The sequence below is a fragment of the Prosthecobacter fluviatilis genome (assembly GCF_055388355.1).
In genome coordinates this window covers 3,792,917-3,850,587 of record NZ_AP043782.1, presented here as the reverse complement: position 1 = coordinate 3,850,587, position 57,671 = coordinate 3,792,917, and the positions used below count along the sequence as shown (strand labels likewise).

At 62.7% G+C, this 57,671-nt stretch carries 49 protein-coding genes (2 of these 49 running past the window's edge); 41 read left to right on the top strand and 8 right to left on the bottom strand.

Annotated features, from left to right (window positions below):
* The 3 genes from ACZ5WW_RS14945 to ACZ5WW_RS14935 all read left to right on the top strand — a co-directional run.
* A protein-coding gene (locus ACZ5WW_RS14945; RefSeq protein WP_377171593.1) for a sialate O-acetylesterase crosses the window boundary here: on the top strand, positions 1-1,171 show its 3' portion. The gene continues 503 nt to the left of window position 1, outside the view; only the last 1,171 of its 1,674 coding nucleotides appear in the window; its start codon lies beyond the left edge, outside the window; it ends in the stop codon at positions 1,169-1,171.
* 85 nt (positions 1,172-1,256) lie between these two features.
* The gene (locus tag ACZ5WW_RS14940) at positions 1,257-2,762 is read left to right on the top strand and encodes a S1C family serine protease (protein ID WP_377171591.1); all 1,506 of its coding nucleotides are present in this window, start codon (positions 1,257-1,259) and stop codon (positions 2,760-2,762) included.
* Between the two features lie 41 nt (positions 2,763-2,803).
* Positions 2,804-4,351 (top strand): S1C family serine protease, encoded by a 1,548-nt coding sequence (locus ACZ5WW_RS14935; protein ID WP_377171589.1) that lies wholly within the window; start codon positions 2,804-2,806, stop codon positions 4,349-4,351.
* A 3-nt stretch (positions 4,352-4,354) separates the two neighbouring features.
* Here the strand turns inward: ACZ5WW_RS14935 and ACZ5WW_RS14930 are convergent, their stop codons facing one another.
* Positions 4,355-5,044 carry a YceH family protein gene (locus tag ACZ5WW_RS14930; protein WP_377171587.1) on the bottom strand — a complete coding sequence of 230 codons (690 nt, stop codon included), beginning with the start codon at positions 5,042-5,044 and terminating at the stop codon, positions 4,355-4,357.
* 134 nt (positions 5,045-5,178) lie between these two features.
* Here ACZ5WW_RS14930 and ACZ5WW_RS14925 point away from each other — a divergent pair, with 134 nt between their 5' ends.
* A complete protein-coding gene (locus tag ACZ5WW_RS14925) occupies positions 5,179-5,730 on the top strand; it encodes a hypothetical protein (protein ID WP_377171585.1) in 552 nt (183 codons plus the stop codon).
* Between the two features lie 99 nt (positions 5,731-5,829).
* On the opposite strand, the gene ACZ5WW_RS14920 is transcribed toward ACZ5WW_RS14925, so the two are convergent.
* Positions 5,830-6,513 (bottom strand): pseudouridine synthase, encoded by a 684-nt coding sequence (locus ACZ5WW_RS14920; RefSeq protein WP_377171583.1) that lies wholly within the window; start codon positions 6,511-6,513, stop codon positions 5,830-5,832.
* A gap of 137 nt (positions 6,514-6,650) precedes the next feature.
* On the opposite strand from ACZ5WW_RS14920, the gene ACZ5WW_RS14915 reads away from it, so the two are divergent.
* Together ACZ5WW_RS14915 and zigA are read left to right on the top strand one after the other, a co-directional pair.
* Positions 6,651-8,069 carry a DUF1501 domain-containing protein gene (locus tag ACZ5WW_RS14915; protein WP_377171581.1) on the top strand — a complete coding sequence of 473 codons (1,419 nt, stop codon included), beginning with the start codon at positions 6,651-6,653 and terminating at the stop codon, positions 8,067-8,069.
* A gap of 129 nt (positions 8,070-8,198) precedes the next feature.
* Positions 8,199-9,422, top strand: a complete 1,224-nt coding sequence (zigA, locus tag ACZ5WW_RS14910; RefSeq protein ID WP_377171579.1) for a zinc metallochaperone GTPase ZigA — start codon at positions 8,199-8,201, stop codon at positions 9,420-9,422.
* A gap of 3 nt (positions 9,423-9,425) precedes the next feature.
* Here zigA and ACZ5WW_RS14905 read toward each other — a convergent pair whose 3' ends face one another.
* Both ACZ5WW_RS14905 and metE read right to left on the bottom strand, forming a co-directional pair.
* Entirely contained in the window at positions 9,426-10,316 is an 891-nt protein-coding gene (locus ACZ5WW_RS14905; protein ID WP_377171577.1) for a methylenetetrahydrofolate reductase, read from the bottom strand.
* A gap of 5 nt (positions 10,317-10,321) precedes the next feature.
* The gene (gene metE, locus ACZ5WW_RS14900; RefSeq protein ID WP_377171575.1) at positions 10,322-12,676 is read right to left on the bottom strand and encodes a 5-methyltetrahydropteroyltriglutamate--homocysteine S-methyltransferase; all 2,355 of its coding nucleotides are present in this window, start codon (positions 12,674-12,676) and stop codon (positions 10,322-10,324) included.
* An 85-nt stretch (positions 12,677-12,761) separates the two neighbouring features.
* Here metE and ACZ5WW_RS14895 point away from each other — a divergent pair, with 85 nt between their 5' ends.
* From ACZ5WW_RS14895 to ACZ5WW_RS14870, 6 genes are all read left to right on the top strand, one after another.
* The gene (locus ACZ5WW_RS14895) at positions 12,762-13,688 is read left to right on the top strand and encodes a LysR family transcriptional regulator (protein ID WP_377171573.1); all 927 of its coding nucleotides are present in this window, start codon (positions 12,762-12,764) and stop codon (positions 13,686-13,688) included.
* A gap of 142 nt (positions 13,689-13,830) precedes the next feature.
* Positions 13,831-15,117: a tetratricopeptide repeat protein gene (locus ACZ5WW_RS14890; RefSeq protein ID WP_464694155.1), complete on the top strand. Its 1,287-nt coding sequence runs from the start codon at positions 13,831-13,833 to the stop codon at positions 15,115-15,117.
* Positions 15,118-15,235: 118 nt separating this feature from the next.
* Positions 15,236-15,520, top strand: a complete 285-nt coding sequence (locus ACZ5WW_RS14885; RefSeq protein ID WP_377171569.1) for a hypothetical protein — start codon at positions 15,236-15,238, stop codon at positions 15,518-15,520.
* A 57-nt stretch (positions 15,521-15,577) separates the two neighbouring features.
* The gene (locus ACZ5WW_RS14880; RefSeq protein ID WP_377171567.1) at positions 15,578-16,468 is read left to right on the top strand and encodes a hypothetical protein; all 891 of its coding nucleotides are present in this window, start codon (positions 15,578-15,580) and stop codon (positions 16,466-16,468) included.
* 44 nt (positions 16,469-16,512) lie between these two features.
* Positions 16,513-17,640, top strand: a complete 1,128-nt coding sequence (locus ACZ5WW_RS14875; protein WP_377171565.1) for a sialidase family protein — start codon at positions 16,513-16,515, stop codon at positions 17,638-17,640.
* Positions 17,637-20,783 (top strand): DUF4838 domain-containing protein, encoded by a 3,147-nt coding sequence (locus ACZ5WW_RS14870; protein ID WP_377171563.1) that lies wholly within the window; start codon positions 17,637-17,639, stop codon positions 20,781-20,783. Before ACZ5WW_RS14875 ends, ACZ5WW_RS14870 begins: the two co-directional genes overlap by 4 nt.
* Positions 20,784-20,891: 108 nt before the next feature.
* On the opposite strand, the gene ACZ5WW_RS14865 is transcribed toward ACZ5WW_RS14870, so the two are convergent.
* Entirely contained in the window at positions 20,892-21,671 is a 780-nt protein-coding gene (locus ACZ5WW_RS14865; RefSeq protein ID WP_377171561.1) for a 3-keto-disaccharide hydrolase, read from the bottom strand.
* 126 nt (positions 21,672-21,797) lie between these two features.
* Between ACZ5WW_RS14865 and ACZ5WW_RS14860 the strand changes: the two genes are divergently transcribed.
* From ACZ5WW_RS14860 to ACZ5WW_RS14845, 4 genes are all read left to right on the top strand, one after another.
* On the top strand, positions 21,798-22,592 hold the full coding sequence (locus tag ACZ5WW_RS14860; protein WP_377171559.1) for an SDR family oxidoreductase: 795 nt from the start codon (positions 21,798-21,800) through the stop codon (positions 22,590-22,592).
* A gap of 128 nt (positions 22,593-22,720) precedes the next feature.
* The gene (locus ACZ5WW_RS14855) at positions 22,721-24,544 is read left to right on the top strand and encodes a sulfatase family protein (protein ID WP_377171557.1); all 1,824 of its coding nucleotides are present in this window, start codon (positions 22,721-22,723) and stop codon (positions 24,542-24,544) included.
* Positions 24,544-25,098, top strand: a complete 555-nt coding sequence (locus tag ACZ5WW_RS14850; protein ID WP_377171555.1) for a metallophosphoesterase family protein — start codon at positions 24,544-24,546, stop codon at positions 25,096-25,098. Before ACZ5WW_RS14855 ends, ACZ5WW_RS14850 begins: the two co-directional genes overlap by 1 nt.
* Before the next feature lie 35 nt (positions 25,099-25,133).
* Entirely contained in the window at positions 25,134-26,426 is a 1,293-nt protein-coding gene (locus ACZ5WW_RS14845) for a right-handed parallel beta-helix repeat-containing protein (RefSeq protein ID WP_377171553.1), read from the top strand.
* A 1-nt stretch (position 26,427) separates the two neighbouring features.
* Here ACZ5WW_RS14845 and ACZ5WW_RS14840 read toward each other — a convergent pair whose 3' ends face one another.
* Positions 26,428-27,558: a DEAD/DEAH box helicase gene (locus ACZ5WW_RS14840; RefSeq protein WP_377171551.1), complete on the bottom strand. Its 1,131-nt coding sequence runs from the start codon at positions 27,556-27,558 to the stop codon at positions 26,428-26,430.
* 95 nt (positions 27,559-27,653) lie between these two features.
* On the opposite strand from ACZ5WW_RS14840, the gene ACZ5WW_RS14835 reads away from it, so the two are divergent.
* Genes ACZ5WW_RS14835 through ACZ5WW_RS14815 form a run of 5 tightly spaced genes read left to right on the top strand, consistent with a single transcriptional unit; the run spans position 27,654 to position 34,422 of the window.
* A complete protein-coding gene (locus ACZ5WW_RS14835; protein WP_377171549.1) occupies positions 27,654-28,508 on the top strand; it encodes an alpha/beta hydrolase in 855 nt (284 codons plus the stop codon).
* Positions 28,509-28,556: 48 nt separating this feature from the next.
* Positions 28,557-30,032, top strand: a complete 1,476-nt coding sequence (locus tag ACZ5WW_RS14830) for a sulfatase family protein (RefSeq protein ID WP_377171547.1) — start codon at positions 28,557-28,559, stop codon at positions 30,030-30,032.
* A gap of 45 nt (positions 30,033-30,077) precedes the next feature.
* Positions 30,078-31,541, top strand: coding sequence for a sulfatase family protein (locus ACZ5WW_RS14825; protein WP_377171545.1), 1,464 nt, complete (start codon positions 30,078-30,080; stop codon positions 31,539-31,541).
* Between the two features lie 11 nt (positions 31,542-31,552).
* Positions 31,553-33,058: a sulfatase-like hydrolase/transferase gene (locus ACZ5WW_RS14820; protein ID WP_377171543.1), complete on the top strand. Its 1,506-nt coding sequence runs from the start codon at positions 31,553-31,555 to the stop codon at positions 33,056-33,058.
* Positions 33,059-33,075: 17 nt separating this feature from the next.
* Positions 33,076-34,422, top strand: coding sequence for a sulfatase family protein (locus tag ACZ5WW_RS14815; RefSeq protein WP_377171541.1), 1,347 nt, complete (start codon positions 33,076-33,078; stop codon positions 34,420-34,422).
* Positions 34,423-34,528: 106 nt separating this feature from the next.
* Here the strand turns inward: ACZ5WW_RS14815 and ACZ5WW_RS14810 are convergent, their stop codons facing one another.
* On the bottom strand, positions 34,529-36,055 hold the full coding sequence (locus ACZ5WW_RS14810; protein ID WP_377171539.1) for a sulfatase family protein: 1,527 nt from the start codon (positions 36,053-36,055) through the stop codon (positions 34,529-34,531).
* Positions 36,056-36,110: 55 nt separating this feature from the next.
* On the opposite strand from ACZ5WW_RS14810, the gene ACZ5WW_RS14805 reads away from it, so the two are divergent.
* The 20 genes from ACZ5WW_RS14805 (at position 36,111) to ACZ5WW_RS14710 (ending at position 57,267) form a co-directional block, all read left to right on the top strand.
* Positions 36,111-37,472: a sulfatase-like hydrolase/transferase gene (locus tag ACZ5WW_RS14805; RefSeq protein ID WP_377171537.1), complete on the top strand. Its 1,362-nt coding sequence runs from the start codon at positions 36,111-36,113 to the stop codon at positions 37,470-37,472.
* Between the two features lie 15 nt (positions 37,473-37,487).
* Positions 37,488-38,963, top strand: a complete 1,476-nt coding sequence (locus ACZ5WW_RS14800; RefSeq protein ID WP_377171535.1) for a sulfatase family protein — start codon at positions 37,488-37,490, stop codon at positions 38,961-38,963.
* Positions 38,964-39,050: 87 nt separating this feature from the next.
* A complete protein-coding gene (locus tag ACZ5WW_RS14795; protein WP_377171533.1) occupies positions 39,051-40,466 on the top strand; it encodes a sulfatase-like hydrolase/transferase in 1,416 nt (471 codons plus the stop codon).
* A gap of 101 nt (positions 40,467-40,567) precedes the next feature.
* Positions 40,568-40,906, top strand: coding sequence for a hypothetical protein (locus tag ACZ5WW_RS14790; RefSeq protein WP_377171531.1), 339 nt, complete (start codon positions 40,568-40,570; stop codon positions 40,904-40,906).
* Between the two features lie 73 nt (positions 40,907-40,979).
* Positions 40,980-42,548, top strand: coding sequence for a WD40 repeat domain-containing protein (locus ACZ5WW_RS14785; protein ID WP_377171529.1), 1,569 nt, complete (start codon positions 40,980-40,982; stop codon positions 42,546-42,548).
* A gap of 298 nt (positions 42,549-42,846) precedes the next feature.
* Positions 42,847-43,005 carry a hypothetical protein gene (locus ACZ5WW_RS14780; protein WP_377171527.1) on the top strand — a complete coding sequence of 53 codons (159 nt, stop codon included), beginning with the start codon at positions 42,847-42,849 and terminating at the stop codon, positions 43,003-43,005.
* A 39-nt stretch (positions 43,006-43,044) separates the two neighbouring features.
* The gene (locus tag ACZ5WW_RS14775) at positions 43,045-43,341 is read left to right on the top strand and encodes a hypothetical protein (protein ID WP_377171525.1); all 297 of its coding nucleotides are present in this window, start codon (positions 43,045-43,047) and stop codon (positions 43,339-43,341) included.
* Between the two features lie 233 nt (positions 43,342-43,574).
* On the top strand, positions 43,575-44,438 hold the full coding sequence (locus ACZ5WW_RS14770; protein ID WP_377171523.1) for a CFI-box-CTERM domain-containing protein: 864 nt from the start codon (positions 43,575-43,577) through the stop codon (positions 44,436-44,438).
* A gap of 325 nt (positions 44,439-44,763) precedes the next feature.
* Complete coding sequence (locus tag ACZ5WW_RS14765) at positions 44,764-44,922, top strand: hypothetical protein (protein ID WP_377171521.1); 159 nt, start codon at positions 44,764-44,766, stop codon at positions 44,920-44,922.
* Positions 44,923-44,958: 36 nt separating this feature from the next.
* On the top strand, positions 44,959-45,288 hold the full coding sequence (locus tag ACZ5WW_RS14760; protein ID WP_377171519.1) for a hypothetical protein: 330 nt from the start codon (positions 44,959-44,961) through the stop codon (positions 45,286-45,288).
* Between the two features lie 42 nt (positions 45,289-45,330).
* Entirely contained in the window at positions 45,331-45,576 is a 246-nt protein-coding gene (locus ACZ5WW_RS14755) for a hypothetical protein (RefSeq protein WP_377171517.1), read from the top strand.
* A gap of 82 nt (positions 45,577-45,658) precedes the next feature.
* On the top strand, positions 45,659-46,402 hold the full coding sequence (locus ACZ5WW_RS14750; protein WP_377171515.1) for an RNA polymerase sigma factor: 744 nt from the start codon (positions 45,659-45,661) through the stop codon (positions 46,400-46,402).
* 9 nt (positions 46,403-46,411) lie between these two features.
* Positions 46,412-48,241, top strand: coding sequence for a serine/threonine protein kinase (locus ACZ5WW_RS14745; protein WP_377171513.1), 1,830 nt, complete (start codon positions 46,412-46,414; stop codon positions 48,239-48,241).
* 81 nt (positions 48,242-48,322) lie between these two features.
* Complete coding sequence (locus tag ACZ5WW_RS14740; protein ID WP_377171511.1) at positions 48,323-49,876, top strand: sulfatase family protein; 1,554 nt, start codon at positions 48,323-48,325, stop codon at positions 49,874-49,876.
* Positions 49,873-50,931: a metallophosphoesterase gene (locus ACZ5WW_RS14735; RefSeq protein ID WP_377171509.1), complete on the top strand. Its 1,059-nt coding sequence runs from the start codon at positions 49,873-49,875 to the stop codon at positions 50,929-50,931. The genes ACZ5WW_RS14740 and ACZ5WW_RS14735 overlap by 4 nt, the downstream gene beginning before the upstream one ends.
* 12 nt (positions 50,932-50,943) lie before the next feature.
* Positions 50,944-52,659 (top strand): sulfatase-like hydrolase/transferase, encoded by a 1,716-nt coding sequence (locus ACZ5WW_RS14730; RefSeq protein WP_377171507.1) that lies wholly within the window; start codon positions 50,944-50,946, stop codon positions 52,657-52,659.
* Positions 52,660-52,663: 4 nt separating this feature from the next.
* Entirely contained in the window at positions 52,664-53,359 is a 696-nt protein-coding gene (locus ACZ5WW_RS14725; protein WP_377171505.1) for a 3-keto-alpha-glucoside-1,2-lyase-like domain-containing protein, read from the top strand.
* A 16-nt stretch (positions 53,360-53,375) separates the two neighbouring features.
* Positions 53,376-54,341: a peptidyl-alpha-hydroxyglycine alpha-amidating lyase family protein gene (locus ACZ5WW_RS14720; RefSeq protein ID WP_377171503.1), complete on the top strand. Its 966-nt coding sequence runs from the start codon at positions 53,376-53,378 to the stop codon at positions 54,339-54,341.
* Between the two features lie 104 nt (positions 54,342-54,445).
* Complete coding sequence (locus ACZ5WW_RS14715) at positions 54,446-55,618, top strand: sialidase family protein (RefSeq protein ID WP_377171501.1); 1,173 nt, start codon at positions 54,446-54,448, stop codon at positions 55,616-55,618.
* A 239-nt stretch (positions 55,619-55,857) separates the two neighbouring features.
* The gene (locus tag ACZ5WW_RS14710) at positions 55,858-57,267 is read left to right on the top strand and encodes an outer membrane protein assembly factor BamB family protein (RefSeq protein WP_377171499.1); all 1,410 of its coding nucleotides are present in this window, start codon (positions 55,858-55,860) and stop codon (positions 57,265-57,267) included.
* On the opposite strand, the gene ACZ5WW_RS14705 is transcribed toward ACZ5WW_RS14710, so the two are convergent.
* Positions 57,261-57,671, bottom strand: partial view of an MFS transporter gene (locus tag ACZ5WW_RS14705; RefSeq protein WP_377171497.1) — the final stretch only. Its footprint extends 840 nt past the window's final position; 411 of the gene's 1,251 nt are visible here — the last part of the coding sequence; its start codon lies beyond the right edge, outside the window; the stop codon is at positions 57,261-57,263. The genes ACZ5WW_RS14710 and ACZ5WW_RS14705 overlap by 7 nt on opposite strands.

Sequence of the window (57,671 nt, the reverse complement as noted above, 5' to 3'; positions counted from 1 at the left end):
CTACCACTTTGGCCGCGTGCTGCGCGAGATGCTCGGCGTTCCTGTGGGCCTCATCGACAACGCCTGGGGTGGCAGCGCCTGCGAGGCCTGGGTGAAGCGAGATGTGCTGGAGAAAGACCCGCGCTTTGCCTCCATCATCGCACGTTGGAAGCAGACGGAGTCGACTTTTACGCAGGCGGCTTTCGACAAGCAGGTCGCTGATCATAAGACGAAGGTGGCCGAATGGGCCAAAGCCCGCGCGGAAGCCCTCAAGGCAGGCAAGATGTTCACGGCCCAGGCGCCACGTGCACCGCAGAACCCCCTCACCGGCCAGCACCGCCCCGGCAACCTGTATGCCGGTGTGCTGCATCCCACCATCGGCTACGGCATCAAGGGTGTGATCTGGTATCAGGGCGAGTCCAATGCCAGCCGCGCCAAGGAATACCGCGACCTCTTCCCCTTCATGATCGAGCATTGGCGCAAGGAGTGGAACCAGGGAGACTTCCCCTTCTACTGGGTGCAGCTGGCCGACTTCAAGCCCTACCAGACTGAGCCAGGAGACAGCGACTGGGCCGAGCTGCGCGAAGCCCAGACCCTGACGATGAGCAAGCTGCCGCACACCGGCCAGTGCGTCATCACCGACCTCGGCGAAGCCAACGACATCCACCCCAAAAACAAGCGCGACGTGGCCGAGCGCCTCGCCCGCTGGGCTCTGGTGAAGGACTACGGCCAGCAGCTCGTCTATCGCAGCCCCGAGCTGAAGGGCGCGAATTTTGAAGGCGGCAAAGCCCTTCTCACCTTCGATTTTGCACCGCAGGGCCTGCGCACGGTGGACACGGACGAAGTCAAAGGCTTCGCCGTCTGCGGCGAGGACAAGAAATGGGTGTGGGCCAAGGCCAGCATCATCGGCGGCTCAAAGAAAGGCACCAACCAGATCGAAGTCAGCGCCGAAGGCGTGGCCAGGCCCGTGGCCGTGCGCTATGCCTGGGCGGACAATCCGGTATGCAATGTCTATTCCGCCGAAGGCCTGCCCGTCACCCCCTTCCGCACCGATGACTTTCAGATGATCACCGACCCAGCCAATCCGAACAGCGCCGAAGCGCAGAACGCCAGGCGTGCCGAAGAGCTCAAGAAGCTGATGGAGGCGAGAAAAGCCAACGAGGCCAGGAAGAAGGCGCCGGCCGGGAAGTAGGGGCAGTGCCGATGGCGATTATTTCTTTAGCAAACTTGTGTTAGAGGCGGCGGGCTGCGTATGTTTGTGACTTCACGTCACCCGCATGAACACCCGACCGCTTCTGCCTCTTCTCGCCCTGGTTCTGCTACCGTCCGCCCTCTGCGCGCAGCCAGCGGCGGCACCGCCACCGGCAGCGGCCCAGGCCATCGATGTGGCCTCAGGCGCCTGGGAGGGCATCGTGAACATCGATGTCTCGGTGCTGGTGCCCGACTATCGTGAGCCCTGGAATGCCGGCCAGCCCAGCGGCGGCAGCGGCACCGGCTTCCTCATCGGCAAAAACCGCTTCCTGACCAACGCCCACGTCGTCAGCAATGCCACGCGCATCCTCATCCGCACCACGAACGACCCCGAGCCGCATGCGGCCAAGATCGTCCACATCGCGCATGACTGCGACCTCGCGCTGATCGAGGCTGAGGACGGCAAGCATTTTGAAAAACTCAAGCCGCTCGACTTCGGCGGCATCCCGCAGCTCAATACCGAAGTCATCGCCATCGGCTATCCCATCGGCGGTGATCGCATCTCCGTCACCCGCGGCGTCGTCTCCCGCATCGACTTCCGCCCCTACAGCCACACCAGCGTGGACTCCCATCTCGCCATTCAGGTGGATGCCGCGATCAATCCCGGCAACTCCGGCGGCCCTGTAATGCAGGCGGGCAAGGTCGTCGGCGTGGCCTTCCAGGGTTTCAGCGGCCGCGTGGCGCAAAACGTCGGCTACATGATTCCGGTGCCTGTGATCAAACGCTTCCTCAAGGATATTGAAGACGGCCGCTACGACCACTATGTGGATCTCGCCGCGAGCGACTTCCCCATCGAAAATCCGGCACAGGCCAAGGCGCTGGGCACCAACGGAGACGGAGTGGGCGTGATGGTCGGAGATGTGGAGCCCCAGGGCAGCGTGGCAGACATCCTGAAAATCGGAGACGTCATCCTCAGCATCGATGACAACCCGGTGATGAACAACGGCCTTGTACGCTTTGAGGGGGAGCTGATGGACATGAATGAAATCGTCGAGCGCAAGTTCGCCGGAGACACCATCAAGCTGAAGTACCTCCGCGGCGGCAAAAAGCTGGAGGCCACCGTCACGCTGAAGCGCTTCGACCCCTATGTGCGTCTTGGTGCGCAGTACAACCAGCGCCCCCGCTACATCGTCAATGCCGGCCTCGTGTTTCAGCCGCTGGACCGCAACCTGATGGACGCCCATCAGATGCGCGACGACACGGTGAACTACATCTTTGACAACTTCCTCACTGACAAGCTCTACGTGGAGCGGCCCGAGCCCGTCGTGCTCACCAATGTGCTGCCGGATGAGGTGAACACCTGGATCACCCCTTACGCGCACAGCGTCGTGGATGAGATCAACGGCGTGAAGATCAAAACGCTCAAGGATGTGCAGACCGCGCTTGCGAAAAAGGACAAGCCCTTCATCGAGATCGTGCTGCTGGAAAAAAACCGTCCCCTGGTGCTCAAGCGTGAACTCGCCGAGGCCGCGCACAAACGCATCATGGAGACCTACAACATCCTGGAAGACGCCTATCTGGGCGATGAATAACCGCGAGATCCGAACTTGAACCTTTCATCCTCGAAGCAGCCATGAAGCTCTCCCAGATTTTTCTCCTCTCCCTCGCAGTCGGTGCCGTCTCTGCGCGCGCGCAAGCCCCCGCGCCTGAAGAAGCCCCCAGAAAGAAACGCGCCCCCGTGGTCGCCGACGCGCCGCACCAGGTGGTGCAGAGCAACTCCCTGGTGCGCGTGAACGCCACCTCCCAGTCCTTCAGTCTGCACCTGCCGTGGCAGAAGGAGTCGCCTTCGGGCCGCCGCGGCCTTGGCGTCGTGCTTGCCGGAAACCGTGTGCTCGTCACCGGGCAGATGGTCGCAGACGCCACCTACATCGAGCTGGAGCTTCCGGACAAAGGCCAGAAGATTCCTGCCAAGGTCGTTGCGGTGGACTATGAGGCCAATCTGGCGCTGCTGGAGTCTGCCCCGTCTGAAAAGCAGAAGGCCTTCTTTGCCGGGCTCAAGCCCATGGCGGTGGACACCAGCACCCACATCGATGACAAGGTGGACATCCTGCAGACAGGCCGTGTGGGCGAGCTCATCAAAAGCGAGCTCAAAATCGGCAAGGTGCTCACCCGCCAGTACAACGTCGAAGGCTCGGGCTTTCTGGTCTATGAAGCCAACAACATCGTGCGCAGCGAGGCCAACAGCTTCACCCTCCCGGTGGTCAAAGGAGGCAAGCTCGTCGGCCTGCTCCTCAGCTACGACTCCAAAAACCAGGTCACCACCATCCTGCCTGCGCCCATCATTGAGCACTTTCTCAAGGACTTCGCAGACGGCAGCTACGAGGGCTTTCCCAGCCTCGGCATGGAGCTGCAGTCCACGCTGGACGAGCAGTTCCGCGAATTCCTCGGCCTCAAGCCCGATGCCCCCGGCGTGCTCATCAGCATGGTCATGAAGGGCGGCTCCGCAGAAAAAGCCGGCATGAAAAAGGGGGACATCCTCGTGGCCATCAACGGCTTCGCCATCGACTCACGCGGTGACTACAAGGACCCGCAGTTCGGCCCCCTCAGCTCCAGCCACCTCGTGCGCGGGCGTGCCTACGTGGGGGACAAGGTGGAGATCAAAGTGATTCGTGAAGGCAAGGAAGTCACGCTGAACGGGCAGCTCACTCGCCGCAAGCCGGATGACTACCTCGTGCTGCCATACCTCTTCGACAAAGGCCCGCGCTACGTGCTCATGGGCGGGCTGCTGTTTCAGGAGCTCTCACGGCCGTATCTCGACGCCTTCGGCGAGGAGCGTCGTGGCGGCGCCATCCTGCGCCTCGCGCACATCGCCTCCCACCCGGACCAGTTTGAGGAGGAAGGTCGCAAAAAGCTCGTCTTCCTCAGCCTCGTCCTGCCCACCCCCAGTGCCCAGGGTTACGACAAGCTCGGCGGGCAGGTGGTCAACAAGGTCAACGGCATGGCCATCAAGGATCTCAATGATCTCGCGGAGGCCTTCAAGAACGCGAAGGACAACATGCACGTCATCGAGCTGAATGAATTTCCTCACATCCTCTACCTCGACACCTTCAGCGCTGAGCGCGACAACATGCGCCTGCTCGGCGGCGCGTACCGCATCGGCAGCCTGAAGCGTCTGGAGTAGCGGTTACTTCACCGCGCCGATCAGCGTCTGCAGCCGCGACACCTGCGCCTTCAGCAGCGTGATCTCCGCCTCCATCTTCGTGCGCCAGTCCGCATCGGACGAGTCTTCCGGTGCGGGAATGGCCGGCGCATGGGCGGAGAGCGTGGCAGCATCTGCACCTGCCACCTCGCCGCAGAGCAGGTGCATGAACTGCGCCACGCGCTGCCCCGGCCCTGCGGGGATGCACTGCACCAGCGGCCCTTCGTTGTAGCCGATCAGCTCCGCCAGCGCGTTCTCCACGCTCTGCATGTCGGGAAACTCAAACAGGCGCTCCGTTCTCTGTCGCAGCTCGCCTGCGGTTTGCGAGCCGCGCAGCAGCAGCATGCACAGCAGCGCCATGTGGGGGCGCTCCAGACCGGGCAGCTTGCCTTTCAGGTTGTGCCGGTACTTCAGCGTGCGGCCGCCCACGATGTTCACTTCAAAGACGTAGCCGTGGGACTTCATCGACTCCAACGCCCGCAGCACGGTGCGTTCATCATAGCGCACGATGGGGTCACGATTGGTCGTCTGATTGCATGCCGTCACCAGCGCGTTCAGCGTCATCGGGTAATAGTCTGGCAGAGTGATCTCCTTTTCGAGCAGGCAGCCCATGACGCGGGCTGCCTCGGGCGTGAGGGTGAACAGAATGGCGGAGGTGACGGATTCAGCGGACATGGAGGATGGCTTGGGAAAAAGCCGCCCATCATCCACGGCTCCACGCCGCGTTCAAGATCCGGTCATGGTTGGTTTTAAAGGAATGTGAAATTAATTCTGAATACTTACTGGGGGGCGGCGTCGAATGTTCTGTTATGAAAACGAAACTTCTCCTCATCTGCGGCGCACTCATGGCCGCGATCTCGCTCTCCTCCTGCGATATCTACGGGTATCCAGCCTACGGTTACGGGTACGGTGGCTACGGACGCAGCTACTATAACAACAACTACTATTCCAGCCCGTTGCTGGGCATGGGGCTGCTGGGTGGGTACTATGGCGGTTACTCCAGGCCCTACGTTTACAATAACTACTACAGCCGGGGCTATTACCCCAGCAGCTACCGCTCATACGGCAGCTTTGGCAATTTCGGCAACGTCGGTTACAACCGGGGACACTACGGCTCTCCGTTCGTAGGCCGTCCCAGCCTGCCCTCGTTTAACAACAGCTTCCGCGGCCCCTCTCTAGGCAGCCACAGCTTTGCCAGCCACAATCTCGGCGGCTCGCCATTCAGCGGGCACTCCACGCACGGCGGATCTTTTGGCGGCTTTAGTGGCGGTGGTCACAGCTTTGGCGGTGGCGGTCATAGCTTCGGCGGCGGTGGCCACAGCTTTGGTGGCGGCGGCCACATGGGTGGTCATCATCACTGATCTCGCGCCCGGCAGCACAGCCGTATTTTACCCACAGCGCTCAGGGTTTCCTGGGCGCTGTTTTTTTTGGCTGCGGCTGGCAGGCAAAGCCATTGCCTTTCACGGTGGCACGAGCATCTGCCACTCCCCCTCTGCCAGATCTCCCAGCTCATAGGGGCCGAAGCGCTCGCGGTGCAGCTTTTCCACCTGCCAGCCCTGGCTGGCAAACATGCGCCGCACCTGATGGTAGCGGCCTTCGGTGAGCGTGAGGCGCGCGGTCTGGGTCGAGACAATCTCCAGCTTCGCGGGCAGGCAGGGTTTGTCCTCGCTGCGCAGCATGAGGTCGCCTTTGGTAAAGATGCCGATGAGCGCGGGATCGAGTTCCCGATCAACTTCGACGAGGTAGGTCTTTTCGATGTCGGATTTGGGCGAGGTGTAGCGATGCACGAGGCTGCCGATGTCCGTCACCAGCAGCAGTCCGCTGGTGTCCTTGTCCAGACGGCCCACGCTCGTCACCGCCGGATTGCGGTCGGGCCAGTGGGAGGGCAGCAGCTCGTAGATGGTGGGCCCTTCGTCCGCGCTGTGTGTGCAGGCATAGCCGACCGGTTTGTGAAACATCGCCAGCAGCCCGTCCGGCGCCTCCAGCGGTTGGTCATCCACGGTGATCAGAGCGGCGTCCACACGCTGGTCGGAGCGCTTCACCACCACACCGCCCAGCTTGACGCGGCCCTCCTTCACAAACGCAATCGCCTCCCTGCGTGAGCAGTAACCGAGGGCGGAGAGCAGTTGATCAAGGCGGCGCATGCGGAAGCCCGTACTCCATCTCTCAGGTGCCGTCATGCCATTTCGCAGCCTCCCTCCCCCACCAGGCATGTTCCTGCTGGGGAATAGGGGGTTACTTCGCGCAATCTCGGCCTGCCACCGCACGTTTCATCCCTGCCATGACGCCCCCTGCTTTTCTCGATGTCTCCCGCCGCCAGTTCTTCCGGCAGTCCGGCCTGGGGCTGGGTGGCGTGGCACTGGGCTCGCTGCTGGCGCAGGATCTGCCCGCGGCGGCTGCGCCGCTGGTGCCGCGACCGCACTTTGCGCCGAAGGCCAAGCACATCATCTACCTGCACATGATCGGCGCGCCCTCGCAGCTGGATCTGTATGACTACAAGCCGCTGCTGCAGAAAATGGACGGCCAGAACTGCCCGGAGGAACTCACCAAGGGCAAGCGCTTTGCCTTCATCGGCGGGGAGATGAAACTGGCGGGCACCGAGTTCAAATTTCAGCGCCACGGCCAGAGCGGCCTGGAGCTCAGCGAGCTGCTCCCGCATCTTGGCACCGTGGCGGACGACATCTGCGTGGTGAAGTCCCTCCACACGAATGAGATCAATCACGCGCCGGCTCAGATGTTTCTGCACACCGGCTTTGGCCAGGGCGGGCGGCCCAGCTTGGGCGCGTGGGTCACCTACGGCCTCGGCACGGAGAATCGCGACCTGCCTGCGTACGTGGTGCTGCTCTCCGGCCCGGCGGGCGGCGCGGGCTCCACGCTCTGGAGCACCGGCTTTCTGCCCAGCGTGTACCAGGGCATCCAGTTTCGTGGCAGCGGCGAGCCCGTGCTCTTTCTCGGCAATCCGCCCGGCCACAGTGCCAAAGACCGCCGCCATGTGCTGGATGCGGTGAAGGCGCTCAACGAGCAGCAGCTCGGCATCGTGGGAGATCCGGAGATCGCCACCCGCATCAGCCAGTACGAGATGGCCTACCGCATGCAGACCAGCGTGCCGGAGCTCATGGACATCACGCATGAAAACAAGGCGACGCTGGAGATGTATGGCGCTCAACCGGGCAAAGCCTCCTTTGCCAACAACTGCCTGCTGGCGCGCCGGCTGATCGAGCGCGGCGTACGCATGGTGCAGCTCTTTGATTCCGACTGGGACCACCACGGCGGCCTCAAGCAACGTCTCGCCGCCAAGGCCAAGGACGTGGACCAGCCCATGGCCGCCCTCGTGCGCGATCTCAAGCAGCGCGGCCTGCTGGACGAGACGCTCGTGATCTGGGGCGGTGAATTTGGCCGCACCCCGCTGCGCCAGGGCAGCAATGGTGATGGCGTGAAAACCTCTCCCGGCCGCGACCACCACAAGGACGCCTACACGATGTGGATGGCCGGTGGCGGCACCAAACCGGGCACCGTGTATGGCAAGACCGACGACTTCGGCTTCAACATCGCCGAAAACCCCGTCCACACCCACGACCTCAACGCCACCGTGCTCAGCCTGCTGGGCCTCGACCACGAGCGCCTCACCTTCCGCTACCAGGGCCGCGACTTCCGCCTCACGGACGTGCATGGCGAGCTGGTGCCGGGGATTTTGGGGTGAGTGGGTTGGGGAGTGTCGTGCGAGGAGATTCAGCGAGGCATCATGTGCTTGCGTATTTATAATGCAATAAAGTTGCATTATAACGATGTATATTGCAAATTTGTTGCGTTTAACAAACGGCCATTCTGCATGACTACCCTCGCTTCCAAACTCCCTGTCACGGTTCTCTCCGGCTTTCTTGGCGCGGGGAAAACCACGCTGCTCAACCATATCTTGCGCAACCGGGAGGGGCGGAAGGTGGCGGTCATTGTGAATGACATGAGCGAGGTGAATGTGGACGCGCAGCTGGTGAAGACGGGGGATGCACGGCTCTCGCGGACGGAGGAAAAAATGGTGGAGATGAGCAATGGCTGCATCTGCTGCACGCTGCGGGAGGACCTGATGCTGGAGGTGACCCGGCTGGCGCAGGAGGGGAGGTTTGATGCGCTGCTGATCGAGTCCACCGGAGTGTCTGAGCCGATGCCGGTGGCGGAGACTTTCACCTTCAAGGATGAGCAGGGGCGCAGTCTGAATGATCTGGCGCAGCTCGACACGCTGGTGACCGTGGTGGATGCGCGGAATTTTCTGAACGACTACTACAGCACGGATGACCTGCAGCAGCGCGGGCAGGCGGTGTCTGAGGAAGATGGGCGCACGATCGTGCATCTGCTGACAGACCAGATCGAGTTTGCGAACGTCATCTTGATCAACAAGATCGATGAAGTCAGCGCACAAGAGCTGGAGGACATTCGCGGTGTAGTCCGTGCGCTGAATCCGGAGGCCAGGGTGCATGAAACACGGTGGTCGGAGGTGCCGCTGGAGGCAGTGCTGGGCACTGGACTGTATGAGCTGGCCAAGGCTGAGCAGGCGGAGGGCTGGCTGGACTCCCTGAACGGGCACACGCCCGAGACCGAAGAGTATGGCATCAGCAGCTTCATCTACCGGGCACGGCGGCCGCTGCACCCGCAGCGGTTTGACGCCTTCATGCGCGCCGCGTGGGAGGGGGTGATCCGCGCCAAGGGCATGTTCTGGCTGGCCACGCGCATGGAGCTGGCGGGCTATCTCTCCCAGGCGGGGGTGCTGCGCGAAACACGCGCGATGGGCCTGTTCTGGTCCGCCGTGAGCCGCGATGAGTGGCCGATGGATGCTGACGCGCTGGCGGAGATCGAAGCGAATTTGCAGGAACCCTACGGCGACCGCCGCAGCGAAATCGTGTTCATCGGGCGGAGGATGGACCGCGCCGCACTCACGGCGCGGCTGGATGCCTGCCTGCTGAATGACGATGAGATGAAAGCCGGGCCCCATGAATGGCAGGCGCTGCCAGATCCCTTCCCTGCGTGGGTGCCGACGAATGAAGCGGAGGAAAGTGTATGAGGCTCAGCGAAGGCCCAAGCGTGCATGGATTTCCAGCACGGGCTGGGCCTGATTGAGGGTGTAGAGGTGGACGCCGTCGGCCTGGTGATCGAGAAGGTCGGTGCATTGCTCGGCGGCGTGGTGGAGGGCGATGCGGCGGAAGGCATCGGGGTCATCACCTGCGCGATTGAGGGCGCGGAGGAGGCGGGCGGGGTAGCGCATGCCGCCTGCGAGTGCGGCCATGCGCTGCATGCCGCTGGCGGAGGTGAGCGGGAGAATGCCAGCGAGGATAGGCGCGTGGATGCCCGCCAGTGCGCAGCGGGCGCGGAAGTCGTGGAAGGAGTGGTTGTCAAAGAAGGCCTGGGTGCAGAGCCAGTCGGCACCGGCGTCCACCTTGGCCTTGAGGTGGTCCATTTCCGTCATGCGGTTGGGCGTGGCGGGATGGCCTTCGGGGAAACAGGCGACGCCGATGCCGAAACCGCGTGGGTCGGGGTGCAGGCCGCGTTCATTGAACTGGCGGATAAAGCGCACAAGCTCGGCAGCCTGCGCAAAGGCACCCGTGCCTGCGCCGCCCACCGGCGGATCGCCGCGCAGAGCCAGGATATTGCAGACTCCGGCGGCGGCGTAGCGGGTGAGCAGGGCCATGATGTCTGACTCGCTGTGGCCGACGCAGGTGAGGTGCGGGATGGGATCAAAGACATCGCTCTGCCGCAGCTCGGTGACGAGGCTCTGCGTGAGCTCACGCGTGCTGCCACCCGCGCCGTAGGTCACGCTGGCAAAAGCGGGACGCAGCGGCGCGAGCTGGTCGAGCGTGGTCTGCAAGGTCTTCACCGCCGCAGAGGTGCGCGGCGGGAAGAACTCGAAGGAGAACGTGGTGGTGCCACGTGCGGCGGAGAGTATGTCCTGGATGTGCATGGCCCTTACGCGGTGGGTTGCAGTTTGGCTGCGCGTAGATTTTTCGCGGTCTGCACCATGTGGATGAGAGAGATCTTCACTTCGGGCCAGCCGCGTGTTTTGAGGCCGCAGTCAGGGTTCACCCAGAGATTGCGGCGGGGGATGACGGCCTCGGCTTTGCGCATGAGGTTTTCCATTTCAGCCACGGAAGGCACGCGCGGCGAGTGGATGTCGTAAACGCCAGGCCCGATCTCATTGGGATAGTGGAAATCCACGAAGGCGCCGAGCAGCTCCATGTTGGATCGTGAGGTCTCGATGGTGATGACATCGGCGTCCATGTCTGCGATGGCGGCGATGATGTCATTGAACTCGGAGTAGCACATGTGCGTGTGGATCTGGGTGTCGTCCCGCACGCCGCTGGCGCTGAGGCGGAAGGCGGTGACGGCCCAGTCGAGGTAGTGCGCCCACTCGGCACGGCGCAGCGGCAGCCCTTCACGGATGGCGGGCTCGTCGATCTGAATGGCGGCGATGCCTGCGGCCTCGAGGTCCACGACCTCATCGCGGATGGCCAGGGCGATCTGGCGCGTGGTCTCGGAGCGCGGCTGGTCATCGCGCACAAAGCTCCACTGCAAAATGGTGACGGGGCCGGTGAGCATGCCCTTCATGGGGCGTGGGGTGAGGGACTGCGCGAACTGCGCCCAGCGCACCGTCATCGGCACGGGGCGGCTGACGTCTCCGTAAATGACGGGCGGCTTCACACAGCGGGTGCCGTAGCTCTGCACCCAGCCATTGGCGGTGAAGAGGAAGCCATCGAGCTGCTCGCCGAAGTACTCCACCATGTCATTGCGCTCGAACTCGCCGTGCACCGGCATGTCGAGGCCGATCTCGTCCTGAAAGGCGACGCAGGCGCGTGTTTCGTTTTCCAGATACACCTCATACTCGGCGGTGGTGAGCTCGCCTTTTTTCCACCGGGCGCGCATGGAGCGCACCTCGGCCGTCTGCGGAAAGGAGCCGATGGTGGTGGTGGGAAACTCCGGCAGGCCGAGCCGTGACTGCTGCAAAAGCTGGCGCTGCGGGAAGGGCGAGCGGCGGCGCGCATCTTCATCCGTCACCTGTGCGAGCCGCGCCCGCACCTCCGGATTGTGCGTTCTGCGGCTGGTGGCGCGGCTGTGGATGGCGTCCTGATTTTCCTCCAAGACACCACTGCGTGCGGTGCCGCGCAGCAGCGCGCTGAGGGTGACGACCTCGTTGATTTTTTCGTCCGCGAAGGCCAGCCAGTTTTCGATCTGTGCATCCAGTGCGGGCTCGGAGGCGAGGGTGACGGGCACGTGCAGCAGAGAACATGAGGGAGCTACCCAGAGGCGGCGTGCGCCCAGCTTTGCCCGGGCTGCGGTGAGCAGCTTGAGGGAATGGGCGAAGTCGTTTTTCCAGATGTTGCGTCCATCCACCACACCGAGGGAGAGGATCTTGTCCGGTGGCAGATGATCGAGCACTGCGTCCAGCTCCTCTGGTGCGCGCACAAAGTCGCAGTGGAAGGCGTGTGCAGGCAGCGAGAGGAAGAGCGGCAGATTTTCCTGCAGCGCGCCGAAGTAGCTGGCCACGATGATTTTTAAACCGGGCGCGGCTGCCGCGAGCCTGCGCCAGGCATCCACCACGGCATCGCGCTGCTGTGGGGAGAGATCGAGTGCGAAGACGGGCTCGTCGATCTGCACCCATTCCGCACCCTGTGCGGCGAGACGGCGCAGGATCTGCTCATACACGGACACCAGCCCGTCCAGCAGAGACCAGCGGTCAAAGTCCGGATGATGCGAGTCCTGCACCTTGCCGAGCGAGAGATAGGTCGCCGGGCCGGGCAGCACGGGCTTGGCACGCAGGCCCAGCGATTGAGCCTCGTCCAGTTCGCGAAACACCTTGTCTCCCACTAGGCGGAACTGTGTGTCTGCGCGGAACTCGGGGACGATGTAGTGGTAATTGGTGTCGAACCACTTGGTCATCTCGCAGGCAAAGGCCGCCTCATGCCCGCTGCTGCAACCGTGGGCGCAGCTTTCATGGCCTTCGCCGCGCGATCCACGCGCCATGAGAAAGAGGGTGTCCAGGCCGATGCTGTCCCCGGACCAGCCAAAGCGTGGAGGCACGTTGCCAATGAGGCAGGAGAAGTCGAGCATCTGGTCGTAGAAGGAGAAGTCATTGCATGGGATGAGGTCGATGCCTGCCGCGCACTGTTTGGACCAGTGGTTCCGGCGCAGCCTGCGGCCGACTGCTTCCAGCTCCTCCTGGGAGATTTTGCCATGCCAGAAGGCTTCCGTGGCTTTCTTGAGTTCGCGCTGCTCGCCGATGCGGGGGTAGCCCAGATTGTGTGTGTGGATGATGTTGTCGCTCATAGCGACGGGATAACTATCGCCGGATTCAGCATTCACAATCCAGAGAGTTTTGTGGATCATCATCAAAATGGCTTATGATGGCGGCATGATCGAAATCCGCCATCTGCACGCCCTCATCGCCCTGGCCGAGACGGGGAATCTCTCCAAGGCCGGCCGCCGCCTGCACCTTTCCCAGCCTGCGCTTTCACATCAGGTGAAGAGCATCGAGACGCATCTCGGGGTGCCGTTGTTTGAGCGCAAGAGCAGCCCGCTGCGGCTGAGCCCCGCCGGAGAGCGTCTGCTGGGTGCGGCGCATGAGATCGTGAAGCAGATGCGGCAGTGCGAGCGCGATGTGGCGCGCATCGCGGAGGGGAAGGCCGGGCAGCTCCGCATCGCGGTGGAGTGCCACTCGTGCTTTGACTGGCTGATGCCCGCGATGGATGAATTTCGCATCGCGTGGCCGGAGGTGGAGATGGATCTGGTCTCCGGCTTCCAGCCCGACCCCACCGGGCTGCTGATCGAGAATCAGGCCGATCTCGTCATTGTCTCCAAAGCGCCGCCACGCGAGGACGTCGTTTATCATCCGCTCTTCCGCTACGAGGTGCTGGCGCTGCTGGCGCACCAGCACCCGCTGACGCGCAAGAGCCACCTGACCGCGCAGGATTTTGCCAAGGAGACGCTCATCACCTACCCCATCCCGGATGACCGCATTGACCTGGTGAGGGAGGTCCTGGCCCCGCTGGGAGTGAACCCCGTGCGGCGCACCGCCATGCTGACGGTGGCGATCTTGCAGCTCGTGGCCAGCCAGCGCGGGGTGGCCGCCATGCCCGGCTGGGCCGTGCAGCCCTATCTGGAGCGCAACTACGTGGCCCACCGCCCGGTGAGAAAGAGCGGCCTCTTTTCCCAGCTGAATGCCGCCACCACTCGCACCCTGGCGGGCACGGCGTACATGCGTGAATTCATCGCCACGATGAAGAAGGTGAGTTTTGACAGCCTGAAGGACATCACGGCTGTGTCGGCGGATGGGAGGTGATGGGCGGGGCATGAGCCATCACCGCCGTGTGTTGGCGGGCAGGACACGCAGCCACGCAAAAAGAGGATGACTATTAGCCGTGAATCATCTAAAAAGTCACCTTATTATTCCGTCCTCAGCTGTGTCCCAGTTTCTCCGGCTTGTGAAAATACCCTTGATCGTGCTGCTTGCAGGCTTCTCCGGCCTGGCTGCACCGCTCCAGGCCAAAAGCCTGAAGGAGACGCGCACGGCGGCGGAGCAGGGAGATCCGGAGGCGCAGTGCGCCATGGGGCTGCGCTGCGCGAAAGGGAACGGCGTCCGCCAGGACGAGGCGGAGGCGGTGGAGTGGTTTCGCAAGGCGATCACCAAAGGCCATGTGGAGGCGCAGAGGCAGCTCGGCATGTGCTACCTGCTGGGCAAGGGGGTGCCGCAGGATGCCGCAGAGGCCGTGAAGTGGCTGCGGCTGGCGGCGGCGCAGGACCATGTGGCGGCCATGAAGCAGCTGGGTGTCTGCTACACCCTGGGCTCCGGCGTGACGAAGGACCTAGCCGAAGGCGTGAAGTGGCTGCGCCAGGCGGCGGAGCATGGCGATGCAGATGCGCAGATGGAGCTGGGGCTGGCTTATTTTGACGGCGAGGGGGTGGCGCAGGATGCCGCTGAGGCGGTGAAGTGGTTTCGTAAAGCTGCCGAGCAGGGAGATCTCAATGCACAGAAGCTCCTCGGCACCACCCTGCTCCAGGGCCTGCGTGTGCCGCAGGACTTGCGCGAGGCGGTGAAGTGGTTCCGCAAAGCGGCGGAAAAAGGCGACCCCGAAGGCCAGATGATGCTGGGCCTGGCCCACACTGCGGGCACGGGCGTGCCGCTGGACCTGAAAATGGCGGCCGCTCTGCTGAGAAAGGCGGCGGACCAGGGCTACGCCCCGGCACAGCTCGAGCTGGGCATGAGCTACATGATCGGCTCCGGTGTGCCACAGGACGCGGCCCAGGCCCTGAGCTGGTTTCACAAGGCGGCGGAGCAGGGAAACCCCCAGGCGCAGACGAAGCTGGCGGCTGCCTACTTTGAAGGCACCGGCGTGGAGCGCAACACCGCCGAGGCCGCCGCCTGGTTCCGCAAGGCGGCGGACCAGAACTACCCCCTCGCCCAGTTTGGGCTGGGCGGCTGCTATTTGCGCGGAGAGGGCGTGACCCAGAATGTGGCCGAGGCTGTGAGGCTTTTCCGCGCTGCTGCAGACCAGGGCAATTCCGACGGACAGTTTGCCCTGAGCATGATGTATGAGAAGGGTGAGGGCGTGGACAAACAGCTCGTGCAGGCCCTGAAGTGGTGCCGCCTTGCTTCGAGGCAGGGGCATGAGATCGCCTTCCTCCACCAGGCCACGCTGGAGGCCTCCATGACGCGGGAGCAGGTCATCGAAGCTGTGCGTCTGGAGCACGAGTGGAGGCCGTCAAAGTAGGCTGCCGCCGCGCCCCGGCCGATCTTCCGCTGTGGCGGAAGTTTTGTGCACAGGTGACGTTTACAGGCAGAGTTCATAGACAGCTCAGGGTGCGGCACCACGCCCACCCCGCTGCCCCATGAGCCCGCGACCACACGCCACCACCACTGCCATGAGCGATGACTCCGAAGATCCCAGCAAGGACGCGGCACACACGCCTCAGCCCATGCCGGAGCAGGATTCTGGCAGCAGCTCCACCCTCGGCGCGGTGCTCTCCTTTGCCTGCCTCATCCTGCTGGCCTTCATCCTGCGCTTGGCCGTACCCAACGAGGACAATGCCATCGAGCTTGGCGTCCTGCTCATCGCCGTGGGCTTTGCGCAGATCTGGCTGATCTTCAATTTCCTGAAGTCGTTCCGGAAATGACCGCGTGGTGCTGCTTTGCCATGAAAGGGCGTGGCTTTGCGCCGTAGTGTCTGGCGCATGTTTTCCACTTCACGCATTCTCTCGCTGGCTCTGGCCCTCGCGCTCACGGCTTCTGCCTCCGCCAAGGAACCCTTCAAGCCCAATCTCGGCCCGGAGCTCCCGCGCATCACCGTCACCTGCGGCGATGTGACGCTGCTGCTGCGCCAGGCCTCGCAGTGGACGCCCGGGCGCATCGACTTTCGCGGCAGCGCCATGACGACGGAGAGCAGCGCCTACGGCACCGTGTTCTCCTTTCCGGACGTCGGCTTCATCGGCACCGCACATCTGGAAAACGAGCCCGAAAAACTGCAGTCGCTCGCCTTCTGCCTCGATGACAAACGCGTGGAGGCACCCACGGCGGAGCTGAAGGGCGGCGCCTTCCGGCTGGAGCGCACATCGCGCATCCGCGCCTTTGACCTCACCAACGTCACCGAGATCAAGGACCACCGCCTGTATGAAACCACCACCGTGCATACGGACGAGGCCGTGCCGCTGAAGCTGGTGTACCACTTCATGCACGCCTGGCGGCCCACGGTCAGCGCCTTCCTCGCAGGCAGCGACGCCATGCCAGAAACTGCCATCTCCGGCCCGCTGCGCGACGACGCCGAGGTGGCGCGAAAATTCTACATCAACCAGCGCGTGGACTGGATGGCCGTGTACGAGCCGCAGAGCGGGCAGTACGCCGTGTGCCGCCTGCTGCAGGCCCCGGAGCAGGGCGGCCACATCTCCACCATCTGGAATGTGCCGCCCACCTACCGGAAATATTACCTCAAGTGCTTTGAGGGCAAGACCGTGCCTGCCGGATTCACCGGCACCTGGCGCATGGTTACCGCCTTTGGCAGCAGCCCGCCGGAGCAGTGGGAGGCCGGCGCACGCGCGCTGGCGGCGGAGCTGAAAAACGGGAAGTAAATCCTTCGCGAGTTTGCGGGCGCGGAGAACGTTGAGAATGCTTCATGCGTACTCTCACCGCCGCACTGCTTTTTGCCCTTGCCTTGAACTCTGCCGCCGAGGAGCGGCCTGATCTGCCTCTCGCGGACATTTCAGGAGACAAGGACCGCCAGACCATCATCGCCCAGGGGACGGAGGACGTCTATCAGGGGCACCCGACGACCACGCTGATGCCGGATGGCAAAACGATCCTCTGCGTATGGTGCATCAACCACGGCGGTGCCGCAGGCCCCATGGCGCGCAGTGCTGACGGCGGCGTGACGTGGACGCGGATCGACGAACTCCTGCCACCCGGTTACAAGACCCATCTGAACTGCCCCAGCATCTACCGCATGACGGATCCGGTCGGCAAGGAGCGCACGTGGGTGTTTTCCGCCGCGAAGGGCACGCGCAAAGGCCCCGGCATGCCCAGTATCATGAGCGAGGATGGCGGTGCCACTTGGAAGGAGATGCCGCCGCTCGGCTTTCCCTGCGTGATGACTTTCAGCAGCATCGTGCGGCTCAAGGATGGCGCTTACCTCGGCCTCTACCACCGGGGCCCCGGTGGTGCAGACAAGCCCCCGCTGGAAGTGCTGCAAACGATCACCGCAGACGGTGGTTTCACCTGGAGCGAGCCGCAGGTCGTCGCGGCGGTGCAGGGAAAGAACCCCTGTGAACCTTTTGTCTTTCGCTCTCCCGACGGTGCCGAACTCTGCTGCCTGATGCGCGAAAACACGCACAAGGAGCGCAGCCTCATGATGTTCAGCCACGATGAGGGCAAGACATGGTCCGCGCCGGTGAACACGCCCTGGGGTCTCACCGGAGACCGCCATGCTGGCGTCTTCACGAAAGACGGCCGCATGGTGGTGGCCTTCCGTGATCAGGCGCTCAACAGCCCGACCAAAGGCCACTTCGTCGCGTGGGTGGGAACTTATGATGACATCAAGAATCACAAGCCCGGCCAGTACCGCATCAAGCTGCTTCACAGCTACGCCGAACGTGTCGGCGACTGCGGCTATCCCGGCATGGAGCTGCTGCCAGACGGCACCATCGTCGCCACCACCTACATCAAGATCGCGCCGGGCAAGGAGAAGAACTCCGTCGTGAGCGTGCGCTTCAATCTGAAAACCACCGACGCCCTCGTGATGCCATGAAAGCCATTGCCGCTGCGTTTCTCACACTCTCGTCACTGCATGCAGCGGATGCCGTTCTCGTGGAAGACGGCCAGCCGCGTGCGGAGATCATCATCGCGGAAAACCCCACGCGCATGCAGCGGGTCGCAGCGCAGGAGTTTCGCACGAACGTGGAGAAGATCAGCGGCGCGCGCCTGCCCATCCTCACGCAGCCGAGCGGGAAGGCGGTGAAGGTTTTTATTGGAGAGAGCCCATTGAATCCCGCAAAGGCGGAGGGCTTGAAGGATGGCGCGTATCGCATGCAGTCAGGTGCTGACTGGCTGGCGCTGGTGGGGGATGACAGCGACTTCGTGCCCACGGAGCCCTGGGCGAAGAGCAACAGCGACATCCCACGTGCGCAGGCGGAGTTTCAGAAGATCGTCGGCGCGCCGTATGGCATGCCCAATCCCGGGTTGTACAAAAACCGCCTGCGCCTGCCCGGAGACACCGGCAAGCCCGACGGAGCCACCACCGCCAAGAACGAGACGCTGGACATCTGGGGGCTGGACGAGCGTGGCAGCTTCAATGCGGTGACGGCGTTCTTCTACAAGCTGGGCGCACGCTGGTACCTGCCGGGAGAACTTGGCGAGGTGATGCCAGCGATGAAGACCCTCGCCCTGCCAAAGCTCGATGAGACCGTGCAGCCGGACTTTCCGCTGCGGCAGTTCAACTTTCGCTTTTCCACGGCGGGCTATGACACGGCGATGTGGATGATGCACCTCGGCACGCGCAACGACGACCGCTGGCTCATCGCCCACGGCATGGATGGCATGACGGGGAATGACGCCACCTTTGCCGCGCACCCGGAGTGGTTTGCCCTCTACGGCGGCAAGCGTGACTACCGGTCTGGAGACAGCAAGAACCAGCTCTGCTACTCGAATGACGAGCTCTTCCGCGAGACGGTGCGCTACGCCCGTACCCTGCTGGACACCTACCCGGTCCATTCCGTCTCCATCATGCCGCCGGACGGCTACACCGCCATCTGCCAGTGCGAGAAGTGCAAAGGCAAGGACTCGCCCGAGCGCAACGAGCGCGGCCTGCTGAGCGACTACGTGTGGGATTTCGTGAACCGCGCGGCGAAGGAGATCGCGAAAACGCACCCCAAAGCCAAGGTGCTGAACTGCGCCTACGGCGTGTACACGCTGCCGCCGCTGAAGATCGACAAGCTGGAGCCCAACGTGGTCGTCTGCATCGTGGGCGGTCGCCGCCCGCTGAACAAGGCCGCCCGCAAGAGTGATGCAGATTCGGCTCCGGAGACCCTGCGCGCGGCCTGGGCGGAGAAGACGGACAATCCGCTTCTGATCTTTGAAAACTACCCCTTCACCGACCGCGGCTGGTACCTGCCATTCTATGCGCCGCATGTGCTGGGAGATTCGGTGAACGCGACCAAGGGCATCTCGCAGGGGGAGGACATCTGGCTCTCCGCGCGGCAGGATTTCAAGGAGGTGGGCATCGGCTTCAATCACTTCATGGTCTACTTCACCGCACGCATGTACTGGGGCGGCAGGAATGCGGATGCAGATGCGATGTTTCGCGAGTACTGCCGGCTGTTCTACGGCCCCGCCGCGCAGGAGATGCAGGACTTCTTCATCTTCTGCGAGGCGCACTGGAGCGCCATGGAGGACGACAAGGCGCAGGCGGATGCCGCGCTGGCGCTCTTTGCCAAAGCGCAGGCCAAGGCCGATGCCGCCAGCGTGCATGGAAAACGCATCGCCCTAGTCGATGACTTCCTCAAGGGCCTGCGCATGAAGTCCCAGCAGCTCGGCCAGCAGCGCGGACCGGTGCCCATCGTGCGGCTCGTGGGAGACGCGAAGGACATCGTGATCGACGGCAAACTCGACGACGCCTACTGGCAGAACTGCCCTGCCGCAGCCACCGGCAAACTGCGCGAGCTGCAGACGGGTCGCGTGCCCGCCTTTGGCACCACGTACAAAACGGGCTGGCAGGGGAACAATCTCTACTTTGCCATCCGCTGCGACGAGCACCCCGGCGACAAGCCGAACAACACCGCCACGCGGGACGATGACCAGGCGCTCTGGCATGGCGATGCCGTGGAGATCGAGCTCGCCACCGAAACGCACTCGTACTACCAGATCGCCATCAGCCCGGCGGGGCACATCGTGGACCTGGACCGTGGCGCAGCCCGCGACCGCTGGTTTGAGTGGGATGCCAAGGCGGAGGTGGCCACGCACATCGCGGAGGATCACTGGACCGTGGAAATCCGCATCCCCGTGACGCAGGATGAAAACGATCCGCTGCATCAGGTCATCGGCCGTGAGCCCACGCCGAGCCTGCCGTGGCACATCAATGTGTGCCGTCAGCGCATTCGTGAAGACGGCCAGGAGCTCAGCGCACTCTCGCCCACCGGCACGGAGGGCTTTCATGAGCCGATGAAGTTTGCGCATTTCTACCATGGCAACTCGCGCGCGTTTCCAGAAGACCCCACGGTCACAGACTTCGCTCTCGGCTTCCGTGATGCCACGCAAAAGCGCAAGGCGGACGCCTTCCTCGCGCTGGCGGAAGGAAAGATCACCGATTTCCAAAAAGCCGCCGCGCTGGAGCAGGCGGCACTCTACAGCCGTGCCGAGGCCGCGCCGACCATCGAGCGCATTCCCGTGGAGGCGGTGAAGAAAGCCGCGCAGATGCAGTACCTGCTCACGGTCGGCAAAGCGCCGGAAGTCATCGCACAGTTTGAGAGCGAGGATTTTGACAAGTGGCCCTTCTGGAAGCGCGGCGCGGGCTATCACGCACGCGGGTACGCCTATTCCATCGTCAAGCAGGGAGACAAGGCCGAGGCGGACCTCAGCGCCGCGCTGCCCTGGACCAGCGAGCCGCGCACGCGCGATGCCGTCCTGCTGGCTCTCGGCCAAAACCGTGAACGCAACCTGCACGACGACGCGCAGGCCCTCGCCGCGTATCAGGCCATCGTGGCGGATCGTGCACACATCGGCGGTGCGGATGAGTACGGTGCGCTGCAGGGCATCGCCCGCATCCTGACCCACCAAGGCAGATATGACGATGCCATGGCGGCCCTGAATCGAGCAGAGCCGGAGAAACTCAAAGGCGTGTGGCGGGACAACATCCAGAGATCCATCGACGAAGTGCAGAAGGCGCGCGGTCGTTGATGGCACCGGCCGCATTGAAGCAGCCTAGTTCCTGCGGAACTGGTAAAGCTCCGCAGCAGCCAGCGGTATGGACGCCGCGTAGCGGGTCCTTGTTCCGCAGGAACAAGGTTACTTCTTTTCCAGCGGCATCAGCTCGATCTTGCGAAACCACACGGGCTGGCCCTCCGCCTGCAGCGCGATGTGCCCGTAGCCCAGCATCACATCGCCACCTGCTTCGACGATGTCGCTCGCAGGCGCGATCTTGCAGGCGGCATCGAGTTGCGGGCGCTGGTAGCGCAGGACCTCCACGCCGTTGATGCGGTGGATGATTTCGTCATTGCCGCGCACCTCGACCTCCGCGCGCACCCACTCCTTAGCAGGAAACGTCGGCGCACTGGATTTGACGATGTGCTTGGTGATCAGCTCCCCGCCCATCTCCACGTGCGTGCCGGGTGTGCAGAGGTTGCCGGTGGAGCGCGGGCCTTTGCCTTCATCGGCCAGGAACTGCATTTCCAGGCTGGAGGGAAAGCCCTGGTCAAAGCGCATGCTCTGCGGCGGCTGGGCGTGGAGCATGACGCCGCTGTTGAGGTTCACATACTTCGGCGCGTCCGCCATCATCGCGCCGGTGAAGCGGTACTCCAGACGCAGGATGTAGTGGGAGTAGGCCAGATTGGTGAAGAGGTGGCCGTACTGCTGGTCAAATTTGTCGTAGCCGTCGTAGCTCACTTTCAGGATGCCGTCCTCCACACGGAAGGTGTTGGCGTAGTTTTCCCCCAGCGGGCGCTTGGCGATCTTGATCGTCCAGCCGCTGAGGTCCTTGCCATTGAAAAGCGGGATCCATTTCGGCTCATCGGCAGCAGCGGTCAGGCAGAGCACAGCGAGCAGGAAGGCGGGGAGTAGGCGGATCATGCCACGCATCTTGGCGGGTGGTGGCGTGCTTTCCAATCAGAACCTTTCAGCACCTGGAGGCTGAAAATTTTGCATAAAAACGCACGCTTCATTCGACGCCCCGCGAAGTGCCGCTAGGATCGCCGGATGGACACACAATGGACAGACAAGATCGTCATCGTCACCGGAGGTGGCGGCGGCATGGGACAGAGCGCGGCAAAGCGGTTTGCAGACGCCGGCGCAAAGACGTTTATTTTTGGACGCACGCTGGAATCGCTGCAGGCCACGGCCGCCCTCTCGCCGAACATCGTCTCCATCGTGTGCGACGTGGCGGACTCCGCCAGCGTGGCCGCCGCCGTGGCGCAGGTGCTCCAGCACGGGCCCATCGTCGCGTTGATCCACACCGCCGGCATCAACACTCCGGACCGCTTCATGGCGCATGCCGACCCCTCCAAGCTGGCCAGCGAGGCAAGCTGGCGCAGCGTGATGGACGTGAACGTGATGGGCGTGGTGAACATGATCCAGGCCGTGTCCAAGCCCATGGCCGAGAATGGTGGCGGCAAGATCGTGGTCGTCTCCTCCACCGCCGGGCATGGCTACGACTCGTTTGCCGGCGTGCCTTACACCGCCAGCAAGTGGGCCGTGCACGGCCTGCTCTTCACCGCCCGCATGCAGCTCAGCGCGCATGGCATCGTGCTTTCTGAATACGCACCCGGAGAGGCCCTCACGCCGCTGGTGGAAAAGCGCCCGGTGAAGCCCACCGCCGAGCACCGCAGCGCCATGATTCATACCGACGACTGCGCCAATTCGCTCTTCTTCATCGCATCGCAGGCGCACTGCATGAGCATCATCCAGCTCCCCGCCTACCAGCCCTTTGGCGGCATGCCGCCGCAGATCACCGCACCGTGGCTGGCGGGGCTGGACATCGGGCCGAAGAAGTAAAGTGATGCAGGCACTCTTGCCTGCAATCCGAGCCACCCAGGACGTTCGTTGCAGGCAGGAGTGCCTGCATCACTTCCCGGCACACATCGCTGAAAAGAACGTACGCCATCCGCGTTCACAGCGGTCTCATGCTCCGTATCCTCCTCTGCCTCTGCGTCTTTCTCGCTTTTTTGCCCGCTGTCTTTGCAGCAAAGCCAAACCTCCTCATCATCACCGCTGATGACATGAGCTGCGATTCCGTGGGCGTTTACGGCTGCAAGCTCAAGGACACCACGCCGAATATGGACCGGCTGGCGGCGCAGAGCCTGCGCTTCAACTACGCCCACACCGTCGTGGGCAACTGCATGCCCTCGCGCAATGTCATGTGGTCCGGCAGATACCCGCACAACAACCGCATCGAAGGCTTCAGCCCCATTCCTAAAGACAGCAAGGACTACCCCGTGCTCGGAGACCTCGTGAAGGAGGCCGGTTACTTCACGGGCATCCGCCACAAGGTCAGCCATTCCACTCCCTACTCCCCCTTTCCGTGGGATCTCGTGCTTGGAGATGAAAAACATGACGACGCCAAAAACGCCGCCTCCTGGGGCAAGGCCATGACCACCGGCATCGCGGCCGCAAAGAAAGCCGGCAAGCCCTTCTGCCTGCTGCTCAACATCGCCGACCCGCACAAGCCCTTCTACGCTGAGGGCAACAAAGGCCAGACCATTCCTGACAAAAACGTGCCTTCGCGCGTCTTCACCCCCGAGGAGGTTCCCGTGCCCGGCTTCCTGCCAGACGACCCCGTCGTGCGCAAGGAGCTCTCCCACTACTACTCCAGCGTGCGCCGTGCGGACGATGGCGTGGGTGCCATCCTCGCCGCGCTCAAAGACTCAGGTGAGGATGAAAACACCATCATTGTTTTCCTCTCCGACCACGGCATGCCGCTCCCCTTTGCCAAGACGCAGCTCTACCACCACAGCACGCGCACGCCGCTCATGATCCGCTGGCCCGGCGTCACCCAGCCCGGCGGCGTCGATGACGAGCACATGATCTCCACTGTCGATCTCCTGCCCACCCTCCTCGACATGCTCGGCATCGCCTCGCCCGGCGGCTTTGACGGCAGTTCCTTTGCCGCCGTGCTCAAAGGAGAAAAGCAGCCGCAGCGCACCATGATCTTCAAGGAGCACAATGAAAACTCCGGCGGGCAAAACACCCCCATGCGCGCCGTGCAGACCAAGGACATGGTTTACATCTTCAGCCCCTGGTCCAACGGCAAACGCATCATGACCGGCGCCACCAATGGCACCTCCACCTGCCGCCAGATGCGCGTTCTCGCAAAGACCAACGAGCAGATCGCCGCCCGCATCGACCTCTTTGATCACCGCGTGCCCGAGGAAGCGTACGATGTGAGCTACGACCCCGATGCGCTGACCAATCTCATCGCCAAGCCCGAGCACGCCACGCAGGTGGCCGCCCTGGAAAAGGCCATGGAGGAATGGATGGTGAAAACCAAGGACCCGCTGCTCGAAGTCTTCCGCCATCGCCAGGACCCCGCCGTGCGCGAAAAGCTTATGCTGGAGCTGGAAGGCAAGCAGATGACCAAGAAGGAGCGCATCGCCGCCAAGCAGGCCGCCAAGATGCAGAGCAGGCCCGCTGCAAAGCCCGATCCCTTCATCGCTCTCGTCGTGCCGGATTCCGTCACGCCAGGACAGAAGGCCACGGTCAAACTTACCCATCACTTCCCCGCCGACCTCGGAGAGAAGCCTGTGCAGGTGACACTTAAAGGCGGCGACAACAGCCGCATCCAGCGCAAGGAAGTCAAAGCCCGCGGAGACGGCATCATCGAAGTCACCTTCGACATCCCCGCCACCCTCCCCGGAGACAAAGCCATCTTCGCCGCCCTCGTCGGCAGCAACATCAAGGATGCATTGCAGCATTTGCAGGCGAAGCCGATTCCTGTTAAAACCCAATAATGCCGCTCAAAATTCTGGTGATCGCCGATGACGACTCTCAACTTGGAGCACTCGACAATCCTCAGCCCGACATTCTGATTTCCTGTGGTGATCTGCTCGAAGGAACCATCCTTCGAATCGCCCGCCACTATGGAGCCCGGCATATTCTAGCCGTCCGGGGAAACCACGACTCTGCGGCTCCGTTTCCAGATCCAATCATTGATCTGCATCTCAAGACCGTCACCCTTGAAGGCGTCACATTCGGAGGCTTTGCAGGCGCATGGCGCTACAAGCCTGTCGGCCATCACCTCCATGAACAATGGGATGTGGCCTCGGCCATGAGCGGTTTCAAACCCGTGGATGTTTTTGTCGCACACAACTCTCCTGCGGGCATTCACGAACGCGACACGCATGTGCATCAGGGGTTCGGTGCTTTTCGAGATTACATCGATCGCGCAAAACCCCAGCTCTTCATCCACGGACATCAGCACCTCGATTCAATGACAGTGCGCGGTCAGACAACAATTCTGGGTGTCTATGGCGAAAAGCTTGTCTCCGTCGAAGACGGCTGTTGAAAACAAAGCTAACAGCGGGCGTTCAGATTCAAATCATGTCCTTGGCTTTCCATCGCTTTCTTCTTCTGCTCCTGGCAGGCACCGCAACCGCCGCCGACCTCTCCGTCGCGAATTACCCCTCCATCCAGGAGGCGCTGAATGCGAACCCGAACCGCATGCTGTTTGTACCTGCGGGGGATTATGTGATCAACGAGAAGATCCGCATCCGGGGCGAACGCAGCGGGTTGTTCGGGCCGGGGCGCATCATTCAGCAGAGCTCTGACCAGCCGATCATCGAAATCGAAAACGCGAATGGGGCGGAGGTTCGTGATCTGACTCTCACGAGGCCGGAGGGAAAGATGGAGACGAAGAGCGAGGGCATCATCGCCCTCAAGTGCCGTGATCTCGTGATCGAAAACGTGCGCGTGATCGACAACCGTACGCGCTCCAGCGTGATCGAGGTCCGGGAGTGCCGGGATGCGCGCATCAGCCGCTGCCTCGTGCGCAACTACATGCGAGTGAGCATAGACGACCGCACCCAGAGCAAGGACTGGGGCTACGCCTTCAACTGCACCGACGGCACCGGCATCAATGTAACCTACAGCATCGGCACGCTCGTGGAGGGCAATCGCGTCATTGAGGACAACTTCGTCCCCACTCCGGAAGTGAAGGCCCAATACAAGCTGGGCGATTACGTGAAGAAGAACGCCGTCAAAGGCACCATCATGAACCAGCAGGCTTGGGACTCCAACTACACCGACGCCTGGCAGCAGGGCTCCGGCATCGTGATCAACGCCCCGGAGGTGAATGACCTGACGCGCGTCATTGGCAACCACATCGAGAACGCTGCGCAGGGTTTGGACATCCACGCCGACCACGTCATCGTCTCGCAGAACATCATCACCAATGCCTTCATCGGCATGAAGGCCATGCACGGCTCGCGCAATGTGCTCATCACCGGCAATCAGTTCGTGCGCAACTCCCTCTGGGCCATCGGCCTTATGCCCGGTGCTGCTGCCCATCCCGCCACCGATGACAAACCCGAAAACGCCGACGGTGGCTCCATCATCTCCAACAACATCATCTCCGACTTCGGCTACGGCGACGCCCACTGGATCTGGGGCGATGAGCGCTCCCCTTTCAAGTTCGACACCGGCCAGCAGCCCGATGATCCGCCGCTCACGGACGTCGTCATCACCAGCAATGTCATCCACGCCCTCGGCAAGCCGCGCTACAAATTCGCCGTCATCATCCCCGGCGGGCCGAATGCACCGCGCGGTCTGCATTTCTCAAACAACCTGTTTCATGCAGGCACCCACGGCGTGTGCAATCAGGAGCTGCCGGAGTGAGCTAGCGCCTGTATTCGCTGAACCGCACCTTCAGCGAATCCTCCACCTGCTTGAGCTGCCACTTTTCCTTGGGGTCGAGCAGCGCGAGGGACATGCCCTTCTTCCCGGCGCGGGCGGTGCGGCCGCTGCGGTGGGTGTAGTATTCCATCTGCTCCGGGAGCTGGTGGTGGATGACGAAGGAGAGCTCCGCCACGTCGATACCGCGTGCGGCCACATCGGTGGCCACCACAAACTGCACGCGCTGCTTTTTGAAGGCGCGCATCACCTTGTCGCGCTCCTTCTGCATGAGGTCTCCTTCCAGCACGCCCACGGGCAGGCCCAGACCCACAAGCTCCTCGTGTAGCTCACGTGCGCCCGCCTTGGTGCGGCAGAAAATGATGCCTCGACGGTCCTTCTGGCGTTGGAGAAAATCGAAAATGAAGGCGGTCTTTTTGTCACGCGGGCAGATGACGTAGCGGTGGTCGATGTCGGGATTGACCACGTTGCTCTGATCGATCTGGATCCGGTGCGCGGTGGCGGACATGTAGCCTCGGATGAGCTCCTGAATGCCCCCGGGAAAGGTAGCTGAGAAGAGCCAGGTGCTGCGGCGCATGGCCGCCAGCTTGAGGATCTCGGTGAGCTGCTTTTTGAAGCCCATGCTCAGCATCTCGTCCGCCTCGTCGAGCACGACGTAGCGCACAAACTCCAGCGTGAGGGCATCACGCTCCAGCAGGTCGATCAGTCTTCCGGGGGTGGCCACCACGATGTGGGTGGGACGCTGCAGCGCCTCGGCCTGGCGGTCGATCTTGTCCCCGCCGCTGATGACTTCGACGAAGGTCTTTTGCGGTGCGTACTTGGTGAAGCGGAAAAGCTGCTTGCCGATCTGCTTGGCCAGCTCACGCGTGGGTGCGAGCACGAGCGCCTGGATGTCGCGGTGCTTGGGGTTCACCTTGGTGAGCAGCGGCAGGCCAAAGGCGGCGGTCTTGCCGGTGCCGGTCTGCGCCTGGGCGATGAGGTCGCCGCCGTTTTCCATGAGGAAGGGGATGGCCTTCTGCTGCACCTCCGTAGGCGTGACGATGCCCAGCTCCTCCAGGGCACGAAGCATCTCTGTGGGGACTCCGAGGGCGGCAAAAGGATGGGGCGTTTCTGACATCCCATGCTCTCCATCACAATGGGGTGAATTGCCAGCGGAATGAAACATGGAGAAATTTGAAGGGAGAAGCGCGTTGCTTCAGCATTCCACCCCTCATGAAGTCTTTGCCCCTGTTTTTTTTCATCCTGCTCCTCAGCCACGCATTTTTGTCAGCGGCAGAGAAGCCCGTTACGCTCTGGCCAGATGGAGCGCCCGGAGCTCTGGGCACGGCGGCAAGGGACATCCCCACGCTGACGCCTTACGTGCCTGCCAAGGCCGGCGGCGCGGCCATGCTGCTGATCCCGGGCGGCAGCTACTCGGGCATCTATGAGGGGCAGGCGGAGCCGTTTGCGCTCTGGCTGAATGAGCAGGGCATCACCGCCTTTGTGCTGCGCTACCGGCTGGGCAGCGCGGGCTACCGCTACCCGGCGCAGCTGCAGGATGCCGTGGAGGCCATGCGGCAGATTCGGGGAAATGCTGACAAGTGGAAGATCGATCCGAAGCGCATCGGCGTGATGGGATTCTCCGCGGGCGGGCATCTCACCTCCACGCTGATCAACCGGCCTGAGGACGGCGAGATCGAGGGGCGCACTCCCACTGTGAGCGCGAGGCCGGATCTGGCGATCCTGTGCTACCCTGTGATCAGCATGATCACCAAGCCGCATGCGACCTCGCGCAAGATGCTGATCGGGGATAAGCCGACCGAGGCACTCGTGCGCCAGACCTCCAGCGAGCTGCAGGTGCGCCCCGGCCTGCCGCCGTGCTTTCTCTGGCACACGGCGGAGGACAAGCTGGTGCCTGTGGAGCACGCGCAGCTCTATGCCGCCGCGCTGCATCAAAACGGCATTCCTCATGAGCTCCACCTCTACCAGCATGGCGACCACGGCACCGGCCTCATCGGCACACAGCACCCATGGTTTGCGGATCTGGTTTACTGGCTGAAGGCGCAGAAATGGATCTCTGAACGCTGAGCGCAACTCACTGACACAAATCTTCAGGCTCCACGTTCCCTTTTGAGCATGAAGTCTGTCCTCATCAGCCTCGCCCTTCTGACTCTCCACACGGCCGCCGCCGTGAAGCCCAACTTTGTGTGGATCATCGCGGATGACATGTCTCCCGATATCAGTGCCTATGGGCTGCAGGAGGTGAGTACGCCGAATCTCGACCGGCTGGCGGCGGAGGGGCGGCGCTACACGCGGGCCTACGCCACAGCGCCGGTGTGCAGCGCCTCGCGCTCTGCCTTCATTTTGGGGTGCTATCAAACCACGACGGGGCTCCACCCGCACGATGCGGAAAATCCCCAGCCGCTGCCCGCGCCCTACCAGCACCTGCCGGGCATGCTGCGAGAGGCAGGCTGGTTTGTGACGAATGCGGCGGCGCCCGGAACGGTGCGGAATGGGCGGCCTGTGACCAAGGCCAAGACACACTACAATTTTGCCCACGATCCGGCAAAGATGTACGATGGCGGCGACTGGCGGAAGCGCGCACCGGGGCAGCCGTTTTTTGCGCAGTTTCAGATCACCGAGCCACACCGGCCGTTCCCGATTCCTGAGCAGTATGATGAGGCCAAGCTGAAGGCCATCCAGCTCCCGCCGAACTATCCGGAGCATCCCCTGGTGCGGCGCGACTGGTACGCCTACCAGCGCAGCGTGGAGGTGGTGGACCAGAGAGTGGGCTTCATCCTTGACCAGCTCAAAGAAGAGGGTGTGCTGGACGACACCATCGTCATGTTTTTTGCCGATCACGGGCGGCCCATGCCCTGGGGCAAGCAGTGGCTGAATGTCGAAGGGCTGCAAGTGCCGCTGATCCTGCGCGGGCCCGGAGTGGCGGCCGGCATGGTGGAGGAGCGGCTGGTGAGCCTGATTGATCTCGCACCCTCCATGCTGCAGCTCGCAGGCCTGCCGGTCCCGCCGTGGATGGAGGGAAAGGCCATTCTGGGCGCTGACTTCCCACAGCGCAGCAGGCTCTTTGCCGCGCGCGACCGCTGCGGCGATGCCATGGACCGCATCCGTGCGGTGATCGAGCCGGACGCGCTGTTTGTGCGCAATTTTCAGCCCTCGCGCTCGCACCTGAACTGGTCCGGCTACAAAGAATACAGCTATCCCGGCATGCCGCTGCTGCGTGTGCTGAGCAAAGAAGGAAAGCTCAATGAGCTGCAGGCCGCATGGCTCACCCCGCGGCGCGAAGCATTAGAATACTACGATCTCAAGGCCGACCCGCAGACGCTGCACAACATGGCCAAAAATCCCAAGGTGGCAGACCGCATCGCCAGCATGCGCAGTGCCCTGGACACCTGGATCAACACCAGCCCGGACCGTGGTGCTCAGGGCGACCCGCCCACAGAGCCGCCGCTCAGCGAGATTCAGCGCTCCAAGCGCCTGGAATACGAGCGCATTTGGAAAGGACGTGTGAAAAAAGGCCAGCCCAGCGATGCCGAGCGCGTGGCCTGGTGGGAGAAGAGCTACGGCGTCCCTTTAGACGCGCGCATTCCCTGATCTCCGGCGGAAGATTGGCGCTGAGGGCTTCGTTCGCAGAGGTTCATGAAATCTGTTTTTGTCCTGCTGTCCTCCCTCTGCCTGGCTGCCTCTGCGGCAGACAGGCCAAACATCCTCTTTCTGTTTTCCGATGACCAGCGCTACGACACCCAGAGCTGTGCCGGGCACCCCATCGTGCAGACGCCCACGGTGGACAGCCTTGCCGCACAGGGCGTGCGCTTCAGCAATGCGCATGTGACCACGGCCGTGTGCTGGGTCAGCCGTGCGGTGGTGCTCACGGGGCAGTGGGCGCGCTCTCATGCGCAGCGGGATGCCATCCCTACCGTGAAGCCGGAGGCTCTGGCCACGATGTATCCCGTGCTTTTGCGCGCCGCAGGGTATCGCACCGGGCACTTTGGCAAGTGGCACATGATCTCCCCGCAGGGCTTCAAGCCGCAGGATCAATATGACGAGTATGAGGCCATCGGGAGGAATCCGTATATCAAGACGATGCCGGACGGCAGCAAGCGGCACGAGACCGACATCGTATGCGACAAGGGCATCGAGTTCATCAAATCACAGCCGAAGGACAAGCCCTTCGCGCTGAACCTGTGGTTCAACGCCGCGCATGCGGAGGACAACGACCACCGCCCGGGCATCGGCCTGTATCCGTGGCCGCAGTCCACCGACGGCATGTATGAGGACCGCTCCATCCCGCCGGCGCGTCTGGGAGATCCGGCCATCTACGAGGCACATCCGCAGTTTCTCAAAGACTCGATCAACCGCGAGCGCTGGTACTGGGGCTACGACACGCCGGAGAAGTACGAGATCAATGTGCGCGCCTACTACCGCATGATCAGCGGCATCGACAAGGCCATCGCACGCGTGCTCGCCGCGCTGAAGGAGGCCGGTCTGGCAGAAAATACCATCATCGTGTATTCTGGAGACAACGGCTACTACCTGGGAGACCGCGGCTTTCAGGGCAAGTGGTCGCACTATGAGGAGTCGCTGCGCGTGCCGATGATCGTCTATGACCCTCGTGTGCCGAAGGAAAAGCGCGGACGTGTGCTGGATGAGCTGGTGCTCAATGTGGACCTGCCCGCCACCTTTCTCGACTGGGCTGGCGTGAAACGCCCGGACACGTATGAAGGCCGCAGCCTCTCCACGCTCATCGAAGGGAAAGGGAGCGACAAGCCCTGGCGCGATCATTTCTTCTGCGAGCACCTCGACCTGGCGCCCACGCTGACGTGGGAGGGCATCCGCGGTCAGCGCTACGTGTACGCACGCTACTTTGATCAGCAGCCCGCCTATGAGTTTCTGCACGATCTGGAGTCTGACCGCGACGAGCTCAAAAACTACGCGAACGATCCCGCGCATGCCGCCGCGCTGAAGGAGATGCGTGCGCTGTGCGATGCCGAGATGAACGCTCGCGGCGGCGCTCTGCTGCCGATGGACAAGCGCGGGTCGAAAAAATTCACCCCTGCCAAGAAAGGCGCAGGCAAGAAGGCCAAAGCGGCGCCTGCCAACTGATCAGCCACACCATGAAACCACTCGTCTGTCTCTTGCTCTCGCTTTGCTTTTTGAGTTTTTCCCTCGGTGCTCCTGCGAAGCGGCCGAATTTTCTCTTCATCGTGGTGGATGACCAGTCGCCGTTTGACTTCAAGTTCTACAATCCAAAGTCGGTGCTGCAGAGCCCGAACATCGACAGGCTGGCGGCGGAGGGCATGGTGTTTGATTCGGCGCGGCACATGGGCGCGTTTGTGGGGGCGGTGTGCACGCCTTCGCGGCACATGATCATGAGCGGGCGCACGGTGTGGCATCTGCCGATCGGCCCTTTGGCGAAAGATCACTGCCCGCCAAACCTGGAGCTGAACACGCTGGCCGCCGTCTTCAACCGCGCCGGGTATGACACCATGCGCACCTGCAAGCAGGGCAACTCCTACGAGGGAGCCAACAAGCAGTTCACCGTGCGGCATGACGCCAGCAAACGCGGCGGCACCGATGAAACCGGCAGCACCTGGCACGGCGACCGAGTGATGGACTACCTCAACGAGCGCGAAGCGAACAAGGACACGGACCCCTTTCTGATCAACTTTGGCTTCTCCCACCCGCACGACACCCGGGATGGCCGCCCTGAGCTGCTGGCCAAATATGGGGCCACCAATCACGAAGATCCCAACACGCTGCCTGCGCTGAATCCCAATCAGCCGCCCCTGCCTGTGAACTACCTGAAAGCGCATCCCTTCAACAACGGCGACGCCAACGTGCGCGATGAAGTGGCCGCGAGCGGTGTGTGGAAAAACCGCGACGAGGCCACCATCCGCAACGAGATCGGCCGCGAGTTCGCGTGCAGCGAGAACATCGACATCCAGATCGGCCGCGTGTTGGATAAGCTCAAACAAATGGGCGAACTGGACAACACCTACATCATCTACACCGCCGATCACGGCATCGCCATTGGCCGCCATGGATTGCAGGGGAAGCAGAACCTCTATGAGCACACGTGGCGCGTGCCCTTCATCGTCAAAGGCCCCGGCATCAAGGCCGGCTCCCGCGTGCCCGGAAACATTTATCTTTTGGACATCGTGGCCACCCTCTGCGATCTCGCTGCCATCCCCGCACCGGAGAGCAATGAGGGCCTCAGCTTCAAGCCCGTGCTGGAAGGGAAAACGGACTCCGTGCGCGATGTGATGTACGGCGTGTACTGCGGCGGCACCAAGCCCGGCATGCGCTGCGTGAAGCAGGGAGACTGGAAGCTGATCAAATACGACGCCATGAACGGAGCCGTGCATGAGACGCAGCTCTTCAACCTCGCTGCGAATCCCGATGAGCTCCTCAAGGAGCACGGCAATGCCGATCCCATGAAAACCAATCTGGCGGGTGATCCCAAGCACGCCACCAAGCTCGCCGAGATGGAGGCTCTGCTGCTCGGAGAAATGCGCCGGCTGCATGATCCCTACCGTTTATGGAATCAGCCGAATGATGGACTGCCGCCGGTGCCCGAACCTGCGCCCCGGAAAGCCAAGAAGAACAAGGCTAAACAGTAAACGCCTCTTTCCCGACCATGAAACCCCTCGCGTTCATCCTTTCGCTTATCTTCGTTGCTGCGACAGCATTCGCCGCCGAAGCGAAGCCCAACTTCCTCATCATCTTTGCCGATGACCTCGGCTACGGCGATGTCTCCACCTACCACGCCTCGGACTGCCACACGCCCAACATCGACAAGCTCGCAGCGGACGGCATGCTGTTTCCGAACATGCGGGCGAACTGCACGGTGTGCTCTCCTTCACGCGCGGCGCTGCTCACGGGGCGGTATCCGGACCGCGTGGGTGTGCCGGGTGTGATCCGTACCAACCCAGACGACTCCTGGGGCTATCTCGCGCCGGGCATTCCGACGATCGGCAATGAGCTCAAGCAAGCCGGCTATCACACGGCGGTCATTGGCAAATGGCATCTCGGCCTGGAGTCTCCGAACACGCCGAATGAGCGCGGCTTTGATCTCTTCCACGGCTTCCTCGGCGACATGATGGACAGCTACACCACGCACCTGCGCCAGGGGCACAACTACATGCGCCACAATGCGGAGGAGATTGATCCGAAAGGCCATGCCACGGACATTTTCGCCGGATGGGCCAAGGATTACTTCCGCGAGCGCTCGAAGGAAAAGAAGCCCTTCTTCCTCTACCTTGCATTCAATGCGCCGCATTTTCCCATCGAGCCACCGGAGGAGTGGGTGGCGAAGGTGAAGGCACGCTCGCCTGAGCTTTCCGAAAAGCGCGCGCTCAATGTCGCACTGGTGGAGCATCTGGACGACCGCATCGGGCAGGTGCTCGCGGTTTTGAAGGAACTGGGCCTGGAGCAAAACACCGTCGTCGCCTTCAGCTCTGACAATGGCGGCTCGCTGCCGCATTCGCAGAACAACGACCCCTGGCGTGATGGCAAGACGAGTCATTACGACGGTGGCCTGCGCGTGCCCTTCATCGTGCGCTGGCCCGGCCATATCAAGGCCGGCTCTCGCAGCGACTACACCGGTCTGAACTTCGATCTCTTCCCCACCTTCCTCGAACTCGCGGGCCTGAAGCCTTCGCCCAAGATCGACGCCGTCAGCCTCGTGCCCATCCTCAATGGCGGCACACTCGACGCAGCGCAGCGCGATCTCTACTTCGTCCGCCGCGAAGGAGGCCCTGCCTACGGTGGCAAGAACTATGAGGCGATCATCCGTGGCGAGTGGAAGCTCATGCAAAACACGCCCTACTCCCCGCTGGAGCTGTACAACCTCAAGAACGACCCGCAGGAGCAGACCAACCTCATCGGCAAAGCCCCCCAAGTCTTCAAAGAGCTCTCCACCGCGCTGCGCATGCATGTGCAGATCGGCGGTGCCACGCCCTGGCAGAAGCCGGAGGAGCAGTAGCCTTGTTGCTGTGCAACAAGGGACCGCTCCGCTTCATCCACCCCACACAGTCTTTCTCGCTGCCCGTTCTTGCTGCGCAGTCCCAGTTTCACAGGAACTGGGCTGCTTACCGGCTGCGATCTGCCGCGATGAGCGCATCGAGCTTGGCGATCATCGCCTGCATCTTCTCCGGGTTCTTCGCGCTGAGGTCGTTTTCCTCCGATGGATCGTCCGGCAGGAAGTAGAGCGCATGCAGGCCCTCGGCATCCTTGTGCGATTTGACGGAAACGACGGCCTGGGATTTGCCCTTGGCTTTCTTGTGGCGCACCAGCTTCCAGTCGCCCATGCGCAGGCCAAAGCTCACGCCGTTGTTGTCTTGCTGCAGCAGGTGGTCGCGGCCCTTGGCACCGGGCTCGCCCAGCAGCGCGGGCAGCACGTTGATGCTGTCGCGGCAGGAGGTCTCAGGCAGAGCGGTGCCGGTCAGGGCGGCCAGGCTGGAGGCGAGGTCGATGGTGCAGACCACCTGCTCCGAGACACCGGGCTGCACGCGGCCTTTCCAGCGGGTGATAAAGGGCGTGCGGGTGCCGCCTTCCAGCACGCTGTACTTGCCGCCGCTGAAGGCGCCCGCCGGCTGATGGCTGCCCAGCTTTTCCACCGCGCCGTCCTTGTAGCCGTCGTCCAGCACGGGGCCGTTGTCAGAGCACAGCACGATCAGCGTGTTTTCCGCCAGCTTGAGCCGGTCCAGCGTCTTCATGATCTCGCCCACACACCAGTCAAACTCCACGATGCAGTCACCACGAAAGCCGAGCTTCGTTTTGCCCTGAAAGCGCTCATGCGGCATGCGCGGCACATGAATGTCATGTGCGGCAAAGAAGAGGAAGAAGGGGCCGTCCTTGTGCGCCTCGATCCAGGTGTTGCTGCGCTTCACCCACTCGTCGGCGAGGTCCTCGTCGCGGAAGCGCGCGGCCATGCCGCCGGTATAAAAGCCGATGCGGCCGATCCCGTTGTGGATCGTGCCATTGTGCCCGTGCGTCCAGTCCATGCGCAGCGTGCTGCGGTGCGTGATGCCGGTGGGGTGGTTTTCATCCGGCGCCTTGTCGCCCACCCACAGCGGGTCCTTGGGGTCCAGGTTCAGCACACGGTGGTCGTGCACATACACCTGTGGCACGCGGTCATTGGTGGTGGGCAGCAGATGGCAGTGGTCAAAGCCGATCTCCAGCGGGCCGGGCTTCAGTTCGCCGTTCCAGTCCGGCTTGGGATCCCCCAGGCCCAGATGCCATTTGCCGATCACCGCCGTGGCATAGCCAGCCTGCTTCATGAGGGAGGCAATGGTGGTCGTTCCCGGCTGGATCAGCGCCGGCCCATTGGGCGGAGCCACGCCGGTGCCTTTCTGGCGGAAGGCGTAGGTGCCCGTCAGAAATGAAAAGCGTGTGGGTGTGCAGGTGGAGGCGGAGCAGTAGCCGCTGGTAAAGCGCAGCCCCTCGGCGGCGAGCTGGTCAATGTTCGGCGTCTGCAGCGTCTTCGCTCCGTAGCAGCCCAGGTCACCGTAGCCCAGATCGTCCGCCATGATCACGATGATATTGGGCGGCGGCGCGGCAAACGTGCCCGAAAGACAAAACGACGACAACAGAAATGCGAGGATGGGAAGGCGCATGAAAGGGATCAAACATGAACCGCCGCCGCATAACAAGCCGGAAGATCAGCACCCCATGCTTCGTTCCCGAGCCACCATGAAGCGCCTGCTGCTAATCCTTTCGACCCTCGCCATTGCACATGCCTCATTCGCGGCGCAGCCAAACATCATCCTCATCATGGCCGACGACTTCGGCTACGAGTGCGTCACCTCCAATGGCGGGGAGTCCTACCAGACACCCAACCTCGACAAGCTGGCCGCCACCGGCGTGCGCTTTGAAAACTGCCACGTGCAGCCGCTCTGCACACCCACGCGCGTGCAGCTCATGACCGGCCGCTACAATGTGCGCAACTACCTCAACTTCGGCACCCTCCTGCGCACGGAGACCACCTTTGGCCACCTCATCAAAAGCGCGGGTTATGCCACCGGCATCTGCGGCAAATGGCAGCTGGGCCACGAGGTGGACTCGCCGCAGCACTTCGGCTTTGAGGAGTCCTGCCTCTGGCAGCAGACGCGACGCCCGCCGCGCTATGCCAACCCCGGTCTGGAATACAACGGTGCTGAGAAAGACTTCACCCACGGCGAGTACGGCCCCACGCTGGTGAACGACTTCGCGCTCAGCTTCATCACCAAAAATAAAGAGAAGCCTTTCTTTCTCTACTACCCGATGATCCTCACGCACAGCCCCTACCAGCCTACACCCGACAGCCCGGACTGGGACCCCACGATCAGCAGCGAGAACAAGCAGCAGTCACCCAAGCATTTCGCCGAGATGACCGCCTACATGGACAAGATGGTGGGCCGCGTCATCGCCAAGCTCGATGAACTCGGCATCCGCGACAACACGCTGCTCATCTTCCTCGGTGACAACGGCACCGGCGCGGGCACCCCCAGCCGTTTCAAAGGCACGGACTACAAAGGCGGCAAAGGCAGCACCACCGCGAATGGCACCCACGTGCCTCTCATCGCCAGCTGGCCCGCCGTGATGAAACAGGGCCGCGTGTGCGCCGACCTCATCAGCAGCACCGACTTCCTGCCCACGATCTGCAACGCCGCCGGCGCCAAAGTGCCTGAGAACGTGGATGGCGTCAGCTTCCTCCCGCAGCTGAAAGGCGAGGCAGGCACACCGCGCGAGTGGCTCTACTCCTGGTACTCCCCGCGCCAAACCCAGGACATGACCGTGAGAGAGTACGCCTTTGACCACCGCTACAAGCTCTACCGCAGCGGAAAATTTTATGACCTTCGCAGCGACAGCGCAGAAAGGCAGGACATCGCCGCCTCCGTGACAGGTGAAGCCGCCGCTGCAAAAGAGAAGCTGCAGGCGGCATTGGACCGTTTCAAAGACGCACGCCCCACGGAGCTGGACCGCGAGTTTGAAGCCTCAGGAAAAGGCAAAGAAAAGAAGGGCAAAAAAGAGAAGAAAAAGGGGAAGGAGTAATTTTTCACCACCGACATGCGCCCGCTGCTGCTCATTCTTTCGTCTCTCTGTCTCTGGCCATTACCGGTCGCCGCAGAGCAGCGCCCCAACATCATCTTTCTGATGTGCGATGACCTGGGCTATGGCGATGTGCATTGTCTCAATCCCTCGAATGGAAAGATCGCCACACCGGGCATTGACCGGCTGGCGGCGCAGGGAATGTCTTTTACAGACGCGCATTCGGGGTCTTCGGTCTGCACACCCACACGCTACGGCGTCATGACGGGACGCTACAGCTGGCGGACGAAGCTGCAAAGCGGTGTGGTGGAAGGGTTTGCTCCGAGCCTCATCGCAGCAGACCGTCCCACGGTCGCCAGCTTCCTCAAGAGCGCGGGCTACCACACCGCCATCATCGGCAAATGGCATCTTAACTTCGAGTATCACGACCCCAAGACCGGCAAACCTTACAGTGCCAAAGACTTCAACACCCCACCCGTCGGAGCCAGGATCCCGGACGGCCCGGTCACGCGCGGCTTTGACTATTACCATGGCTTTCACCACGCGCGTGACATGGAGGCGGTCATCGAGAACGACACCGTCATCGAGCATGACGAGGTGGTGCACATGCTGCCGCGCCTGCGACGCAAGGCCGTGGAGTTTATCGACTCACGCAAGGGCAAGGAGCAGCCGTTCTTTCTCTATCTGCCGCTCGGGTCGCCGCACACGCCCATCGTTCCCGCTCCCGAATGGAAAGGCAAAAGCGGCCTGGGGGACTACGGTGACTTCGTCATGCAGACCGATGATGCCGCCGTCGTGGTGGCGGAGGCGCTGGAACGCAATGGCATGACGGAAAACACGCTCATCATCCTCACCAGCGACAACGGCTGCTCGAAGGCGGCCGGCATCGACAAACTCGCCCAGCAGGGCCACCGAGTCAGCGCAAACATGCGCGGGTCCAAGGCGGACATTTGGGATGGCGGGCACCGCATTCCCTTCATCGTGCGCTGGCCGGCGCAGATCGCGGCAGGCTCCACCTCGGACCAGCTCATCTGCCTCGTCGATTTCTTCGCGACCGCCGCCGAGATCGTCGGCCGTCCGGTGCCTGCGGGAAGTTGTGAAGACAGCGTCAGCTTCCTGCCTGCGCTGAAGGGGCAGCCCATTGTCTCCACGCGCCATGGCGTCATTCATCATTCGATCAGCGGCCACTTCGCCTATCGCCAGGGACCCTGGAAGCTCGCGCTGGCCCGGGGTTCTGGTGGATGGTCCTCGCCGAATGAAAAGCAAATGCCGGCCGGTGCGCCCAAAGCTCAGCTCTACGACATGCAGCACGACATCGGCGAGACAACGAACCTTTTCGAGGCAAAACCCGAGATCGTGAACCAGCTCCTCGACCTTTTGAAAGCCGACATCGAGCGCGGCCGCAGCACGGCGGGGCCGGACTCCGCCAATGATTTTGCCGACATCGTGCTGTGGAAGAGTGAAAGCGGGAAGAAAGGCAAAAAGAAGAAGTAATTTTACCCGATTCAGTGTCAGGATCCTGTATCAGCATCGCGCTGGAGCTTCCTGAACCGCATTAAGGCCCCCAAAATTTCCCCAACCATGAAGACTCTCCTGCTCATCACGCTTTCGTCATTCCTACTTCTGCATTCGGGATTTGCGGCAAAACCAAACGTCCTCTTCCTCTTTGCCGACGACCTCACCTATGAGGCGGTGCGCGCTTTTGGGCATACGGACATCGACACGCCGAATCTCGACCGCCTCGCCGCACGCGGCACCACTTTCACGCGGGCGTACAACATGGGCTCGTGGAGCGGCGCGGTGTGCGTGGCCAGCCGCACCATGCTGAACACCGGACGCAGTGTGTGGAGCGCGGACGCGGTGTACAACACCACGGACAAGGAGCGCCAGAACGGCGTGCTCTGGCCACAGCTCATGAGCAAGGCCGGCTACAGAACCTACATCACCGGAAAGTGGCACCTGAAGACCAACGCGGCCAAGTGCTTCGATGTGGCCGCCGATGTGCGCGAGGGCATGCCTAAGACCGTGCCCACGTCCTACAACCGCCCCATCGAAAACCAGACCGATTCCTGGAGCCCGTATGACAAGACTCTCGGCGGCTACTGGGAGGGCGGCAGGCACTGGAGCGAGGTGGTGCGGGATCACACGCTGGAGTTTTTCACCGATGCCAAGCAGCAGCAGAAGCCCTTCTTCATCTACGCCGCCTTCAATGCCCCGCATGACCCACGACAGGCCCCGAAGAAATACCAGGACATGTATCCTCTGAGCCGCATGCAGATGCCGCAGAACTTCATCCCCGAGTATCCCTACAAGGAAGCCATGGGCTGCCCGCACACTCTGCGGGATGAAAACCTCGCGCCCATGCCACGCACGGAGCTGGCCGTGAAGACGCACCGCAGCGAGTACTATGCGCTCATCACCCACCTGGACGTGCAGATCGGCAAGATCCTCGATGCGCTGGATGCGTCCGGCCTCGCGGACAACACGTGGATCTTCTTCACCGCTGATCACGGGCTGGCCGTGGGGCACCACGGGCTCATCGGCAAGCAGAACATGTATGATCACAGCGTGCGCGTGCCCTTCATCGTGGCCGGACCCGGTGTGGACAAAGGCGCGAAAAATGACAACGCCATCTACCTGCAGGACGTTATGGCCACTGCGCTCGATCTCGCCGAAGCCGAGAAGCCGCAGCATGTCTTCTTCCACAGCCTGCTGCCGCTGCTGAAGGGCACGCAGAAGCAGTCCAGCTACGAGTCTGTTTATGGTGCCTACCTGGAGCTGCAGCGCGCCGTCACCCACGACGGGTGGAAGCTCATCGCCTACCCAAAGGCCAAGGTGACGCGCCTTTACCACCTCTCTGATGACCCGCAGGAGATGAACGACCTGGCAGGCAAGCCCGAGCATGCGGCGAAGAAGAAGGAGATGTATGAGCGGCTGGTGAAGCTCTCCGCCGACCTCGGAGACAAGGTGGATCTGCGGAAGGTGTTTGGGGAGTAGGCGGCAGAGGATCGGATGAGTGCGCGCGAATGATTTTCCAGAGCCACGCAGAGTTGGTGCTTGGTTGGGTAATCTGTTTCTGAACAAGCCCCCTCTCCGCCATGAAACACTCCATCCTTGCCACCCTCCTCCTCTTCTCCTGCCCCACATTGTGGGGCCAGGCGGCAGCATCCGCACCCAAGGCCGCCGCACCCGCCGAGGTGCAGCTCACCGGCACGCTGGAGCAGCGCCTCGCCATCGGGGGCGAGACCACTGGCTGGGTGCTGCGCCACGGTGGAGGCAAGGAGCGAGTGCAGCTGCTCCTGCCGCTGGAGGCCTTCGCCTGGATCCGGGACGGCATGGTCGTGGCTGTGACTGGTGTCTATGGCACGAAGCACTACCCCGAGCGCGGAGAGGTGGCGGTCTTCCACGTGAAGAAGATCAGTCAGGTGGTGCATTGAACCATCCGTGGTATGCTGGCTCTGCCGCCGAATATGCTGCGGCACTGTTCTGAACCTCACCCCGTCGCACCCGATGTCCGAGAAAAAATGGCAGATCAAGTGCCCGCGGTGTCAGTGCTCCACGGAGCTCAATTCGGACAAACTGGGTGCGCGGCACCTGATCGGCTCCATGGCGGCGCTGAAGGATCCGGCCAATGCGCGCCGGATAATGGAGGACTATACCATTGCCTGTCCGCGCTGCGATGCGCTCATGCCCTTTGAGCCGCGCAGCGACTACCGCAGGCGCAAGGCCTTTGCTGTCAGCCGACGCATCGAGCGGCTGGTGACGGAAGTGGAGGGCCTCACCGGAGAGGAGCGCCACATGCTCGCTGCGGCCGGTCAGATGGGCGGTGTGGTGCTGCAGATGCTGGAGACGGACATGCCGCTCGAAACGCTTTTCGACAGCGAGGACAAGCTGCTCGCGGTGTTTGCCGAAGAAATCCGCAAGACCAACGCCGAGCCGAAGCGGAGCCGTGCATGGCGCTGGCTGCAGGAGACCTTTGCCATCGCCTGCTCCGACATCGGCGAGCGCGATGACCTGCCGGCAGCGCCCGCAGGCGATTTGGAGGAAAAGCGGGACACCTTTCTGCGATCGCTGGAGGAGCTGCACCAGGAACAGCGCCCGCAGGCGGCCACAGCCCGGCCTGAGCCCGCACGCTCCGCACCTGCGGCAAAGACCCAGGGCAGCCTGCGCTTTCATTTCAAACACGCTCATGACAACAATGTGGAGGCCGTAGCGATCTCGCGAGATGGCCGCATCGGGCTCTCCGTCGGCTGGAATCCTCATGTGCGCGTGTGGGATCTGGAGACCGGCAAGGAGCTGCCCCCTTTGAAAGCTGAGGGCAGCTTTCTCACCTCCGTGATTTTCCTGGGCGATGAAACCCGAGTGGCCGCAGCGGGCAGCGGTGGTGCGGTGTGGATCTGGGATCTCGCCAGCGGCCGCGTGCTGCATTGCCTGCGCAAGCACTCCTTCACCGTCTTCAGTCTGGCGGCGTCGGCGGACGGACGGCTCTTGATCTCCGGCAGCGGCGACGGCACCGTGCGGCTGTGGGACACCGTGAAAGGTTCGCACCTGCGGAAGTTCGGAGGCCTCTTTGGCAAGACCCACAATGGCTGTGTGGCGGCGGTGACCCTCTCCCTCGATGGCGTATGGGCGCTCACGGGCGGAGGCGAGTGCGCGGACACCGTCAAAGTGTGGGACACCCGCAACGGGGAGCTGGCCAAAACCGCCCACTTTCCCGCACGTGCACTCAAGTCGATCACCTTCATGTCCGTGCGCTGGAAAGCCCTCGTGCAGTCGGGTTGCAAGCTGCACGTGCTGGATGTCACGGAAGGCACCATCATCGGCAGTCTGGCCAGTTCAGAAGACGATTACTACACGGCCTTCCATCTGGCTGCCGAAGGCCAGTGGGCGGTGGGTGCGTCTGGCGCGGAGGTATGCGTCATCGAAGCTGGTGCCGGTCCGGAAGGACGCATCCGTCAGCGTCTGCGCGGCCATGAGCAGGGCCGATCCATCTACGCCTGCGCCATCACTCCCAGCGGAAGACGTGTCATCAGCGGAGGGGACGACCTCTCTGTGATGGTGTGGGACACGGGGCTGTAAGCAGGAATTCAGGAGCCGGATTTTTATTCCCAGCCTTGAAGTGATGCGGCACTCCTGCCTGCAACCGAGTCTTGGAACGCTCGTTTTGCGGTCAGGAGTGCCCGCATCACTTGTCCGCACAGAACGCAGCGGTTCATCCACCATCTCTGCGCAGGTCATTGCTGGATGGTCTGCGGCAGGGCGTAAAATTATTTTCAAGCCTCACGCAGAGTTGGGGCGCGGAGCGGTAAACCAGAAGCAGAGAGGCGCATCAGCCGATCGAACTTAACCCAACAAACACAAACAACATCCGCATCCCATGAAAACGAAACTCACCCAAACCCTCCTGCTCCTTGTCACCGTCGCCTCCATCACCGGAGCCCGCGCCGATGAATCGCTCTCCGACCGTGTGAAGGACTTCTTCAAAGAGCCCCGCAACACCCATGCCCCCACCGCCGTCGCCGCCGTGCGCGGATAACCGCCGCCGCTTCCTCCCACCCTTCACCTCATTCATCCCATGAAAACATCACTGCTTCATCTCTGCCTGCTCACCGCCGCCACACTCGCCTTTCATCCGAGCGCGCATGCGGAGACCTGGGTCCACCCGCTGCCCATCTGCCCGCCACCCCTCCCGCTGACTCCCACTTTTCCGCTGCCCGTCTGCCCAGCACCTGTCCCCGTAGTGCCAAAGCCCTGCCCGCTGGCTCCTGCCGCAGCTCTCAGGGATCAGGTGGCGGTGACCGGAACAGATGACGGATGCGTCAGGCTGCCGGGAAAACCCACGCGTCCGCTGCCATTCACGGCGGCCGTCTGACAGAGCCACCCGGTGGCGCCGACTCTCCCCGGAGAGAGACCGCGTCATACCCAATGGCAGGTCCGCTTCCACGCGGGCCTGCCATTTTTACGTACATCCACCTCGAAAGACCTGCGGACCCGTCGGGCATGGACAATCCGCCGTGCCATGCTAACCATCCTGCGACACCTATTGAGGAAGCCTTCTCAGGGTGCCTGAAAAGGCAACTCTCATAACCCAACACCGAGATCACCATGGCCCTGTCGATTCTGGATGCATCGGAGAACTTCATCCGCAGTGTGGAGGAAAGATTTCAGAAGGTTGAATACAAGGACCGCAACGGCCTGCGCATCACGGGACTGCGCCCGTCTGAGCTGCTGGCCTTTCACACGCTGACCACGCAGATGGCGCAGCAGCGTGACAAGCCGGCCTACGAACTCGCGATCGAACTGGATGAGGACGCCAGAAAGCATGTCTTCATCTTCTTTGTCCTGGTGCCGCTTTTCAGTGCGGTGACCAGCAGCAGCATGGTCTATGTGGCCCCGGACGGCCCCGCCGGTGCCAGCCTGGCCTACGGGCGCTTTTTCATCACCGATCCGGTGGAGTTTGTGGATCTGCGGGACCTCACCCAGGCCGCCGACTACGGCCGGCTGCAGGGCCTGCTGAAGGGGCGTGTCGTGCTGGTGGACATGGAGAGCAACTTTGTCATGCCTGCGAAGGATGATCCCACCCGGTCCTACAGCTACTGTGAGGCGGAGATGGCCAAGATGATGCGCACTTACCACGCCATTGTCTGGAAGGGCGGCTACCACAAGGTGCTGGTCTATCAAAAGGGCACGAAGAGCCTGACCTCGTACCCACCGCAGTTTGGCAAGGCCTCGTGCTTCATCGCCACGGCGGCCTGCGCCACGCCGGACGCGTGGGAGGTGCGCGCGCTGCGTGCTTTTCGGGATGAGGTGCTGAACCGCTCAGCCTGCGGCCGGCTCTTCAGCCGCAGCTACCACCGCCTCTCCCCGCCGCTGGCTCAGTGGGTGGCGGGAACACAGAAGAGGCAGCATCTGGTGCGACGCTTCTTTGTGAATCCGCTGGCGCGGGTGGTCCGCAGGCTGCGCGCCTGAAACTGGGAGTGAGCTGTGCTATCATGATACAACGGCAGCACAGCAGTTTTTTAATAATACCAAGAAATAATAGTTCATGGTCTTTGTAGGAGTCGGCGGTCGGCTTTGATGACGTTCGGCTGGCCGCAGAGGGGCAAAATCGAATCTCCCAGCAGTCTCGAAACGGCCGGTCGTGAGACCTCTGTCTCCCTCCTCGGACTGCCGCTGAAAAAAAGTTTCACCCTCCGCGCAGAGTTGGGACGCGGATGGGTAAACCAGTAGCAGAGAGGCAAATCTGCCGATCCCAAAACAAACAATAACACAAACTCAAACACATCCGCATCCCATGAAAACGACATCCCTCAAAGCTCTGCTGTTCCTGGTCGCCCTGACCTCCCTCACCTCCGCCCGCGCCGATGAATCTCTCACCGACCGTGTGAAGGACTTTTTCAAAGACCCGCCCCACCCCCGTGGGCCCGCCGCTGTCGCCGCTGTGCGCGGTTAATCCCCTGCCTCATCCACCCTTCACCATCCACATCCCATGAAAACATCACTTCTTCATCTCTGCCTCGTGGCTGTCGCAGTCGCAGGCGCTCATGCAGACACGGTGCGCACGCTGCCCGTGTGCCCGCCGGATCTGCCGGACATGCCCCGGCCCATCCGCCCATGCATCCCGCTTCCGCCCACAGCGGACCCCTGGGACCAGGTCGTCTTCAATGACCGCGATGACGGCTGCTGCTGGTACCGCCATCACCATCATCGCCACTGCCACGGCTTTGCCGTCACAGGTAACGACGATGGCTGCGTGAAGCAGCCCGGTGGCAAGCCCGCGCGGCCTCACCCCGCAGGGGCGATCACGCTCGCGGCCTGAAGTCGCCTTCTTCTTCACCATCCCCCCTCAATTTCATCCATCATGAAAACATCCATCCATCTCGCACTCTTCGCACTTGCCACCCTGAATGTCTCGCTCTCCGCAGCGGATTCCGATGACAAGCTCGACGCCGCCAAAAAACTGGTGGAGCGCATCAGCGAAGCCCAGCCGCCCCGCGAAACCGGCGGCACGCGCACTCCGGAGCAGGCCATCAAGGAGTACAAAGAATCCGGTCCCGCCTCCAGCTACCACCTGAAGTTCAACCCGGTGCCGCCGCCTGCTCCCTGAAAGAGCCAGGCAGTGACACGCCCAACGGCAGGCCCCTTCACACGGACTTGCCGTTTGCGCTTTGCCCCGTAGCCTGCATGGCATGAGCAACGAGGGCGAAATGTTTCCGCAGACGCGCTGGTCACAGCTGGCGCGGCTCAGAGAAGGTGATGAAACCACCAAAAGCGAAGTGCTCGGCACGCTCTACCAGCTCTACCGCAAGCCGGTGATGGCTTACCTGGCGCGGCGCGGCTTTGGCCATGAGAAGGCCGAGGACCTGGTGCAGGACTTTTTTCTCCACTCCATGCAGCACGGCCTCTTTGAAAAAGCCGAGAACTCGCGCGGGCGATTCCGCGGCCTGATGCTCTCCGCGCTGCAGCATTACGCCGCCAATGCGCACCGGCATGATCAGGCGCAGCAGCGGCGTCCGGCGGGCGGGTTCATTTCCGCAGACGAGGTGCTGGCGGAGGGCGGCAGCACCGCCGTGCTGGGAGTGGACAGACACACGCCGGAGGATGCCTTCACGCAGTCCTGGGCGCGCATGCTGCTGGCGCGTGTGGTGGAGGGCCTGGAGCGCGAGTGCGCCTCCACCGGCAAGCAGGCGCACTTCAGCATCTTCAGACGCTTCATGCTTCTGCCCATCCTCGATGGCGTGGCCGCGCCTTCTCAGCGTGAGATGGCCGAGGAGCTCGGCCTCACCGAAAAAGAAGTGGCCAACCGCCTCGTCACCGCACGTCGCGCCTACCAGCGGCTGCTGCGCGATGAGATCGCCCAATATGCGACGGACAGCACCGAGGTGGATGACGAAGTGCGCGACCTCTTTGCCGCGCTGAGCCGCCCCGCATGATTTTTTCTCATGTCATCCGATGATGCCAGCCTGCGCGATCTCCTCTCCGCCCTGAGGCGTGGGCTGATCGACGCAAATGAAGCGCGCTCGTCCGTCCGTGGGCGGCTGGAGCGAGGCGGTCCGCTGGAGGCTGGTGGACTGGCGGACTTGCTGGGGCTGAGCGATGCCGGGCAGCGCGATGACGACCTGCTGCGGCAGCTCCAGAGCGAGTGCCAGTTTCTGGAAGGGGTGCCCTTTCAGCCCGGCTCCTGCATCGGCGGAAAATATGAGGTGCGCAAAATCCTGCGCGGGGGCTTTGGCCTGGTGTATCTCTGCCGCAGCCTCGCGCCGGAGATGTATCACCGTGGCGACTCGCTCGCCGCGCTGAAGTGTCCGCTGCCCCGGCACCTGACCGATCCCGAGCTGTGCGAGCTCTTTGTGGCCGAGGCGGTGAACTCCGTGGCGCTCACGCCGCATCCCAACCTCGTGCTGGCCTACGGCGTGGAAATGCACAATCGCATTCCTTTCCTGGTGATGGAGCACATCAGCGGTGGGCGGACTCTGGTGGAGGAGATCGAGAAGGGCCGCACCGACTGGCGCACCACCCTCCGGCATGGACTCGACATGGCGCGCGGTCTGGCCCATGCCGCGCAGGAGGCGCAGCTGATCCACGGCGACCTGAAGCCCCCGAATGTTTTGATCACTGGCGAGGGCATGGCAAAGGTCAGCGACTTCGGGCTTTCACTCTCGGCTGATGCTGCCGGTGCCGATGGTCTCATCGCCGGCACAGACGGCTTCATGGCCCCTGAAATGGTCGCCCGCCGCTCCGGCCGCAGCACGGCGGCGGATGTGTATGCGTATGGCATCACGCTGCTGTGCGCGGTGCTGGGCCGTTTCCCCGAGGCCCCGCGCCCGGCGGATCTCTGCAACACCGCGCACATGCCCGAGCCGCTGGCCGCGCTGCTGCGCGCGTGCCTCGCCACAGATCCCGCCGCACGACCCGCAGATTTCCAAATCATCGCCTCACGCCTGGAAGCCCTGCACACCTCTCTCCTAGGCTGCGCGCCGTCCCAGCCTGCCGCCCCCGATGCGCCGCTGCGGGCGGATGCCCTGGTGAATGCCGCGCAGACCTGGCTGAACCTCGGCCAGCCGCGCAAAGCGCAGGCAGAGATCGGGCATGCCCTGCGCCTGAACCCCGCCAACTGGAAGGCGCATCAGATCCAGTGCTGCATCCACCTGGAGCGGCGCGACTTTGACGCCGCCGCATGCAGTGCCGGTGAAGCCTGCGAACTGGCCCCGGATGAGCCTGGTCCTCCGGCCAGTCTCGCACAGGCGGCCATGGGACTAGGCCGGCACGAGGAGGCTCTGCGCTGGGCCACGGATGCCTTCAGCACCGCCGAGGGGGCAGGCCGTCTGGGGGAGCTGGATGGCATCTCCATGCTTTTCATCGAGCTCCTGCCTGCGCCGAAGGCGCTTCATGTGCTCGATGACATCCTCGCAGCGCAGCCCGGTTCCGCCATCACTTGGAACAACCGCGCCATCCTCATGCGCCGAATGCGGCTGCCTGAGGAGGCGCTGGCCAGTGCAGACCGCGCCATAGGCCTCAATGCCGCGTATGCCAAGGCCTGGACCAACCGCGCCAATGCGCTCATCGAGCTGGGCAGGTTTGCGGAGGCGCAGACATCGGCCTCCACCGCGCTGGATCTCGACCCCTGCCTGCCTGGTGCCTACTGTGCCAAAGCCACCGCCTTGGCCCAGCAGGAGCGCCTTCCCGAAGCCCGCGCCGCCATTCGCAGCGGCCTGGCCCTCCTGCCCGCCGATCCGCTCCTCATCCGCGCGGCGCAGATGTTTGGCGTGTGATCCATCTTCGGCTGGGGGAATGTTCCTTTCAATTCTCGCGCCTTTGTCGAAGGAAGCTCTGCTGCGCATCGTTCCCTCGCCATGCGCCGACCAGCATTTTTCACCGCCCTCGTTCTTGCGGCATACAGCCTCGCAGCTTCATCCTTCGCCGCTGAGCCGCCGCCCAACATCCTCTTCGCCATCGCCGACGACTGGGGCCCTCACGCCAGCGCCTACGGCACGCCCTGGGTGAAGACACCCAGCTTTGACCGCGTGGCAAAGGAAGGCCTCCTTTTCACCCAGGCCTACACACCGAATGCCAAGTGCGCCCCCTCTAGAGCCTGCATCCTTACCGGGCGCAATTCCTGGCAGCTCAAAGAGGCGGCCAATCACATCTGCTACTTCCCGCCCGAATTCAAAGGCTGGGGCGAGGCCCTCGCGGAAAAAGGCTGGAACGTGGGCTACACCACTAAGGGCTGGGGCCCCGGCGTGGCGAATGATGCCAATGGCAAGCCACGCCAGATGACCGGCAAGCCCTACAACAAACGCCGCGCCGAAGCCCCCACACCCGAGATTCTAAACTGCGACTACGCCGCCAACTTCAGCGACTTCCTCGATGCCGCGCCCGCAGGCAAGCCCTGGTGCTTCTGGTATGGCAGCGTCGAGCCGCATCGTGGCTACGAGTTCGGCAGCGGCGTGGCCAAAGGCGGCAAAAAGCTCACCGACATCGACCACGTACCCGCCTACTGGCCGGACAACGACGTCATCCGCAATGACATGCTGGACTACGCCTTCGAGGTGGAGCACTTCGACCGCCATCTCGGCCGCATGATCGCCGACCTCGAAAAGCGCGGCCTGCTGGAAAACACCCTCATCATCGTCACCGCAGACCACGGCATGCCCTTCCCGCGCAGCAAGGGAAACGCCAACGTGCAGGCCAATCACGTGCCGCTGGCCATGATGTGGAAAAAAGGCATCCTCCAGCCCGGCCGCACGCTGAGCGACTTCGTGAGCTTCGTCGATCTCGCTCCCACCCTTATCGAGGTCGCAGGCATGAAGTGGTCAGACACCGGCATGGCCGAGTCCCCCGGCCGCAGCCTCACCGATCTCTTTGCCAACAAACCCGCCCATGTGCGTGATCACGTGCTGCTCGGCAAGGAGCGCACCGACGTGGGCCGTCCGCACGACTGGGGCTACCCCATCCGCGCCATCGTCACCCAGGACAGCGTCTTCATCGAAAACTTCGAGCCCACCCGCTGGCCCGGTGGCAATCCCGAGACCGGCTACATGGACTGCGATGCCGGAGCCACCAAGACCTTCATCCTCGACGCCCATCGCAAAAACCCCGCCGATCCCTTCTGGCAGCTCTGCTTCGGCCTGCGCCCCGGCACCGAGTTCTACGATCTCAAAGCCGACCCCGATTTCGTACATAACCTCCCTGCCGATCCCCGCGCCACCGCCTTGAAAACCCAGCTCCACGCCGAGCTCTCCCAGCAGGGAGATCCCCGCATGTCCGGCCAGGGTGCCATCTTCGATGAATACAAGCACGCGCAGCCGGGTAACGTCGGCTTTTATGAAAAATTCATGAGCGGGAAGCCCGTGAAAGCCAACTGGATCAATCAGAGCGACATCGAACCGAAGCCCGTGCTGCCATGAGAATCCTGCTCTGCCTTTTCTTCTGCATCCCTGCTTTTGCCGCGTCCAAAAAACTCACCGGTACCCAGCCGCTGCCACCCATGCCTGCGGCGGCCTTCACCGTCGTCATCATTCCAGACACCCAGGCCTACACCGGCAAAGGCTGCAAGGCCACGCCTGACAGCACCGACCCTGTGACAAACAGCAACCTGGAAGCACAGGTGAAATGGATCGCTGCGCATCGTGACGATCAAAACATCGTCTTCGTCAGCCACGTCGGAGACATCGTGGACAAAAACAACGCCAGCGAATGGGCCGTGGCCAGGCAGCATATCGACACCCTGCGCGGCGTGGTTCCCTTCAGTCTCACCGTGGGAAACCACGACATGACCGCCAAGGGCGATGCACATCTGTTTCAGGAGCATTTTCCCGCCGCCAGCTTCAAGGACTACCCTTGGTATCTCGGCAGCTACACCCACGCCCGCAAAGACCAGAACGTCTCCGCCAACAACGTGAACAGCGCCCAGCTCTTCAGCGCCGGCGGCATGGACTTCATTCACCTCAGCCTCGAGTGCAATGCACCCGACGACGTGCTCGCCTGGGCCGGCGATCTCCTCGGCAAAAACGCCGCACGCCGTGCGCTCATCACCACGCACATGGACCTCGGCATTCTCGACAAGCCCAAGACCGAGGAGGGCTTCATCCACGATCCCAAAGGCCGCATGCGGTGGGTCAAAATCCACGGCGCGCGCGGAAACACCGGCGAGCAGATGTGGGACAAGCTCTTCCGCAAACATCCCAACCTTCGCCTCATCTTCTGTGGAGACCAGAGCCGCGTCACCGCGCTGAAGCTCACCACCCCTGCAGACGACGGCCACCCCGTCACCTCCATGCTTACCGACTACCTTTCCCAGCCCGCACTCCGTCTCCTGCGCTTTGTGCCCGCAGAGAACCGCATCCACGCCCTCACCTACGATGTCGTAAACAACGTCCTCGTCTCCGACACCCCTTATGTGCACGAGCTCGACCAGCATCAGTTCACGCTCGACTACCCCATGCAGCCCGCCGCGAAATAAGCGTCTTCCGTCATGAAACTCCGCGCTCTTTTCATCGCTTTTTCGTCCGTTGCTTCGCTTCGCTCACTCCTTCGGAGCAGCACGCGCTTCGCCGTGCTGGCTGTCTCGCTTGGCTCGGCTCTCGCGCTGCCTGCGGCACACGCCGCCGCGCCCAATATCCTCTTCGTCCTCTCAGACGACCACAGCTACCCGTTCATCCACTGCTACGGGCGCGAGGAGATGAAGACGCCAAATCTCGACCGCTTGGCCGCAGAGGGCATCATGTGCCGCCGCATGTTCACCGGTGCGCCGCAGTGCGTTCCCTCACGCGCTACCATCATGACCGGCCGTTCGCCAGTTGCCTGCCGCATGACGCGCTTCTCCTCGCCGCTGCCGCGCGATGAGATCACCTTTCCCGAGATCCTCAAAAAAGACGCCGGCTACTTCGTCGGCTGCTGCGGCCGCACCTATCACCTCGATGGCTCCGGTCGCAGCCCCGAGGCCTCGTCACAGGTCTTTGAGGAGCACCACCTCGTCACCTTCAAAGACCGCTTCGACTACGTGGACGCCAGCGGTCAGGACACCCTGCCCACCAAGATCAATGAGTTCTTTGATCAGAAGCCAAAGGACAAGCCCTATTTCCTCTGGGTCGGCTTCAGCGATCCCCACCACGCCTGGAACACCGGCAAAAACCCGCCCGATCCCGCCAAGCTCAAAGTCCCCGGCTTTCTCCCCGATCTTCCCGGCGTGCGCAACGACCTCTCCGCCTATGAAGGCGAGATCGAGCATTGCGACGGCGACTTCCAGCGCGTGCTCGATCTCATCAAAGAGCGTGCCGGTTTGGAAAACACCCTCATCATTTTCATGGGAGACAACGGCATGGCCTTCCCCAGCGGCAAAGGCTCCTTGCACGATCCCGGCCTGAACGTCCCCCTCCTCGCCTGGTGGCCCGGTGTCATCAAACCCGGCGGCGACTCCAGCGCGCTCATCTCAGGAGAAGACATCGCGCCCACCTGCCTCGAAGCCGCCGGTCTCCCTGTGCCAGAGCGCATGAGCGGCATCAGCTTTCTCCCGCTGCTCAAAGGCGCCAAGTTTGAAAAAGAGCGCCAGCACATTTTCGCCGAGCGCGGCCCCCACGGCAGCGCCACCTTCAATGAGGGCACCACCGCCAGCGGCGTGGACTACAGCCGCTGCGTGCGCAGCGCCCGCTACAAGCTCATCTACAACGTCACCCCAAACCTCCGCTACACCCCCGTGGACAGCGGTGGCGATCCCAGCTGGAAAGACATCACCAAGGCGCACGAGGACAAGACCCTCGCCACCGAATTTGAAGACCTCTGGTTCACCAGCCCGCGCCCCGTCTATGAGCTCTACGACCTCCAGGAAGACCCCGCCGAGCTGCACAATCTCTACGGCCAGAAAGGTCTGGAGGCAGCCACCCTCGAGCTCAAGACCGCCCTGCAAAAGAAGATGATCCTCGACTACGACTACTTGCCGCTCCCCATCGCCGGAGACGCCAAACCCAAAGGCAAAGCCAACGCCCAGCCCAAAAACAACCCCAGCCGCGCCGAGCAGTTCAAGCGCCTCGACACCGACCACGACGGCAAGCTCACCAAAGAAGAGTTCAGTGCCAGACGTAATGCAGAAGACGCAGCAAAGTGGTTCAAAGCCCGCGACGTGGACGGCAGCGGCACCATCGATCAGGCCGAATACACCGCCAGCACCGTGCCCAATCCGCCCAAAAAATAATGTCATGAAACACTTCCTCCTCTTCCTCACTCTCTGCCTCCCCCTCCACGCCGACTTCATCACCCCGCTCTTCTCCGACGATTTCTCCCGCGATGAAGCCACTCCTGGCAAGGAAGACATCGGCAATGGCTGGACCAGCAACAGCGCCTGGCGTGCGAAGGGCCATCAGCAGGTCGATCTCATCGACGGCCACATGCACGTCACTAAGCACGCCGAGGCCGACCACGGCGTCGCCATCTTCCACGCAGCCGAGTTTCAAGACGGCATCGTGCAGTTGAAATTCCGCCTCGGCGAGGGCGATGACCTCGGCGTCGATTTCGTCGATCGCGAGCTCAAAACCGTGCACGCTGGACACCTCTGCATCGCCCGCGTCACCAACAAAGCCGTCACCATCACCGACTCCAAAACCGGCGGCATGGACAATGAAATCCGCGCCCGCCGCGAGAAAGGAGACAAATCCCCCGAACTCGCTGCGCTGCTCAAATCCAAAACCAAATCCTTCAAGCTCGACCTCAAGCCCAACGAGTGGCACACCCTGAACATCAAGATCGTCGCCGATCAGATGACCGTCCGCATCGACGACATGGAAGCCGTTTCATTCAGCAGCGAAGGCATCGCGCATCCAACGAAACGCATGATCACCCTCGCCGTAAACAAGTCGGCGGACGTGGATGACGTACAGGTATCCAAGCTCAAGTGAGCATCGCACTCCCTCCATGCGCTTCGTTTTCTTCTTTGCCCTTTTCGCCACCGCTTCTCTCGCTCAACCATCGCACGAGGTCGTCCCCGGCTGGCCGCAGCTTCCGGAGGGCCACACCCTCGGCCTTTGCGCCGGTGTTGGAGTAGACGCCCAAAACCGCGTGTTCGTTTTCCATCGCAGCGGTCGCGTCTGGACCAAGCCCTTTCCCAAAGAGCCCATCGCAGCGCCCACCGTCAGCGTGTTTGAGGGGGCCACAGGCCGTCTCCTCAGCACCTGGGGCGCAAACCGCTTCATCATGCCGCACGGGCTCACGGTGGATCACGCCGGCAATCTCTGGCTCACCGATGTCGGCCTGCATCAGGTCTTCAAATGTTCACCTTCAGGCGAGGTGCTGCTCACGCTGGGAGAGGCAGGCGTGCCCGGCGACGACACTTCCCATTTCAATCTGCCCACCGATGTGGCCGTGCTGCCAGACGGCTCCTTCTATGTCAGCGACGGCTACCAAAACACACGCGTGCTGAAGTTCACCGCCACAGGCCGCTTCGAGTTTCAGTGGGGCACCAAAGGAAAGGGGCCGGGCCAATTCCACCTCCCGCATGGCATTACCCTGGATCCCCAGGGTCGCATCATCGTCTGCGACCGCGAAAACGAGCGCCTTCAGGTCTTCGACGCCAAAGGCACCTTTCTGCACGAATGGAAAGGCCCGCAGATCGGCAAACCGTATGGCATTGCCACCGGTCCCGACGGCCACCTCTTCATCATCGATGGCGGCTCTCCTTCCCTGAAGCAGGAGCTCCGCGGCAAGGCGGTGGAACTCGATTCTGCCGGGCAGGTGCTCGACACCTTCGGCAGCTACGGCAAAGCCCCCGGTCAGTTCCAGCTCGGCCATGACCTCTCCGTCGGCCCGGACGGTGCCGTTTATGTGGCGGAGGGAACCGGTGCCCGCGTGCAGAAGTTCACACGCAAAAAAGCAGCCGAGTGAGTTCGCGCCCTCTGTGTGGCAGGCATCTCCCTCCTCTGGTCCGTTGTTCAAACCAGCGGCTTTGCTGCGAAAGCAAACCGGTCCGCGTCGTATTCTCCGGCATCATGACCAGCCGCCGCCATTTCCTCGCCACCACTACCTCTGCACTCGCCTTTCCCTTCATTGCCCGCGCGGCCTCGCCTGCGGCGAAGATTCTTGAGACGAAGGTCATCTCCCAACAGCCCGAGTTTTACCATGGCTGGTCCACCGTCGTGCGGCGGCAAAATGGCGAGCTCTGGCTCTCCTGGTCGGGCGGTCGTGAGTCCCATGTCTGCCCCTTTGGCCAGGTGCATGCCATGACCTCCAAAGACAACGGCGCCACCTGGACCTGGCCGCGCGTGCTGCTGGACACCGCCACCGACGACCGCGACTCCGGCGTGCTCGAAACCGCCAAGGGTTCCCTCATCGTCACCACCTTCACCTCGCTGGCCTATGAGGACTCGTTTAAAAAAGCCGCTGCCATGGCGGAGCTCACAGACAAGGGCTGGGTCTCCAAGGCCATGCCCGCAGAGCGCTACGCCAGGTGGAAAGCCGCGCACGTGCGTCTGGGCGATGAAGAGCGCAAGGCCGAGCTGGGAGAGTGGGCCATCCGCTCCACCGACGGCGGCAAATCTTGGTCCACCCGCATCCCCACCATCGTCAACAGCCCGCACGGCCCCATCCAGCTCAAGGACGGCCGCCTGCTCTACGCGGGCAAGCAGCTTTGGACGCAGGACAAGAAGATCGGTGTGGCCGAGTCCAAAGACGACGGCCAGACCTGGCAATGGCTCGCCGAAATTCCCACACGCAAAGGCGACACTGCCTCCAATTCCTATCACGAACTCCACGCCGTCGAGGCCGCTGATGGCACCCTCATCGCTCAGATCCGCAATCACAACACGGCAAACAAAGGCGAGACCCTGCAGACAGAATCCAAGGACGGCGGCAAGACCTGGAGCGAGCCGCACAGCATCGGCGTCTGGGGCCTGCCCTCCCACCTGCTGCGCCTGCGCGATGGCCGCCTGCTCATGACCTACGGCCACCGCCGCAAGCCCTTCGGCAATCAGGCACGCCTCAGCACCGACAACGGCCAGACCTGGAGCGAGGCGATGATCATTTCTGGCGACGGCATCGGCGGCGACCTCGGCTACCCCAGCACGGTCGAGCTGGCAGACGGCACCCTCCTCACCGTCTGGTATGAAACGATGAAGGAGCCCAGGCTCGCAGTCCTCCGCCAGGCCACCTGGCGTATCGAGTGAGGAGTGTGCTGTCACAAGAACGAAGCAGCTTACGGAGCGCGGAATTTATTCCGCAGCAGGTCACCGGCACGCGGCGGGTGTTGCTGCACATTGAACATGCGCAAACACACTGATCCTCGGCGCGGCCGAGCAGGCTGCAAAACTCGGAGCAGACTTTTGCTGCGGACTGAAGTCCGCGCTTCCAGGAAATCACAGAAGCTCGAAAGACTAGCACTCTGCTTCCGCTTCTTATGCTCACCATGTTCCTGCGCCACCTTCTGCTCTCCACGCTGCTCACTTCCACCGCCCTGGCGGAATCCAGCTGGCCGCAGTTTCGCGGCGAAGGCGGGCTCGGCATCGGCACAGGGAAACCGCCCGTGGAGTTCAATGCGCAAAAGAATGTGAAGTGGCAGGTCGAGGTGCCTTTTGGCCATTCATCTCCCTGCATCTGGCAGGACAAGATTGCGCTCACCGGTCTCGATGCCGGCAAGCTGGTCACGCTTTGCCTCAGCCGCACAGACGGGCACGAGCTGTGGCGCGCAGCGGCTCCAGCGGAGAAGGTGGAAGCAGCGCACCGCATCGGCAGCCCGGCTACGCCGACGTGCTGCACGGACGGCATGCATCTCATCACCTACTTCGGTTCCTACGGCGTGCTGGCCTATGACTGGAATGGCAGGGTGCTGTGGCAGAAGCCCCTGCCACCGCCGATTGTGGAGTTTGGCACGAGCGCCTCGCCCATCATCGCGGATGGCAAGGTCATCATCGTCGCGGATCAGGACGTCGGCAGCTACATGATCGCGCTGGATGTGAAGACGGGAGCAGAGGTGTGGCGCGTGGATCGCAGCGAGTTTCGCCGCAGCTTTTCCACGCCGTTTGTGTGGCGGCATGATGGCATCGAGGAGCTGGTGGTGAGCGGCTCTCTCTGGACTCGCAGCTACGATCTCAAGGATGGCAAACAGCGCTGGTCATCCGGCGGCATGGCGCGTGTGTCCAACACCAGCCCCACCGCGCTGGGAGATGTCCTGCTCGTCTGCGGCTGGAACATGGGCGGAGATCCCGACGACCGTGTGGAGATGGAGGCCTTCGATTCCTTCATGACTGCCAATGACGCGGACAAAAACGGCACGCTCAGCGAAATGGAATTTCCCGCAGGCCCGTTGCGCGACCGCTTCACCATCATCGACGCCGACAAGGACGGCAAGGTCACGCAGTCGGAGTATGACGCCATGCGCGCCATCTTTGCCCAGGCGGCCAATCAACTCTTTGCCATCAAGGCCGGCGGCAGCGGCGACATCACCGACACTCACGTGATCTGGCGGCAGACGAAGCACCTGCCGTATGTGTTTTCTCCGGTCATCGCCAATGGCCGCGTCTTCACCGTCAAGGGCGGCGGCCTCGCCTCAGCCTACGATGCCAAAAGCGGCAGCCCGCTTTTCCAAGGCGAGCGCCTCGATGCCTCCGGCGAATACTACGCCTCTGCCGTGACCGCCGACGGCCACGTGTATGTAACCTCCCAGCGCGGCGTCATCTCCGTGCTGGATGCCGCAAGCGACACGCTGAAGGTGCTGGCCAGAAATGACATGAAGGCCCCGGTCTTTGCCTCGCCCGCCATCGTGGATGGAGTGATCTACGTGCGCACCAACAAGCAGCTCAGCGCGTTTGGTCACTGACCGATGCGCTCGTTGCGCAGCAGCAGCCAGAACACGGCGGCAACGATGTAGAGCGCGCCAAAGCCGCCCAGCACCGCATCCCAGCCACCGGCGTGCACCAGCAGCCAGGGCACCACGACCGGAAAGGCCGCCGCGCCCAGATTGCCACACATGTTGGTTGCCGCGCTGACGGTGGCCACATGCGGGCCACCGAGATTCATCACCGTGGCACCGAGGCAGGGATTGGCCGTGGCAGCGCAGAACATGCCCGCGCTGATCACCAGCACGGCCATCACAGGATTGGCAACAAGCCACGCGCAGAAAATCAAACCGGCGCAGAGCAGCAGCGCCGTGGCGGTCAGGCCCTGCCGCGCGAGGCGCTGGCTGCCCGTCTTGCGCAGCAGCACGTCTGACAGCACGCCTCC

Excerpts from the sequence above, each read along its gene's own strand:
- ACZ5WW_RS14880 (WP_377171567.1), top strand. The coding sequence starts at position 15,578 with ATGTTTTCCACTTCACGCATTCTCTCGCTGGCTCTGGCCCTCGCGCTC.
- ACZ5WW_RS14830 (WP_377171547.1), top strand. The coding sequence starts at position 28,557 with ATGAAGTCTGTCCTCATCAGCCTCGCCCTTCTGACTCTCCACACGGCC.
- ACZ5WW_RS14785 (WP_377171529.1), top strand. The coding sequence starts at position 40,980 with ATGTCCGAGAAAAAATGGCAGATCAAGTGCCCGCGGTGTCAGTGCTCC.
- ACZ5WW_RS14745 (WP_377171513.1), top strand. The coding sequence starts at position 46,412 with ATGTCATCCGATGATGCCAGCCTGCGCGATCTCCTCTCCGCCCTGAGG.
- ACZ5WW_RS14925 (WP_377171585.1), top strand. The coding sequence starts at position 5,179 with ATGAAAACGAAACTTCTCCTCATCTGCGGCGCACTCATGGCCGCGATC.
- ACZ5WW_RS14825 (WP_377171545.1), top strand. The coding sequence starts at position 30,078 with ATGAAATCTGTTTTTGTCCTGCTGTCCTCCCTCTGCCTGGCTGCCTCT.
- ACZ5WW_RS14725 (WP_377171505.1), top strand. The coding sequence starts at position 52,664 with ATGAAACACTTCCTCCTCTTCCTCACTCTCTGCCTCCCCCTCCACGCC.
- ACZ5WW_RS14865 (WP_377171561.1), bottom strand. The coding sequence starts at position 21,671 with ATGATCCGCCTACTCCCCGCCTTCCTGCTCGCTGTGCTCTGCCTGACC.
- ACZ5WW_RS14935 (WP_377171589.1), top strand. The coding sequence starts at position 2,804 with ATGAAGCTCTCCCAGATTTTTCTCCTCTCCCTCGCAGTCGGTGCCGTC.
- ACZ5WW_RS14720 (WP_377171503.1), top strand. The coding sequence starts at position 53,376 with ATGCGCTTCGTTTTCTTCTTTGCCCTTTTCGCCACCGCTTCTCTCGCT.
- ACZ5WW_RS14750 (WP_377171515.1), top strand. The coding sequence starts at position 45,659 with ATGAGCAACGAGGGCGAAATGTTTCCGCAGACGCGCTGGTCACAGCTG.
- ACZ5WW_RS14710 (WP_377171499.1), top strand. The coding sequence starts at position 55,858 with ATGTTCCTGCGCCACCTTCTGCTCTCCACGCTGCTCACTTCCACCGCC.
- ACZ5WW_RS14730 (WP_377171507.1), top strand. The coding sequence starts at position 50,944 with ATGAAACTCCGCGCTCTTTTCATCGCTTTTTCGTCCGTTGCTTCGCTT.
- ACZ5WW_RS14775 (WP_377171525.1), top strand. The coding sequence starts at position 43,045 with ATGAAAACATCACTGCTTCATCTCTGCCTGCTCACCGCCGCCACACTC.
- ACZ5WW_RS14790 (WP_377171531.1), top strand. The coding sequence starts at position 40,568 with ATGAAACACTCCATCCTTGCCACCCTCCTCCTCTTCTCCTGCCCCACA.
- ACZ5WW_RS14810 (WP_377171539.1), bottom strand. The coding sequence starts at position 36,055 with ATGCGCCTTCCCATCCTCGCATTTCTGTTGTCGTCGTTTTGTCTTTCG.
- ACZ5WW_RS14800 (WP_377171535.1), top strand. The coding sequence starts at position 37,488 with ATGCGCCCGCTGCTGCTCATTCTTTCGTCTCTCTGTCTCTGGCCATTA.
- ACZ5WW_RS14875 (WP_377171565.1), top strand. The coding sequence starts at position 16,513 with ATGCGTACTCTCACCGCCGCACTGCTTTTTGCCCTTGCCTTGAACTCT.
- ACZ5WW_RS14885 (WP_377171569.1), top strand. The coding sequence starts at position 15,236 with ATGAGCCCGCGACCACACGCCACCACCACTGCCATGAGCGATGACTCC.
- ACZ5WW_RS14915 (WP_377171581.1), top strand. The coding sequence starts at position 6,651 with ATGACGCCCCCTGCTTTTCTCGATGTCTCCCGCCGCCAGTTCTTCCGG.
- ACZ5WW_RS14715 (WP_377171501.1), top strand. The coding sequence starts at position 54,446 with ATGACCAGCCGCCGCCATTTCCTCGCCACCACTACCTCTGCACTCGCC.
- ACZ5WW_RS14820 (WP_377171543.1), top strand. The coding sequence starts at position 31,553 with ATGAAACCACTCGTCTGTCTCTTGCTCTCGCTTTGCTTTTTGAGTTTT.
- ACZ5WW_RS14940 (WP_377171591.1), top strand. The coding sequence starts at position 1,257 with ATGAACACCCGACCGCTTCTGCCTCTTCTCGCCCTGGTTCTGCTACCG.
- ACZ5WW_RS14765 (WP_377171521.1), top strand. The coding sequence starts at position 44,764 with ATGAAAACGACATCCCTCAAAGCTCTGCTGTTCCTGGTCGCCCTGACC.
- ACZ5WW_RS14755 (WP_377171517.1), top strand. The coding sequence starts at position 45,331 with ATGAAAACATCCATCCATCTCGCACTCTTCGCACTTGCCACCCTGAAT.
- ACZ5WW_RS14895 (WP_377171573.1), top strand. The coding sequence starts at position 12,762 with ATGATCGAAATCCGCCATCTGCACGCCCTCATCGCCCTGGCCGAGACG.
- ACZ5WW_RS14770 (WP_377171523.1), top strand. The coding sequence starts at position 43,575 with ATGGCCCTGTCGATTCTGGATGCATCGGAGAACTTCATCCGCAGTGTG.
- ACZ5WW_RS14860 (WP_377171559.1), top strand. The coding sequence starts at position 21,798 with ATGGACACACAATGGACAGACAAGATCGTCATCGTCACCGGAGGTGGC.
- ACZ5WW_RS14905 (WP_377171577.1), bottom strand. The coding sequence starts at position 10,316 with ATGCACATCCAGGACATACTCTCCGCCGCACGTGGCACCACCACGTTC.
- ACZ5WW_RS14870 (WP_377171563.1), top strand. The coding sequence starts at position 17,637 with ATGAAAGCCATTGCCGCTGCGTTTCTCACACTCTCGTCACTGCATGCA.
- ACZ5WW_RS14845 (WP_377171553.1), top strand. The coding sequence starts at position 25,134 with ATGTCCTTGGCTTTCCATCGCTTTCTTCTTCTGCTCCTGGCAGGCACC.
- metE (WP_377171575.1), bottom strand. The coding sequence starts at position 12,676 with ATGAGCGACAACATCATCCACACACACAATCTGGGCTACCCCCGCATC.
- ACZ5WW_RS14740 (WP_377171511.1), top strand. The coding sequence starts at position 48,323 with ATGCGCCGACCAGCATTTTTCACCGCCCTCGTTCTTGCGGCATACAGC.
- zigA (WP_377171579.1), top strand. The coding sequence starts at position 8,199 with ATGACTACCCTCGCTTCCAAACTCCCTGTCACGGTTCTCTCCGGCTTT.
- ACZ5WW_RS14795 (WP_377171533.1), top strand. The coding sequence starts at position 39,051 with ATGAAGACTCTCCTGCTCATCACGCTTTCGTCATTCCTACTTCTGCAT.
- ACZ5WW_RS14760 (WP_377171519.1), top strand. The coding sequence starts at position 44,959 with ATGAAAACATCACTTCTTCATCTCTGCCTCGTGGCTGTCGCAGTCGCA.
- ACZ5WW_RS14850 (WP_377171555.1), top strand. The coding sequence starts at position 24,544 with ATGCCGCTCAAAATTCTGGTGATCGCCGATGACGACTCTCAACTTGGA.
- ACZ5WW_RS14840 (WP_377171551.1), bottom strand. The coding sequence starts at position 27,558 with ATGTCAGAAACGCCCCATCCTTTTGCCGCCCTCGGAGTCCCCACAGAG.
- ACZ5WW_RS14780 (WP_377171527.1), top strand. The coding sequence starts at position 42,847 with ATGAAAACGAAACTCACCCAAACCCTCCTGCTCCTTGTCACCGTCGCC.
- ACZ5WW_RS14805 (WP_377171537.1), top strand. The coding sequence starts at position 36,111 with ATGCTTCGTTCCCGAGCCACCATGAAGCGCCTGCTGCTAATCCTTTCG.
- ACZ5WW_RS14835 (WP_377171549.1), top strand. The coding sequence starts at position 27,654 with ATGAAGTCTTTGCCCCTGTTTTTTTTCATCCTGCTCCTCAGCCACGCA.
- ACZ5WW_RS14815 (WP_377171541.1), top strand. The coding sequence starts at position 33,076 with ATGAAACCCCTCGCGTTCATCCTTTCGCTTATCTTCGTTGCTGCGACA.
- ACZ5WW_RS14855 (WP_377171557.1), top strand. The coding sequence starts at position 22,721 with ATGCTCCGTATCCTCCTCTGCCTCTGCGTCTTTCTCGCTTTTTTGCCC.
- ACZ5WW_RS14735 (WP_377171509.1), top strand. The coding sequence starts at position 49,873 with ATGAGAATCCTGCTCTGCCTTTTCTTCTGCATCCCTGCTTTTGCCGCG.
- ACZ5WW_RS14930 (WP_377171587.1), bottom strand. The coding sequence starts at position 5,044 with ATGTCCGCTGAATCCGTCACCTCCGCCATTCTGTTCACCCTCACGCCC.
- ACZ5WW_RS14920 (WP_377171583.1), bottom strand. The coding sequence starts at position 6,513 with ATGCGCCGCCTTGATCAACTGCTCTCCGCCCTCGGTTACTGCTCACGC.